Genomic DNA, 57,671 nt, shown 5'->3' with positions numbered 1-57,671 from the left:
GGCGGGAACGGCTTCATGACGGTCTCCGCGGCGCATGCGGCCCTCCTGCTCGCCCAGGGCTCGGGTCGGCTGATCCGGACCGACACCGACCGCGGCGTCGTCGCCGTCCTCGACCCTCGCCTGGCCACCGCCCGCTACGGGACGTTCCTGATCCGGACGATGCCGCCGTTCTGGCAGACCACCGATCCTGCGGTCGCCCGCGCCGCGCTGCAGCGGCTCGCCCACCAGGCCGATCCCGCCCCCGCGGACCGCTAGCGCGACCGAGCCGGTCGCGGCTTAGGGTTGGCTACATCGGGTGCGCGGACGAAGGGGATGGCAACGTGGTGGACACGGCGGCACGTTCGGGACGGCGCAACAGCGAGACCGATGGCATGGGCCTCGATGCGACCCCGGCGGGGCGGCGGACGACCAAGCTGGCGATCGTGGGAGCGGGCAGCGTCGGAGCCACCCTCGCCTACGCGGCCCTGATGCGAGGAGCGGCCCGCAGCGTCGCGCTCTACGACATCGACAAGGCCAAGGTCGAGGCGGAGGCGCTCGACATCGGCCATGGGATCCAGTTCATGCCGATGGCCGACGTCGTCGGATCGGACGACATGGCCGTCTGCGCCGGGGCCGATGTCGTGGTCGTGACGGCCGGCGCCAAGCAGCGCCCGGGCCAGAGCAGGCTCGAGCTGGCCGAGGCCACGATCGGCCTGGTGCGCAAGATCCTGCCCGGTCTGGTCGATGTGGCCCCGGATGCGGTCTACCTCATGGTCACCAACCCGGTCGACATCGTCACCTACGCGGCGCTCAAGATCTCCGGGCTCCCGCCGAACCAGCTGTTCGGCTCGGGGACGGTGCTGGACTCCTCGCGGCTGCGGTACCTGCTCGCGCAGCACACCGGCGTCGCGGTGCAGAACATCCACGCCTACATCGCCGGTGAGCACGGCGACTCCGAGATCCCGCTCTGGAGCTCGGCCGCGATCGGCTCGGTGCCGCTGATGGACTGGCCGGGCGTCCCGGGACCGGATGGCGTGATGGTGGGCCGCCTCGATGCGGCGGACCGTGAGCGGATCGCCGACGAGGTCGTGCAGTCCGCCTACCGGATCATCGCGGGCAAGGGGGCGACCAACTACGCGGTCGCCCTCGCCGGGTCCCGCATCATCGAGGCGATCCTCGGTGACGAACGGCGGATCCTGCCGGTCTCGTCCCTGCTCGAGGGCTACCGGGGCATCTCTGACGTGTGCCTCTCGGTCCCGTCGATCGTCGGCAGGCACGGCGTCGGAGCGCGACTCGAGGTCAGCATGTCCGACCAGGAGCTGGCCGGCCTGCACCGGTCGGCCGACGCCCTGCGTGCGGTGGCCAGGCAGTTCGGCCTCTAGCGTCGCCGCTTCGGGCTCGGGCGTCGCAGGGTCACCGCGGGCGGTGGTGGTACGCAGCCGTCACAGGCTCCGCAGCACACTGACGACCCGGCCCAGGACGATGGCGTCGTCACCCGGGATGGGTGCGTAGGCCGCGTTCTGCGGCATCAGCCAGACGTGTCCGTCGGCGCGCCGGAGCGTCTTGACCGTCGCCTCGCCGTCGATCATCGCGACGACGATCTCGCCGTTCTCCGCGACCGGCTGGCGCCGCACGACGACCCAGTCGTGGTCGCAGATCGCAGCCTCGATCATCGAGTCGCCGACGACCCGGAGGAGGAAGAGGTCACCGTCCCCGACGAGCTGACGGGGTAGCGGGAAGACGTCCTCGACGACCTGCTCGGCCAGGATCGGGCCACCGGCGGCGATCCGGCCCACCACCGGGACGTACGACGGGGTCGGGATCGAGTCGCCCTCGGCGAGGTGCTCCTGCCCGTAGCTGCGCCCGTGCACGTCCATCCGGCCGATGGGTCGGGAGTCGTCAGGGTGCACGACCTCGATCGCCCGGGGTCGGTTCGGGTCCCGCCGCAGGTAGCCCTTGCGCTCGAGTGCGGTCAGCTGGTGCTTGACCGAGGACGGGCTGGTCAGGCCGACAGCCACGCCGATCTCGCGCATGCTCGGTGGGTAGCCCCTGCGCTCGACGCTGGCCCGGATGGTCTCCAGGACGAGCCGCTGACGGGCTGTCAGGCCGTCGCCGCCGACAGGCGTGTCGGGCAGTGCGTGGACCGTGGCCAGCCCGTCGTCCGATCCCGACGGTGGGTTGGTGTTCGCTGCCACGGCGGCCTCCTGGTCTCGAAACCTCGACGGGCTGATGCTCTCGACGGACTGCTCCTGCGGCCGGCCGCGCACCCGACGCCAGGCGATGTCAGAGGTGCGTGGTGGTCTGTTCCTCGTGCCCCACCATAGGGGCCGCGATCCATCGGATCAAACACCTGTTCGAGCGTGTCTCGACAGATGTCGGCCGTTGGTGGTAGACATCGTACAGACGTTCGACGAACATGCGTTCGACGTACGGGTGTTCGACCGGTTCGCAGTTCCGCAGTTCCGCAGCACTGCGGCTCCGTCGCACAGGAGCCCGAGGTGAGGAGACGACGATGAGCACGATGGCCTGGGACGTCCAGCCCCGCTTCGGCGCTGAGGTCCGCACGATGCGTCCGGTCCGTCCGCTGACCGCGTCGCCCAGCGCCGTCGGCGACTCCGGCCGGGCCGCGTCCGGCCTGCGGCTCACGCGTCGTGGCCGGCTCACGGTCGTGCTCCTGGCCCTCGGTCTCGCCCTGGTGGCGGGGCTGTCTGCGGAGAGCGCCATGGCTGACGGCCCGGGCGAGGCGCTGCAGGTCGTGACGCACACCGTCGCGGCAGGGGAGACCTTGTGGGAGGTGGCCGGCTCGGTGGCGGGGCCCGGACAGGACCGTCGCGACGTCGTCGACGAGCTCATCGACCTCAACGGCCTGGCGGACAGCGGCCTGCAGGCGGGCCAGCAGATCCTGGTCCCGGTCGGCTGACGGCGACGCCCCCGCGGCTGCAGCCGGGCACGGACCGTTTCTTGCACCCGTCTGAGCACACCCGTACGGTGAACCGCAGACAGCCCGCGACCGTCGGTCGCAGCGGAGGTGGAGGTTCGGTGCACTGCCCGTTCTGCCGGCATGGTGACTCGCGCGTCGTGGACTCCCGGACCTCCGATGACGGCCTGTCGATCCGACGCCGCAGGCAGTGCCCCGAGTGCCACCGTCGCTTCACGACGATCGAGACGGCAGGCCTCTCGGTCGTCAAGCGGTCCGGCGTCACCGAGCCCTTCAGCCGCGAGAAGGTGGTCAACGGGGTTCGGAAGGCCTGCCAGGGGCGCCCGGTCAGCGAGGACGACCTGGCGCTGCTCGCACAGCGCGTCGAGGAGACCCTGCGGAGCACCGGCAGCGCGGAGCTCGACGCGCACGAGATCGGCTTGTCGATCCTCGGTCCGCTGCGCGAGCTCGACGAGGTCGCGTACCTACGGTTCGCGAGCGTGTACCAGGCGTTCGAGTCCCTCGAGGACTTCGAGGCAGCGATCACTGCCCTGCGGGCAGAGCACCACGCTGCAGCGGACGAGACGGTCGAGGACGGGTCCGTCGCAGGCGAGCGGTCTGAGCCCGAGTCGGTCCAGGGCGAGTCGGTCCAGCGCGAGTCGGTCCGGGACGGCTCGGTCCAGGACGAGGCGGTTCGAGCTCAGCGCTGATCGATGATCTGCTGCCGCACCACGCGGCGCAGGACCTTGCCGATCTGGGACCGCGGAAGCTCCGTCAGGACGACCAGGTCGCGGGGGTGCGCGTAGCGAGCGAGCTTGTTCTCGCTCCAGGCCCGCACCGCGGCGAGCTCGACCCGGGTGGCGCCTTCGGCGAGGACGATCGCGGCCACGACGCGCTCACCGAGGTCCCCACCGGGGATGCCGACGACTGCGACGTCGGCGATGCCAGGCATGCCACGCAGGTGGTCCTCGACCTGCGACGGGTAGACGTTGAAGCCACCGGTGATGATGACCTCTTTGATCCGGTCGACCAGACGGACGAAGTTGTCCTCCTCGACCACGACGACGTCACCCGTCCGGAGCCAGGTCCGCCCGCCGTGCTCGATCAGTGCCTCCGCGGTCTCCTCGGGACGTTGCCAGTACCCGTCGAAGACCTGCGGACCGCTGACCAGCAGCTCGCCCTGCTCGCCGTGCGGGACGTCGCGGCTCGGGTCGTCGGGGTCGACGACCCGCATGTAGGTCGACGGGAACGGCAGCCCGAGCATGCCGGGACGCCGGGCCGGGGACATCGGGTTGCCGAGCGCGACGGGGGACGTCTCGGTCATCCCGTAGCCCTCGACGAGAATCCCGCCGGTGACCTCCTCCCACGCCGCGGCCGTCTCCGGCGAGAGTGCCATCGCACCGGAGATCGAGCCCTTGATCGACGTCAGGTCCGCGCCCGTGCTGCGCGCTGCGGCTGCGAGCCGCTCGAACATCGGCGGGACGCCCGGGATGAAGGTCGCGGGCCGCCGACGCTGGGCCGCAAGGACGGAGTCCACGTCGAACTTCGGGAAGATCACGACGGTCGCGGCGATCCGCACCGCATAGGTCAGGCAGAGGGTCAGGCCGAACGAGTGGAAGAACGGCAGAGCGGCGTAGACGGTCTCGGTCCCGGTCGTCGGCTGGGTCCAGGCCTGCCCCTGGGCGGCGTTGACGGCCACCTGTCGGTGACGCAGCACGGCGCCCTTCGGTGTGCCCGTCGTCCCGCCGGTGTACTGCAGCAGGGCCATGTCGTCCAGCGCCGGCTGCGGGTGGTCGGCCGGCAGCGGCGGGGCCGACCGGACCAGCTGGTCCCAGCGCAGCACTCCGGAGTCACGGCGGATCCGCGAGCGCAGGGCGGCACGGGACGCGCGGGCGGCCGGCACCGGCAGGTACAGCGCGGCGCGCTTGACCCCCGGCAGGTCGGCAGCGAGGTTGACAGTGATGACCGTGCGCAGCTCGGTCCGCTCGCGGACCTCGAGCACGGCCTTGGTCGCCTTCTCCCAGACGATCGCAACCACCGCACCGCTGTCGGCGATCTGGTGCTCCAGCTCGCTCGCCGAGTACGTCGGGTTGTGCTCGACGACGACGGCGCCGAGTCGCAGGATCGCGTAGAAGGCCACGACGTGGGTCGCGCAGTTCGGCAGGATCAGCGCCACCCGGTCGCCGCGGCGGACCCCCACCTCGCGCAGCGCCTCAGCGGCGCGGTCGACCCTGCGCGCGAGCGAGTCGTACGTCGTGACGGCGCCCATGAAGTCGGTCGCGATCCGGCTCGGGAACTCCTGCGCGATCCGCGCGAGGGTCGCGGTGACGGGCTCGGTGACCTCGTCGACGTCCGCCGGGACGCCGGTGGAGTACGAGCTCAGCCAGGGCCTGGGGAGGTCGGTCGTCATGGATCCAGCCTAACCCTACGGTTCCGTAGGTTACGACCCGGCCGGCCGCCTCGGGCGCTTCTCACCCGCTCATGTCCGGGCGTCGCCGGCCGGCGCTCGAGCGGGTCGGAATCCGGTGGCGCCGGCGAGCGCGTACCGTCAGGCTGGTATCCGACGACACGGGGCGAGCACGCCCGCAGCGACCAGTGCACGACGACCAGGAGGTACGGCGATGGCCGACGAGGACCACGACGCACCCGCGGCGTCCGACGACGCCAAGGCGCGATTCCGCGAGGCGCTCACGCGCAAGCAGGAGACCGCTCACAAGACCGCGGAGGGCCGCCAGAACACCGGTGTCGTCCACGGCGCCGAGGTCAAGAGCGGCAGCAAGCGGACGTTCCGGCGCAAGACCGGCTGACCGGTCGCACCGCACCACGACGACGCGCGGCCCGCCCCGATCGGGGCGGGCCGCGCGTCGTGGTGAGGTGCGGTCCAGCCCGTCAGGACAGCACGCGCAGGCGGACCGTCTGCGGCATGGTCTCGAGCGCGCGGTAGACCTCGGGACCGGGGTCTGCGCCGGCGTCGGTGACCACGTAGCCGATCTCACCCCGGGTGGCGAGCAGCTGACCCTCGATGTTCACGCCGTGCTCGGCCAGGGCGTGGTTGATGCCCGCCAGGACTCCGGGGGTGTTCTGGTGCAGGTGGGCGATCCGGTGCGAACCCGTCCCGGCGTCGAGCGCGAGGTTGGGCAGGTTCACGCTCAGGGTCGTCGAGCCGTTGGTCAGGTAGTCCCGCAGCTTGTTCGAGACGAACTGCCCGATCGCCTCCTGGGCCTCCTCGGTCGAGCCGCCGATGTGCGGCGTGAGGATCACGTTGGGCAGCCCACGCAGGTCGGACTCGAACGGGTCGCCGCGTCGCTTGGGCTCGACCGGGAACACGTCGACGGCCGCGCCGCCCACATGGCCGGACAGGACGTGCTCGCGCAGCGCCGCGTAGTCGACCACGAAACCGCGCGAGAGGTTCAGGAAGACGGCCCCCGGACGCATCCGGGCGAACTGGTCCGGGCCGAACAGGCCGGCGTTCCCACTGCGCCCGTCGACGTGCAACGTCACGACGTCGGAGAGCTCGAGCAGCTCGTCGAGGCTGTCCAGTCGGCGGGCGTTGCCCAGGGCGGGGCGCTCGGCCGAGTCGTAGAAGACGACCGACATGCCGAGCGCCTCGGCGAGCACCGACAGCTGGGTGCCGATGTTGCCGTAGCCGACGATCCCGAGAGTGCGGCCGCGCACCTCGTGCGAGCCCTCGGCCGACTTGTCCCAGGTCCCGGCGTGCAGCGCGCGGTCGCGCTCGGTCAGCCGGCGGGTCAGTGCGATGATCTCGGCGAGCGTGAGCTCGACCACCGACCGGGTGTTGGAGAACGGTGCGTTGAAGGCTGCGATGCCACGCGTCGCTGCGGAGCGCAGGTCGATCTGGTTGGTGCCGATGCAGTACGCGCCGATCGCGAGAAGGTCCGGGGCGTTGGCGAGGACCCGGTCGCTCACGTGGGTCTTGGACCTGATGCCGAGCAGGTGGACACCCTGCAGGGCATCGATCAGCTCGTCCTCGTCCAGCGCGCTCGCGCGGGCGGTGACGTCGATACCACCGCGGTCGAGGATCGTGGTCGCCAAGGGATGAAGGTTCTCCAGCAAGAGGGCTCGCAGCACGCGCCCATGGTGGCCCTCCGGTGCGCTGCAGCCAAAACGCGACCGACAGGCGGGACGATCCCCAGCACTGCCACACTGCAGGGGTGAGTCACCCACGGCGGGAGCACCGACGCAGCCGACGGCTGCTGCGGCAGATGGACCGCGCCGCCGCGCGGGCGACGGCGCCGGGTCGGCGCGAGGTGCCGCGGGCCGTCGTCGGGCTCGGGGTCGTCGTCGCGCTCGCGGTCGGCGGCGGTGCGGCTCTGCGCTCGACCGGCTGGGAGCTCGCCGACCTCGCGCATCCTCGCGCCTACGTCGAGGTGGACGGCCGTGCTGTCGCCGTGCCGCGCCCCGACGCGTCCGACGGTCGCCTGCTGCCCGTCGTCGAGGCCGCCACGACCGGTTCGTACGTCTTCCTGCACACGCTGGACGACGGGTCACCGGTGGGCTACGACCCGTGCCGGCCGGTCCGGTACGTCGTGCGTCCGGACGGGATGCCGAGCGTCGGCCAGGCGCTCGTCGACGATGCCGTCGCGATCGTGTCCGCTGCCAGCGGGATCATGATCGTCGCTGCCGGGACGACCGACGAGGCGCCTGCCATGGATCGCGCGATCATCCAGCCCGATCGGTACGGCGACGGCTGGGCGCCGGTCCTGATCGCCTGGTCGGACGAGGGTGAGCTGCCCGAGCTCGCCGGCGCGGTGGCCGGCGTGGGCGGTTCGGCGGCCGTACCAGGTGCCGATCGGACCGGGACCTGGCTCGCGGCCGGCCGGCTCGCGCTGGACACGGCCGACCTGAACGCGATGCTGGTGCGCGCCGACGGCTACCAGCAGGCGCGGGCCATCGTGGTGCACGAGCTCGCGCACGTGCTGGGCCTCGACCACGTCGCGGACCCGGACGAGCTCATGCACCCGATCACCTCGACCAGGACCGATCTGGGCCCGGGCGACCTCCAGGGGCTCGCGCTGCTCGGCCAGGTGGCCTGCGAGGAGTGAGGCCGGGCCGCGCCGCGGTCGGTCAGCTCCCGGTCAGGATCTCGAGAATCCCGGTCAGGCCTGCCCGGACCCGTCGTCGTCCCCGTCGTCCGGCTCGAAGCCGGCCGGCAGCGGGGCGCTGGTCACGACGCGCAGCGACTGGGTGGGTCGCGTCATGGCGACGTACAGGTCGCCCGCGGACACCAGCCCGATCTCGGCGGGCTCCACGAGCACGACGGCGTCGAACTCCAGTCCCTTGCTCTCCCGCGCCGTCATCACGGCGAGACGCGCGTCGAGGATCGACGAGCCGTGCGGGCGCAGGTGCTCGCCCAGACCGTGGGCGGTGAGGGCCGCGTGGAGCTCGACCACGCGGGACGCACCGGCGATCACCGCGAGCCGACCGGCCTCGGCGGGGGGTTCGGTCTCGGCCGGGTGCGTCACGTCGTCGACGTCGTACGTCGCGCTGGTGGCCGACGCCCCGTCCGCGGGGGCACCGGTCCTGCCGAGCCTGCGGAGCGCCTCGACGACCTCCTGGACGACCTGGTCCACCACGGCGTGGGGATCGACGGTCCGGACCTGCAGCGAGCCGTCGACCTCACGCGCCGAGGTCAGGTCGCTGACCGGCAGGCCGGCCGCGGACGCGACCCGTTGCGCCGTCCGGGCGACCTCGGCGGGCGTCCGGTAGTTGACGGTGAGCTCGGCGAGGCGCCACGAGCTGCGCAGCACCGGGTCCAGCATGGTGTCCCAGCGCCGCGCCCCGCCGGGTGCAGCTGTCTGCGCGACGTCACCGACGATCGTCATCGAGCGGGTCGGGCAGCGTCGCAGCAGCATGCGCCACGCCATCGGGGAGAGCTCCTGGGCCTCGTCGACGACGATGTGCGCGTACGTCCAGGCACGGTCGGCCGCAGCCCGCTCGGCGGTGGTCAGACGCGGCCCGGAGTGGGCGAACCGCTCGGCGAGGAGCTCGGCGCTGACCAGCCCACGGCCGGTTCCGGCCGAGCTCAGGACCTGGCGGGCGAAGTCGAGCTCGTCTGCGCGGTTCCGGGCGTTCTCAGCGGCCTGCGCGAGCTCGGCCTGGTCGTCCTCGCCGAGCAGCTCGGCGGCCTCGTCGAGCAGAGGTACGTCCGCCGGGGTCCACGCACTGCCGCGGGGGCGCAGCAGCGCGCCACGCTCCGCCGCGGTGAGATCGGTCGCGGCCGCTGCGAGGCGTTCGGGCTTGGTCAGCAGGTCCCCGATGAGTCGTTCAGGGGTCAGCGGCATCCACGCCAGGTTCAGGGCGATCTTCACCTCGCGCGTGGTTCGCAGCTCCTCGACGACGTCCGCCCGGTCCTCCGGGGGAACCGGGTAGCCGAGCTGGTTGACGTACTGCGCGGCGAGCCGTCCGAGCATCTCGCGGACGAAGGCCACCCGGGCGAGGTTGTGCGGGCGTCCGGTCCGGCGCGCGCGTGCGATGGCCTCCGCGACGTCGTCCGGCCGGACCGTGACCAGGTAGCCGTCCAGGCGGATGTCGACCGGGGCGCCCGGGACACGTTGCCGCTGGCGCACCGCGCGCGCCACGACCTGGGCCATCGCCGGTCGGCCCTTGATCTCGGCGACGTGGTCGGGCTCGATGCCCTCGGCCGTCAGGCCGGGCAGCAGGTCGGCGATCGTCGCTGTGACCACGCCGGTCTCGCCGAGCGACGGCAGCACCTGGTCGATGTAGCGCAGGAACGTGTGGCTCGGTCCGAGCAGCAGGACGCCGGACCGCTCGAGGAGTCGCCGGTGCGCGTACAGGAGGTAGGCCGCGCGGTGCAGGGCGACAGCCGTCTTGCCCGTCCCGGGGCCACCCTGCACGACCAGTGCGCCGGCAAGACCGTCGCGGATGATCGCGTCCTGCTCCGCCTGGATCGTCGCGACGATGTCGCCCATCCGCCCGGTCCGCCCGGCGGCGAGCGCTGCGAGCAGCGCACCCTCACCGGACAGGCCGGTCAGCACGGGCGCGGTGGCCTCGCCGTCCTTCGCGAGGGCCGCGAGATCCAGGACCTCGTCCTCGAGCCCGGTCACGGTGCGGCCGCGGGTCACCAGATGGCGACGTCGGACGACGCCGTCGGGCTGTGCTGCCGTCGCGCGGTAGAAGGCCTGCGCGGCCGGTGCGCGCCAGTCGGTCAGCAGCGAGGTGTGCTCGGCGTCGGTCAGGCCGATCCGCCCGATGTAGCGGGTCGCCCCGTCGTCCAGGTCGAGGCGTCCGAAGCACAGACGCTGCTCGACCGCGTCGAGCTGGGCGAGCCGGTCCTCGTACAGGGTCGCGAACGCGTCCCGCTCCGACCGGTTCTGCGGGGAACCCGACGGGCCGACCCTGCGAACCCGGGCGAGCCGGGCGGCGATCTGGGCGCGGAGCACGTCCAGGCGGTCGTACCGGATGTCGACCGCTGACTGCTCGACGCGTAGCTGGGCCCGTCTGCCTGCCACTTGTCCCCCTCGGTCGGACGTCGTGCGCGATCGACCGTCCATTATCCGCGTTCCTGACCGTCCTCGTGACCATGCGCGGGCGAGCCGTGGGCCCGCGCCCTACTATCGGACCCGGTGCAGCGAAAGGTGGCCAGTGCCCTATCACGAGATCAACCCGCGCACGATCAGCGTTCTGCTGGTCGAGGACGACGACGGTGACGCACTGCTGGTGTCCGAGCTGTTCGCCGACTCGGACACCCCGGTCGACCTGCGCAGGGCGCGGACCGTCGACGAGGCGGTCGGCATGCTCGACGTGGACTGCGTGCTGCTCGACCTCGGCCTGCCCGATGCGAGCGGCACCGCGGCGCTCGGCCGGATCCTGCGAGCCGCCCCGGGCCCCGCTGTCGTCGTGTTCACCGGCATGGCGGACACCGGGCAGGGGCTGCGGGCGGTCGCGGCCGGTGCGCAGGACTACCTGGTCAAGGGCGAGGTCGGCGCCGAGCTGCTGGTCCGGTCGGTGCAGTACGCGATCGAGCGTCGGCGGTCGGAGGCCCAGGACCGGGAGCTGTACCGGGCCCAGGTGCGGGACTACGAGACCACCCGGCTCGAGCGCGCTCTGCTGCCGACGCCCCTCGTCGGTGACGGGTCGCTCGAGGTCCTCGTCGGCTACCGTGCCGGACGCGACGGTCTGCTCGGTGGCGACTTCTACGACGTCGTCGAACGCGACGACGGCTCGGTCGCCGCGGTCGTCGGTGACGTCGCAGGTCACGGGCCCGACGAGGCGGCCCTGGGCGCGACGCTGCGCACGGCCTGGCGGACGTCGGTGCTCGCCGGTCTGCCGGCTGCCCGGATCCTGGACGTCGTCGAGCAGATCCTGACCGCCGAACGAGGCCGGCCCGAGATCTTCGCGACCCTCGTGATGGTCATCGTCGCGCCGGACCGCCGGTCGATGGACCTGTACCTGTGCGGCCACCCCGCCCCGTTCCTGCTCGGCCGGCCGACGGTCGTCCTGCCCACCGCGCGACGCGGCCGGGCTCTCGGTATCCCGGTGCTGGGCGGCTGGCAACCCGAACGCGTCGAGCTCGGCGACAGCTGGCGGGTGATCATGGTCACCGACGGGGTGCTCGAGACGACTGTCGACGACGGCAGCTCCCGGCTCGGCGAAGAGGGTCTGCAGCGCGTCATGGAGGATCAGCTCGAGCTCGACGGCGCGCCCGGCTCGCCGCGTGGCGACGGCGAGCCGAACCTCGTCGACCGGATCCTGGGCGCCGTGACCGCACGGCACGGCGGCAACCTCGTCGACGACACAGCCCTGGTGGTGCTCGGCTGGTCGGGGGACATGCAGTGAGCCCGACGGCCGCCGCCCGGGCCGCCCATTCTGCGCGCACGTCGCTGCGCCGTCGCCTGCGGGTCGGGCTGATCGCCGCGGGCATCGCCCTGACTGTCGTGCTCGGCGGGGCGCTCTGGTCGCTCGCGGTCGTCCGTGACCGGCAGGAGGTCGTGGTCGAGGTCTACTTCGAGGCCATCACGGAGTCGGACCGGGCGTCCGCGGCACTCGCCGACGCCGAGGCGGCCGTGCGCGGGTACGCCCTGACCGGTGACCCGGCGAGCCTCGAGGGCTTCGACGACCTGGTCGCCCAGGGCGAGGAGAGCGGGCAGAGCGGGCAGGGCGGGCAGAGCGATCCGCAGGCGGGGGTCGATGTCACAGCGCTGCTCGAGGAGCAGTTCGGCTCGTCCGACGGCGTCCTGACGGCGCGCGCGCGGGCGGCTGAGGCGGCCCGGCGCTGGTACTCGGAGTTCGCGCTGCCGGTGATCGACCTGGTCGAGGCCGAGGGAGCCGGCTCGGTGCCCCCGGAGACGATCGCGGCCGGTCAGTCGCTGTTCGACGAGCTGCAGGTCGTCCTCGCGCAGTACGGCGCGGGTCTCTCGGCCGGTCGTGACGCCGCCCTGGAGGACCTGCGGCGTTCGGTGACGGTGCTCACCTTCGCGCTCGGCATCCTCGCGGTCTCGGCCGTGGCGGCCGGGTCCGGTCTGTGGGTCTTCCTGCGTCGCTGGGTCACCGGCCCCTTGGCGGTGCTCGCCGCCGATGCCCGCACCGTCGCCGGTGGCGACCTGGCGCACCAGGTCGTCGACGCCGGTCCCGGCGAGGTCGGTGACGTCGCGCGCGACGTCGAGCAGATGCGCGAGCGCCTCGCCCGCCTGGTCGCCGACGCGACAGCGGCCCGCGCCGAGCTCGAGGTCGCCAACGCACTCCTGGAGGAGCAGACGGAGGACCTTCGGCGGTCCAACCGGGATCTCGAGCAGTTCGCGTACGTGGCCTCGCACGACCTGCAGGAGCCGCTGCGCAAGGTCGCCAGCTTCACGCAGCTGCTCGCCAAGCGCTACGAGGGCCAGCTCGACGAGCGGGCGGACCAGTACATCGGCTTCGCGGTCGACGGCGCCAAGCGCATGCAGCGTCTGATCAACGACCTGCTGGGCTTCTCACGGGTCGGGCGGGTCGGCGGCGAGCTGTCCGACGTCGACCTCGGCGCGGTCGCCGCCCGGGTGACCGACGACCTGCGCGAGGCGATCGACGCGACCGGAGCCGTCATCACGGCCGTCGACCTGCCGGACGTGCGGGGCGAGGAGCCGCTGCTCCACCAGCTGCTGACCAACCTGATCGCCAACGCCCTGAAGTTCCGCGACCCCGCCCGCCCGCCGCAGGTGCGCATCGATGCCCGGCCGGTGGGGCAGCAGTGGGAGATCGCCTGCCACGACAACGGCATCGGGATCGACCCGCAGTACGCCGAACGGGTGTTTGTCATCTTCCAGCGGCTGCACGCCAAGGACGTCTACGAGGGCACCGGCATCGGACTGGCGCTGTGCAAGAAGATCGTCGAGTACCACGGCGGCGACATCTGGATCGACGGCACCGCCGAGGTGGGTACGACGATCCGCTGGACCCTGCCCGCAGCGGTGCCCGGCACGGACGGCGATGAGGAACACCAGGACGGCGACGAGGATCACCAGGATGAGACGCCCGCCCAGCGCGGTCGTCAGGACGGAGCGAGATGACCATGACGCAGAAGGCGATCGATGTGCTGCTCGTCGAGGACGACCCGGGCGACGTCCTGATGACCCGCGAGGCGTTCGCGGAGAACAAGGTCGCCAACCGCCTCGCCGTCGTCAGCGACGGGGTCAAGGCCATGGCGTACCTGCGCAAGGAGGGTCCGTACGGCGACGTACCGACGCCCGACCTGGTCCTGCTCGACCTCAACCTGCCCAGGATGGACGGACGTGAGGTCCTGGCGGCGATGAAGTCCGACCAGGAGCTCCGCCGGATCCCGGTCGTCGTGCTGACGACGTCGGAGGCCGAGGAGGACGTGCTGCGCAGCTACTCGCTGCACGCGAACGCGTATGTGACCAAGCCGGTCGACTTCCAGCGCTTCATCGACGTGGTGCGACAGATCGACGACTTCTTCGTCTCCGTGGTGCGCCTGCCCGCACACTGAGCCCGGCGCGGAATGCCGGGCCGACGACGGATGTTGTGGCGGACTGAGGACCGGGCACGGTGAGCGGGGAAGAGGCGGAGGCGTCATGCGGGACCCGAGCGAGATCTACACGGTCGACGAGGACGTCGCACGGGAGCTGTCCGAGCGCACGGCTGCCGGCGGCGGCCCGATGCTGCTGCACATGGTCCGGGGATTCGTCGACGCCGGCGCTGCCGGCCAGGTCGCTGCCGACCACCTCACCGAGCACTTCGACGCGACCCGGCTCGCCACGTTCGACGTCGACCAGCTGCTCGACTACCGCTCCCGTCGCCCGACGATGACGTTCGACGCCGCGACGTGGAGCGACTACGACGAGCCGAGCCTGGCCGTCGACGTCCTGCGCGACGGGGAGGGCGTGCCGTTCCTGCTGCTGCACGGGCTCGAGCCGGACGTCCAGTGGGAGCTCTACGTCGCGGCCGTCCGGCAGATCGTCGAGCGCTTCGACGTCCCGCTGACGGTCGGCGTGCACGGCATCCCGATGGGCGCACCGCACACCCGGCCGCTCGGTGTGACGGCGCACGGCACCCGACCCGACCTGATCGCCGACCACGTCTCGTGGTTCGGCACCGTTCAGGTCCCGGCCAGTGCGAGCGCCGTGCTCGAGTACCGGCTCGGTCACTGGGGACACGACGCGATGGGCTTCGCGGTGCACGTGCCGCACTACCTGGCGCAGACGAGCTACCCGCAGGCATCCCTGGTCGCGCTCGAGAACGTCCAGCGTGCGACAGGTCTCGACCTGGACCCGGCCGCGCTCGAGCCGGCCGCCGCGCAGGCCACTGCGGAGATCGAGCGGCAGGTCGAGGGCTCGGCCGAGATCGGTGCTGTCGTCGCGGCCCTCGAGGAGCAGTACGACACGTTCTCGCGGTCGATCGGCCGCACGAACCTGCTGGCCGACACCAGGAACCTGCCGACCGCCGACGAGCTCGGTGCCGAGTTCGAGCGGTTCCTCGCCCAGCAGCAGGGTGGCGACGGTCCCGGATGACCGCACCTCCGGCCGGCTGGTGAGTCGGGCGCCGCTCGTCGGCGCAGCGGCGAGCCGACGCGCGTACCTCGTCTGGGCGGCGGCTCTCGCGGCCTACGCAGTGGCTGTGCTGCACCGCAGCTCCTTCGGTGTCGTGGGCGTCGAGGCCGTCAGCCGTTTCGACGTCGGTGCCACCGCGCTCTCCGCCTTCGTCGTGGTCCAGGTCGCCGTGTACGCGGCGCTCCAGGTGCCGATGGGTGTGCTGCTCGACCGGTTCGGCTCCCGTGTGCTCATCACGACCGGGGCGCTGCTCATGGCGACCGGTCAGCTGCTGCTCGGCGTCGTCGACGACATCCCGCTGGCCTTCGTCGCGCGTGTCCTGATCGGTGCAGGGGACGCGGCCACCTTCATCTCGGTGATCCGGCTGGTCGTCGAGTGGTTCCCCCTGCGCCGGATCCCGCTCTACACCCAGGTGACCGGCCTGCTGGGTCAGATCGGCCAGCTCGCCGCGGCAGTGCCGCTCGTGCTGGTGCTGCACGAGGCCGGGTGGACGTCCGCGTTCGTCGGGCTGGCCGCGGTCGGGGTGCTGGCCGCCCTGCTCGCCTGGACGGGTGTGCGCGACCAGCCGCCCGGGCGTGAGCGCGCCGGCGTCTCGGCCGGCCTGGTCGCGCCGTTGCGTGCCGCCGTGCGCACCCCTGGCTCGTGGCTGGGCTTCTGGAGCCACAGCGTGAGCCAGTTCTCGGCCTCGGTCTTCGCCCTGCTCTGGGGCTTCCCGTTCCTGACTGTCGCGCAGGGGCTCACTCCCGCCCAGGCCGGCGGGCTGCTGTCGGTCAGCGTCCTGGCGTCCATGGTCAGCGGTCCGGTGATCGGGATCCTCACGGCGCGGCATCCGTTGCGCCGGTCCTGGATCGTGCTGGGCACGGCGATCGCGACCGCCGGTGCCTGGGCCGCCGTGCTGGTGCCCACCGGGCGCAGCCCGCTGTGGCTCCTGGCGGTGCTCGTCGTCGTGCTCGGCGTGGGCGGGAGCGTCGGGCTCGTCGGCATGGACTTCGCCCGGACCTTCAACCCGTCGGAGCGACTCGGTACCGCGACCGGACTGGTCAACGTCGGCGGGTTCAGTGCCGCGGTGCTCTCGATCCTGGCCGTGGGCGTCGTGCTGGACCTCGCCGTCGACGGCGGCGCTGCACCGCTCTCGCTGGCGGCCTTCCGGCCCGCGTTCGCCGTCCTGGCGGTGCCCTGGCTCGTGGGCGTAGTCGGCATCCTGGTCAGCCGGCGGAGCACCCGCCGCGCGATGCGCGCCGACGGCGTCGTGGTGCCACCGCTGCGGGACGCCCTGGCTCGCCGCCGCAACGGCCGGGCGTCGGACGGCTGACCGCCGACGCGTGCCGTCCTGCGGCGTCGCCACATCGGGCCGACGTGCAGGTCAGGGCCCTGCAGACGGCCTGCGGACCGAGTTGTTGACTATGGCGCGACGCGTCGTCCCCGTGCCAGACTCGGGCCCTGTTGCAGTGAAGGCTTGCGAGTGGCTGCGGGGCAGGTGGTGACACCGCCCCCGCCATGACCTGTTCGCCGGGTTCCGCCCTGGGCAGGCGTGGGTGACCCATTGCGGCACGGGGACCGGGCGCAGGGCCCGGTCTGCAACGTCCCCCCGGGTGGACAGAAGGACAGGAACAGCATGGCGCAGGGATCAGTGAAGTGGTTCAACGCCGAGAAGGGCTTCGGCTTCATCGCCCAGGACGACGGCGGCGCCGACGTCTTCGTGCACTACTCGGCCATCGAGACCCAGGGCTACCGCTCGCTCGACGAGGCCCAGCGGGTCGAGTTCGAGATCACCCAGGGCCCCAAGGGTCCGCAGGCCGAGAACGTGCGCCCGCTCTGAGCGGTTCACCGACCTCGGTACGAGGCCGCGTCCCCGGTCGGGGGCGCGGCCTCGTCGTCGGAGTCCTCCGGGGTCGCGCTGGGGTCGTGCAGCGGGCGCGCGCGACCGGCGAACTCGTCGAGCTCGGCGCCGTGCAGCAGCCGCACCGGGACGGGGAGCGAGCGCAGCATCCTGGCGAGGTTCGCGCCGTCCAGGTCGACCCCGGCCGCAGCGCCGGGTGTGCCGGCCAGGACCAGGTTCCCGTAGCGGCGCCCCTTGAGCTGGCCGGGCTCGGCCGACAGCGCGACGTCGCCGAGCACCGACCGTGCGGTGGCGACCTCCGCGCGAGCGCGGCTCAGCGGCGGGCGGTCGGCGCAGTTGGCCAGGTAGAGCCCACCGGGCCGGAGCACCCGCGCGACCTGGCTGACGAACTCCACGGTGCACAGGTGGCGGGGTGTCGAGTCCGCAGCGAAGACATCCCGGACGATGACGTCGGCGCTCGCGTCGGGCAGGGCAGTGAGCACCTCGCGGGCCTCGCCCGCGCGCAGTCGAAGACGCGGTGAACGCGGCAGGTCGAACCAGGTGCGCACGAGGGTGAGGAGCTCGCCGTCGAGGTCGACCGCGAGCTGGCGGGAGCCGGGCCGCTCGGCCTCGAGCCACCGCGGGAACGCGCAGGCGGCCGCGCCGAGGTGGACGGCGTCGAGCGGGCCGGGCGGCAGGTGCCGGATCATCACCGCCATCTGCTGCATGTACTCGAACTCGAGCCAGGTCGGGTCGTCGAGGTCGAGGTGCGAGCTCGGCACCCCGTTGACCAGCACGGTGACCGACTGGGGCTCGTGCCGGTCGCGGAGGATCTCGACCGTCCCGGTGGCGATCCGGACGGGGCCCTGCGGCAGCGGCAGACGAGCGGCGTTCCGGGTGCCTCGGACCCCGCCGGGCACGGCGGGGTGGCCTCGGCGTCCGGTCATGGGGGACAGGCTACGACGCCGGACGGCAGGTCGGCCTTGACGACAGTCGAACAGGTGTTCGATACTGGTCCCGGAGGTGGCCCATGACCAGGACGACAGCACTCCGACCGGCCCACGAGATCGCGGCGCCCGTTCCGGCGTCGGCGCTCGAGCTCCTCGCGCGCAGTGATGCCGAGCTCGTCGCGGCCCAGCTCGCGTCCTCGCCGGGGGAGCGGTTCGTGCACGCCCACCTGGCGGCGCTCCGCGCGGGGGCTGCCCTGCTGCAGGTGACCGGCCGGCCGACCCGTCGCCCTGCTCCGCGTACCGTCTGGGAGATGGTCTCCCTCGTCGCGCCCGAGCTGGCCGCGTGGACCGCCTACTTCGCCGACGGCGCCTCGGTGCGATCAGCGGTCGAGGCAGGTCGGCAGGACGTCGGCCCCGAGCGGGCCGACCGCACGGCGAGCGCAGCCGAGGACTTCCAGGACGCGATCCGGGCGAGGCTCGGCGAGGCCGGGCACCCGGGCCGGCGCGTCCTGGCGCTGCGCGCCTCATGAGCCGGCTCCGGTGAGCCGGAACATCACCCCGACCGGGCTGCGGCGGGACTGGGGCACCGACGAGGACGGGTGCTCCATCCTGCACGTCGACATGGATGCCTTCTTCGCCTCGGTCGAGCTGGCCCGACGGCCGCACCTGCAGGGCCGGCCGGTGATCGTCGGCGGTCAGGCGCGCTCGGTCGTGCTCGCCGCGACCTACGAGGCGCGTGCCTTCGGGGTGCACTCCGCGATGCCGATGGCCCGGGCCCAGCGGATGTGCCCGCACGCGATCGTGATCCCGCCGGACCACGGCGCCTACCGGGCGGCGTCGCAGGCCGTCATGGCTCTCCTGGGTGAGGTCACGGCCCTGATCGAGCCGGTCAGCATCGACGAGGCGTTCCTTGACGTCTCGGGCGCGCGACGGCGGCTCGGCCCGCCGTCCGTCATCGCGGCACTGATCCGGGAGCGTGTCCGTCGGGAGATCGGTCTGCCCTGCTCGGTCGGCATCGCCGGCTCGAAGTTCGTCGCCAAGCTCGCCTCGGGGTTCGCCAAGCCCGACGGTGTGTTGCTGATCCCGCGCGTCGCGACCGTCGAGTTCCTGCACGCGTTGCCGGTCGGCTCGTTGTGGGGAGTCGGTGAGCGGACCCGGGAGGCGCTGGCGCGCTGGGGGATGACGACCGTGGCGCAGCTCGCGGAGGCGGACGTGGCAGTGGTCCAGCGGGCGGTCGGCCGGGTGGCCGGCGCGCACCTGCACGACCTCGCGTGGGGTCGTGATCCCCGCCCGGTCACCCCGGAGCGGCAGGAGAAGAGCATCGGAGCCGAGACCACCTTCGACGTCGACACGGCCGATCTCACCGAGGTCGGCAGGCAGCTGCTCGCCCTCGCTGACCGCTGTGGAGGCCAGCTTCGGGGCAAGGGTCTCGTGGCGCGCACGGTGAGCGTCAAGATCCGGACAGCCGACTTCCAGACGCTGACCCGCTCGCGCACGCTCGGTGTGCCGACGGACACTGCCCGGGAGATCTACCTGGCTGCGCGTGAGCTGCTCGGCGCGACGGACCTCGGCGGTCGGGCGGTGCGTCTGATCGGCGTGCGCGCAGAAGGGCTGAGCGAGGCGGCGTCGCGCCAGCTCACCCTCGAGGAGGCCGTCGACGACGGTGCGGGGGCCAGACGTCGCGTCGAGCAGGCCATGGACGAGGTTCGGCACCGCTTCGGAGCATCGGCGGTGCGTCCCGGTACACCGATCGGACCAGCAGTCCAGACCTCAACTACCATGGACGCCAGCAGGGAACTATCCTGATCGTGTCCGGTCCCTTTGGCAGCGCGGAGGTAGTGATGCCTCTGTCCGAGTACGAGCAACGCGTACTGGAGCAGATGGAGCAGCAGCTCACGTCTGACGACCCCAAGCTGGTGAACACGTTCCAGGGTCGGGGCGACCGGACCGTGCGGCGGTGGCTGCTCACCGGGGCCGGCGCGCTCGCTGGACTGACCGTGCTCGTCATCGGCGCTGCGACGAGCCAGCCGGTCGTCGGCGTGCTCGGATTCGTCGCGATGTTCGTCTCCGTCGTGCTCGCCTTCTCCCCGCCGCGTCGTCGTGGACCGTCCGGTGCGGTCGGCCAGGACGGTGCAGTCCATCCCCGCTCCGGCAAGCGCCGCACGGCGGCGCCCTCTGAGGGCTTCATCGCGCGCTTCGAGAAGCGCTGGGACCGTCGTCGGGACGACCAGGGTCGCTGACCCTCAGGGCAGTGGGCTCACCGCGGGACCGGGTTCACTGCGCGACCAGTTCGCCGCGCGACGGGTTCACCGCTCGCCCGAGGTGACAGCCGCGTCGGCCTCCGCAGCGTCGCGCAACGGCCGTTCGACGGCGTCGACCCAGGCCTCGAGCTCGTCACCGGACCATGTCCCGCGCCGCGGCTCGTACCGCTCGTTCTCGACCGCAGCCATGAGGTGGTCGAGGGCATCGAGCGCCGCCGTCGCATCCGGTCCGATCCGCTCCCGGACGATCAGGACTGCCTGTCGCGGCGTGGTCGCGTCGCTCCAGGTCAGGCCGTGGACGGCGAGCCGGGTCCGCAGCTCTGCCCACCAGGCATCGGGTCGGCTCTCGATGGCGAGCGGGTGCTCGCGCCGTCGGGTCAGGGCCAGCCCCAGGCCCAGGAGCGCGACGAGGAGCACACCCGCGGTGATCAGGACCGGGAGGCTGAACCGGCCCCAGAGGGACTGGTCGGCCGCGCCGCCGCCGGCGCCGGCGTTCCCGGTCACCCCGGGGCTGCTGGACTGCTGAGCGTTCCCGGTGGGGATGTCGTCCTGGTTCACCGGGAGCCCGCCGAACGGGTCGGCGTACAGCGGGGGTGAGCCGGTCTGGACCGCGGGGGTCGGTTCGAACCTGACCCATCCGGCGTCGGCGAAGTACAGCTCGGGCCAGGCGTGCGCCTGGCGTCCCGAGACCACGTACTCCCCGCGGACCTGTGTGTTCAGCCGCCCGGGCAGGAAGCCGATCGCCAGCCGGGCCGGGATGCCGAGGGTCCGGGCCATCACGGTCATCGCGGTCGCGTACTGGACGCAGTAGCCGGTGCGCTGCGTCAGGAAGTCCCAGACCGCGTCGTCGGACTGGGCCGGCGGGACGTCGGTGTCGTACCGGAAGAGCTGCGCGTCGCGCAGGTACATCTGCAGGGCGAGCGCCTGGTCGTAGGTCGTCCCGGCATCGGCCGTGATCTGCTCGGCGAGCGCCCGGATGTCGGCCATGTGCTCGGTCTGGGGCACTGTCAGCTGCGCTGCGGTGTCGGTGAACCGGTCCCCGGGCCCGTCCTCGCGCAGGGTCTCGGCGGTGAGGTCCCTCGGGGCGATGGTCAGCAGGTAGGTCCGGTCCCGTGTCGTGGTGCTCGGCGCGACGACCTCGTCGCGCTCCGCGTCGTAGAGCCACGTGCCGTCGATCTCGATCAGCCGTGGTTCGAGCGGGATCGGCAGGTGGTCCTGGTCGAGGGCGCCGACCCGCACGCTGATCACGTCCGCGTCGGCCGGGACGACCCGGCCCTCGTCCGGCCACAGCACCCCGATGTTCTGCGCGAGATCCCTGCTCGGCTCGGACGGCAGCCAGCTCGTGCCGTCGAAGTCGACGAGCGTGTACATCCGCAGCGGACCGACGTTCTCCGCGCTCGTGTTGTACGTCAGCACGGGCCGGTCCGACCGTGGTTCGAGGCTCGACCGCATGTCGAGGTCGGTGGACAGCCGCAGCGGACCGTCGAGCGGACCGGGTCCCCAGGTCGCAGGCAGGCGCACGGCGCCGTAGAACGGCATCGCTGCGGCGACCGGTCCGACGAGCACGGCCAGCACGGTGACCGCGACGGCAACCGTGAGGACCGGTCGGGCATCACGGCGGAGGTCCCGGGCGCCGTGGCCGGTCTGCTGGCGGGTCACGGTGAGCAGCAGGAGGTAGCTGATGCCGCCGAGCAGCAGCACACCGAGGATCGGTCGGCGCTCGAAGACGGCAGCCGGCACCCAGAGCCCTGCCAGCGCGACGCCGCTCAGGCCCCCTCGGCCGAGGCCGAGCGCGACCAGGTCCGCGACGAGGAACACCGCCATCGTCCCGGCGACCACCAGGAGCTCGACACCCCGCGTCGGCTCGACGAGGATCCGTCCCTCGGCGATCGCCTCGACACCGCTGCGGGCCAGTCGCACGAGTCGGTCGAACGTCTCGGGGGTCGGCAGCGGGATCGACGGCGTCGTGCCGCGGCCGCCGTAGACCGAGGCGATGGTCACGACGGCGGCGACAAGACCCCACGCCGTCGGCATCGTCGCCGACCGGCTGTACCAGCGCAGCGTCGCTGTGACACCGGCGAGCAGGAGGACCACCAGCCCCGCGATCCACACCCATGGCCCCGGCGCGACGAGCTGCTTGATCGTCCACATGCCGGTGATGGTCGCGAGGGCGACGAGGCCCGCACCGGCCCAGACGGCGTCCCCGGTGACCGGGTGGCGTCCGCTCATCGCCGGACCCCGACCAGGTCTGCGGAGTCCAGCAGGCGTGCCCAGCACACCGCGATGTCCTCACCGGGGCGGACCGCGCAGACCGTCCAGCCGGCACGTCGCAGCGACTCGAGGGTGCGCGTCTCGTCCTGGTTCGGCGGATCGCCGACGCCGGCGTGGCCGGTGCGCACCATGGCCCATGCGCTGCTCCCGTCGCCCACCCGGGCCAGGGCGGTCAGGAGGTCGGGCTCGAGGTCGCCGACGACGGCGAACAGCAGCTCGGTCCCGCCGGCCTGGGCGCTGAGGGTGTCGATCGCGGCGAGCAGCCACGCCTCGCGCGTCACGAGGTTGGGCGGCAGGCTGAAGTCGACCGCATGGTCGAGCAGCGCGTCGACGGCCCTGCCGTCGGTGTCGGGTCGGTGGTGGTCGGTGCTCGCGTTGAGCACGTCGCCGCCGAGCATCCGGACGTGGTGGCCCGAGGCGACGAGCGCCAGCGCGATGGATGCCGCCAGCGAGATCGACCACTCCGCACTCACGTCGTCGCCGGGGATGTCGAGCAGCACGCTCGAGGGCCGGCGACCGGCACGTTCGTCCTGCCGCACCATGAGCTCGCCGCGGCGTGCGCTGCTGCGCCAGTGGACCCGGCGCAGGTCGTCGCCCGAGCGGTAGTCGCGCAGCGAGGAGTCGTCCGCGGCCGGCGTGCGGGCACCGATCGCGGCGCGGTCGACGTCCGTCGAGGATGCCCGGTTCGACATGCTCAGGACCGTCACGGCCGGGCGGACGGCGATCAGCATCGAGCCGCCGAGCGGACCGCGCCACTGGACCAGGCCGAACAGGTCGCGACGCTGCACCTCGAGCGGGCCGATCGGCCATCGGCCGCGTCGCTCGGGCGAGATGGTGTACCTCAGCGTGAGCCGGTCTGCCGATCGCTGCACCCGCGCGCGCAGCGTGCTCGGACCCGAGAGCTCGTGCGCGGCCCGCTCGGCGATCTGCAGGCGGTCGAGCCGCTGGGCGGCGCCGGTGGCCGAGAGATCGACCTGGACGACCGCCTGGCTGCCCACAGCGACCGGGTGCGGGTTGACCGAGCGGATCAGCCGGAGCGCGCCGCGCTCCTGCGCCTGCGCCTCCTGCAGCAGCCAGGCACCCCCGACGAGCAGCGCGAGCAGCAGGAGGCCACCGAGCTGCACGACCACGCGGACGCCGAGCAACGTGCCGGACAGCAGGCACGCGGCTCCGACCAGGCCGAGCGCCGTGCCGCGCTGGGTCGTCCGGACGTGTCGGGCTGGGCTCATCAGCCGATGGCGCGCCGGTCCGGTGCCGCGGCGCGGCCGGAGACCGGGAGGCGGGTGCGCGCGACCAGGGCGGCCAGGGTCTCGTCGACAGTGCGGCCGGAGAGCCGTGCGTCGGTGCTCGCCAGCAGGCGGTGCGTCAGGACAGGTGCGGCGAGCTCCTGGATGTCGTCCGGCAGGACGTGGTCACGGCCGGCCATCGCGGCGAGGGCCTTGGCCGCTCGGAGCAGCTGGATGCCGGCCCGGGGTGACGCGCCGAGCCGGAGCATCGGGTCGTTGCGCGTGGCGTCGGCGAGGTCCACGACGTACTGCTTGATGCCGGGAGCTGCGTAGAGGCGCCGTGCGACGTCGATCATCTGGGCGACCCGTGCGACAGTCGCCACCGGGGTCAGGTGGCCGAGGGGGTCGGAGACCTCCTGCCGCTCGAGCATCTCGACCTCGGCGCTCCGTGAGGGGTAGCCGACGCTGAGTCGCGCCATGAACCGGTCGCGCTGCGCCTCGGGGAGGGCGTAGGTGCCTTCCATCTCGATCGGGTTCTGGGTCGCCACGACGAGGAACGGTCTCGGCAGCTGATACGTGCTGCCGTCGATCGTCGCCTGCGCCTCCTGCATGCACTCGAGCAGCGCCGACTGGGTCTTCGGCGAGGCCCGGTTGATCTCGTCGCCGATCACGATGTTGGCGAAGACGGGTCCGGGCCGGAACTCGAACTCGTGCTGCTCCTGCCGGTAGATCGTCACGCCGGTCAGGTCGCTCGGCAGCAGGTCAGGGGTGAACTGGATCCGCCGGACGCTGCAGTCGATCGACCGCGCCAACGCCTTCGCGAGGGTCGTCTTGCCGACCCCGGGGACGTCCTCGAGCAGGAGGTGCCCCTCGGCGAGCAGCACGGCGACAGTCAGTCGCACCAGATCCGGTCGGCCCGAGATCACTGTCTCCATCGCTGCCCGGATGCGGGCGGCGGTCTCGGCGAGCTCGTCGAGCTCCGCGACCGCAGGTAGTGCGTGAACCATGTCGACCCCTTCGTCGGACTCGGACTGAGCGTAGGTGACCGCGGGCCCGTGCGGGAGCGTTGTCCCAGGTGAGCGTGTCCGGGGGTGCGCCGAGGGCGTCGGCGCGCACCGGCAGACCCCGGACACCCCGTGCGGGCTGTCCGCCACGTCGCGCCCGTGGTGGTCGGCACGTCGCTCCCGTGGCCGTCCTCCACTTCGCTCCACGGCCGCACCGGCTGTGCCTGCACCGTCGGCGGGCGAGCACGCCTGAGGCGGAGTCGTCGGGGAGGTGCGGCGGCAGCGGTGCCCCGGGAGGTGCCCCAGGGGCGCAGGGGTGCCGATTTCCCTCCACATCGATCCACGCTCCTGACCTGCGTCGATGGATCGACCCACCGCGACATGCAGGTGTGTGGGCCTTGCCGGTGGGGGATTGTGGAGTAATGTGGGGCCACCTGGGGAGCGGTGGGCGCCCGGGAGCACGGATCAGGTCTGAGGGGAGGCGGCGACGTGGCGAACGACTCGTCCGGCTACCCGTCGTACAACCCCTTCCTCGGCACCTACACGCCACGCCTCGACGACAAGGGCCGGCTGATCCTGCCCGCGAAGTTCCGCGGCCAGCTCGCATCGGGGCTCGTCGTGACCCGGGGCCAGGAGCACTGCCTGTACGTCTTCCCGGTCGACGAGTTCCGCCGGATGCACGACCAGATCCGCCAGGCCCCGGTCACCAGCAAGCAGGCGAGGGACTACCTGCGGGTGTTCCTCTCGGGTGCCCACGACGAGGTGCCCGACAAGCAGGGCCGGCTGTCCATCCCCGCCGCCCTGCGCACCTACGCGCGCCTCGACCGCGACGTCGCGGTGATCGGGGCCGGCAGCCGGGTAGAGATCTGGGACGCGCCGTCGTGGGAGACGTACCTCGAGGAACAGGTCGGCCTCTACGCCGATACCGCCGAGGAGGTGATTCCCGGTGCGTTCTGACTGATCGACCTCACGGCTGCCGAGCCTCACGGCCCGGCCCGCGCCGCACGGTGAGGTCTCTCCCCGCCCGCTCTGACGCACTTCCCCGGCGTCAGAGGGCTGCGGTGGGAGACCTGGTCGGGCGGCGGAGGGCCCCCGGCCAGCAACTCAGCACGACGCAGGACAGCACGAGAGCACGAGAGAGCACGAGAGAGCACGACCAGCAGCACCGCACGAGCGGCAGACCGAGACGAGCAGTCGGGAGGTGACATGGCCGACGACGACGACGACCGACCGACGGCGAGCCGGCACACCCCCGTCCTGCTGGAGCGGTGCGTCGACCTGCTCGCTCCCGCGCTCACCGAGCCCGGAGCCGTCCTCGTCGATGCGACGCTGGGGATGGGCGGTCACGCCGAGGCGCTGCTCGCCCGCTTCGACGACCTGCGGGTCATCGGGCTGGACCGTGACCTCGAGGCGATCGCCCTCGCGAGCGAGCGCCTGCACCCGTTCGGTGCACGGTTCACGCCGGTGCATGCGGTCTACGACGAGATCCTCGACGTGGTCCAGGAGCTCGTCGGCCGACCGGTGCAGGGCGTCCTCGCCGACCTCGGGGTGTCCTCGCTGCAGCTGGACGAGCCGGAGCGTGGCTTCTCCTACGCCCAGGACGCCCCGCTCGACATGCGGATGGACCCCTCGCAGGGCCTGACGGCCGCCGACGTGCTGAACACCTACCCCGAGGCCGAGATCGTGCGCATCCTTCGCCAGTTCGGCGAGGAGCGGTTCGCCCCGAGGATCGCCCGGATCATCGTCGCGCAACGGGCCACGGCACCGTTGAGCCGGACCGGCGAGCTCGTGCAGATCGTCCGGGCGGCGATCCCCGCCGTGGCCCGGACGACCGGTGGCAACCCTGCCAAGCGCACCTTCCAGGCCCTGCGGATCGAGGTCAACGGCGAGCTCGGGGTGCTCGAGCGGACGCTGCCGGCCGCGATCGAGACCCTTGCCGTCGGCGGGCGCATCGTCGTCATGTCGTACCAGTCGCTCGAGGACCGGCTCGTCAAGCGCGCGCTGGCCCGCGGGGCGACGTCGAGCGCACCCGTCGGTCTGCCGGTCGAGCCGGAGACCCACCGGCCGTTCCTGACGCTGCTCACCCGCGGTGCTGAGCAGGCGGACGAGGCGGAGCTCGCGGCCAACCCCCGGTCCGCCTCGGTCCGGCTGCGTGCCGCCCAGCGGCTGCGACCGACGCCGGACCACCTGCGCCAGCACACGCTCCGGCGGATCGCATGAGCGCCGCGCAGTCGACCGCCGTCCGGCTGCCCCGGTCGGCTGCCGCGCGGGCGACATCACCCGCGGTCGGGCGTCCGGACGTCGGCCGACCCGCCCCGGCGGCCCGGCCGCGGCTCCAGGTCGTGCGGGCGCCGGCCCACGCGCGCACCCGGGTGCCGTTCGTGCTGCTGTGCATGTCGGTCCTGGCAGCGTCGTTGCTCGGCGCGCTCCTGCTCAACACCTCGATGGCGCAGGGCGAGTACGAGCGCTTCGCGCTGCAGACCCGCCTGGCGCAGTCGGCCCAGTCCCAGCAGCGGATCAGTGCCCAGCTCGACCTCGCCGGCTCGCCCGCACAGCTCGCAGCGGCGGCGCGGGCGCTCGGGATGGAGCCGAGCGCGGGCGCCGGGTACCTGCGGCTCTCGGACGGCGCGGTGCTCGGCAACCCCGTCCCGGCGGGGGCCGCGGGATGACCGCTCGGCGGGACGACGGCGGACGAGGAGTTGAGCCCGGCTCCGGTCGACGGGCGTCGGCGCGCCCGGCACGAGGTAGCGCGGACGCCGGGTCGGACGCTGTGCCGAGGCGTACCGGTCGGGCGAGCGCGGCCACACCGGGCACGTCGGCCCCCGGATCGAGGACGCCGGCCCAGAGGACGCCGGCCCCGAAGACCCCGGCCCCGAAGGCGCGAGCACCGAGGACGCCGGCCGCGAAGACGCCGGCCCCGAACGCGCCGGCGGCGAAGACCCCGAGCGCCCGGATCTCGATGCCCAGGACGGTGGCGTCGAGGACCCCGGCCGTGCGTCGGACCCACGCCGACCCTGCCCGGACGACAGCTGCCCGCACGACAGCGGCCCGCTCGACCGCTGCCCGCACGATCGCTGCCCGGCGACCACGCACCTCCACCCTCGCGGCACGCAGCGTCGCGACCGTCGGCTCGGCGGTCCGCACGGGTGTACCGCGTCGGCGCCAGGCGGTCATGCTGGCGTTCGTGCTGGCGCTCCTCGCGGTGTACTCCGGGCGGCTGATCCAGGTCCAGGGCCTCGAGGGGCCGGCCCTGGCGACCGAGGCGCTCGACCTACGGCTCAACACGATCTCGATCCCGGGCGATCGCGGCGACATCCTCGACACCAACGGCGTCGTCCTGGCGACGTCGGTCGAGCGGTACAACATCGTGGCCAACCAGGAGCAGGTCGCGCAGTGGAAGGCAGGTCCCGACTCGGTCTCCGAGGCGGCGGCACTGCTGTCCCCGCTGATCGGGATCCCGGCCCCGGAGCTGGGCGCGAAGATGCTCGGCGTACGGCAGTTCGTCTACCTGGCCAAGGGCGTCGCGCCCGACGTCTACCGCGAGGTCATGGACCTGGGCATCAGCGGGATCAGCGGCGAGCGCACCACCGAGCGGGTCTACCCGGCCGGCAGCACGGCGGGCAACCTCATCGGCTTCGTCGGCGCCGAGGGGTACGGCCAGGCGGGCTTCGAGCAGACCTTCGACGAGGCGCTCGCCGGGGAGGCCGGTTCCGAGACGTACGAGCAGGGCGCCCGCGGCCAGCGCATCCCGAGCGGGGAGGACGACCTCGTGCCGGCCGTGCCGGGCCAGGACCTCACGCTGACGATCGATCGCGACCTCAACTACATGTCGCAGCAGGCCCTCGACGAGCAGATGGCTGCCACCGGGGCGGAGTGGGGCGTCGTGGAGATCATCGACGTCCGGACGGGCGAGATCCTCGCCCTGGCCGACTCGGGGTCGGTCGACCCCAACGACCCCGGGAGCCCGACCGCGAGCCGGGCAGCGGCATCGGTCTACGAGCCGGGCTCCACCGCCAAGGTGATCGCGATGGCCGCGATCCTCGAGACGGGCCTCGCCACGCCGACGTCCCAGTACCTGGTCCCGTACACCTTCGCGGTGCCGAACGGGCAGTCGTTCAAGGACTCGCACGAGCACCCCGAGCTCAAGCTGACCCTCAACGGGATCCTGGCCGAGTCGTCCAACACCGGCACGGTCATGGTCGGCTCGCAGCTGCCGACGCAGGTGCGGCACGACTACCTGACGAAGTTCGGCTTCGGCACGACCACCGGCGTCGGCCTCCCGGGGGAGTCGGCCGGCCTGCTGCACACCGCCGAGGACTGGGACGGGCGGACCGAGTACGCCGTCCTGTTCGGGCAGGGCGTCGGTGTCACGACCCTCCAGGCGACCCAGGTGTACGCGACGCTCGCGAACGGCGGCGTGCGGATCCAGCCGCACCTGGTCAGCGGCGTGACCGGCCCGGACGGCATCTTCCACGCGACCGAGCTCGCCGAGCCGCAGCAGGTCGTCAGCGAGCAGACCGCGGACACGCTCGTGCAGATGCTCGAGAGCGCTGTCGTTGAGGGGACGGGCGGGAACGCCGCGGTGCCCGGCTACCGGATCGCCGGCAAGACCGGTACCTCGCAGGCGTTCGAGGGTGGTGGCGTGATCAAGAACGTCGCCTCGTTCATCGGCATCGCCCCGGCCGACGACCCGCGCATCGTCGTCAACGTCACGCTCTACGACCCCAAGACCTCGATCTACGGTGGTGCCGTCGCGGCGCCGGTGTTCAGCGAGGTCGCCGGGTACGCGCTGCAGTACCTGGGCATCCCGCCGAGCGGGACCCAGCCGGACCTGATCCCCACGACCTACGAGTGAGCGCGCGGCACGGTGCTGGCCTGACGGTAGATTCGAGCCCGTGACGTCCCCGCAGGGCCGGATGCGCCCACAGCATCATGCCTCCCGTCACCTCGGCGACCTCGCACACACCTTCGGCCTGACCGTCCACCCGGGTGGCGCAGGTCCTTCTGCCGACGACGTGCTGCTGACCGGTGTCGCTGTCGGCTCGGCCGACGTCCAGCCCGGTGACCTCTTCGTCGCACTGCCGGGTCTGCGGGCCCACGGCGCCGACTTCGTCGAGCAGGCCCTGGCCGCAGGCGCTGTCGCGGTGCTGACCGACGGCGACGGCCTGCGGCGGATCACGTCGGGCGGCGTCGACGTCCCGGTGCTGGTCACCGGGGAGACCGGCCCGCGCACCCTGCTCGGCGAGGTCTCGGCATGGTTCTACCGGTATCCCGCCCGCGAGGTGACGGTCGTCGGGATCACCGGCACGAACGGCAAGACGACCACGTGCTACTTCGTCGATGCGGCGCTGCGCACCGCGCACCGGCTGACCTCGGTGATCGGCACCGTCGAGCTGCGGATCGGCGCCGAGGCGATCGAGAGCCCGCGTACGACCGTCGAGGCCCCCGTGCTGCACGGTCTGTTCGCCCTGATGAACGAGCGGGGTGCGACGGCGTGCGCGATGGAGGTCTCCTCGCACGCCCTCGCGCTCGAGCGGGTCGGTGGTCTCCAGTTCGACGTGGTCGGCTTCACGAACCTCCAGCGGGACCACCTGGACTTCCACGGCGACATGGAGGGCTACTTCCGCGACAAGGCGCGGCTGTTCGCGCCCGAGAGCGCCCGCCGGGGCGTCGTGTGCGTCGATGACGCCTGGGGCGTCCGGCTCGCCGCCGAGGCGAGGATCCCGGTGGACACCGTGGCCACGCGCGACGGCTCGGTCGGCGCGGCGACGGCCGACTGGCGGGTCTCCGACGCGACGATCGGGCTGGACGGCGTCGGCTCGACGTTCACCCTCTCCGGGCCGGACGGTGAGCAGGTCGCGGCGGCGAGCCCCCTGCCCGGGCTGGTCAACGTCTCCAACGCAGCGCTCGCCGTCGTGCTCGCATACCGCGCCGGCATCGCGCTGGACGCAGCCGCGACGGCGGTCGGGACGGCGCACGCGATCCCGGGCCGGATGGAGCGCGTCGTCGAACGCGGCCGTGGCCTGCCGTTGTGCCTGGTCGACTACGCGCACACCCCGGATGCCCTGGTGCTGGCGCTCGAGGCCGTGCGGCCGATCACCCCCGGGCGCCTGGTGATCGTGTTCGGGTCGGACGGGGACCGCGACCGGGGCAAGCGACCGATGATGGGCGAGATCGCGGCCCGGCTGGCCGACGTCCTGGTCGTCACCGACGAGAACCCTCGCTCCGAGCCACCGCAGGAGATCCGTGCCGCGATCCTCGACGGTGTCCGCGCCGAGCGGCCCGACCTGCACGACGTGCACGAGGCCCCCTCGCGCGCCGAGGCGATCAGGTTCGCCGTCGGCCTCGCCGGAGACCAGGACACGGTGATCGTCACGGGCAAGGGTCACGAGCCCACGCAGGAGATCGCCGGCGTCTTCCACCGGTACAACGACCGCGAGGTCTTCCTCGCCGTCGCCGACCAGCTCATCGACCCGGAGCACGGTGACGCAGGTTCCGCGTCGGGACCGCAGGTCTCCCGGGTCACCGAGCGCGCGGACGGCGTGACAGTGATCGACGAGTCGGGCGAGGCCGGCCCCGACACCGTGCGGATCGCGCTCCGTGACCTCGCGGTACGCAGCGGTGCACGCCGCAGCATCGCGGTGCTCGGTGCGATGGACGTGCGCGGGATGGCCGTGCCGGACGCGATCGCCGCGTTCGACGCCGTCGGGCGCCTCGCCGTCCGCCTGAACATCGCCCGTCTGGTCGTGGTCGGGGACACCGTCCGCGCGATCCACACCGGCGCCCTCCAGGAGGGCTCCTTCGGTGAGGAGACGCGGATCCTGCCGGACGTCGAGGCCGCGGCCGCGTGGCTGGCCGACGAGCTCAGGCCCGGTGACGTCGTCCTGGTCAAGGCCGCACCGGAGGCCGGCCTGTCCGGGCTTGCCGACGACCTCGCCGGCAGCGAGGTGACAGCCGGATGAGGGCTGTCCTGATCTCCGGCGGGCTGTCGATGCTCGTGGCGCTGCTCGCCACCCCGCTGTTCATCCGCTTCCTGGTGCGTAAGCAGTACGGCCAGTTCATCCGCCAGGACGGCCCGACCGCGCACTTCACCAAGCGTGGGACGCCGACGATGGGCGGCGTCGTGATCATCATCGCGACCCTGATCGGCTGGAGCGGCGCGGGGCTGGTGACCGGCAACCGGCCGAGCGCGTCGGCGATGCTCGTCATCTTCCTGATGACCGGGCTCGGCGTGGTCGGGTTCCTCGACGACTTCATCAAGATCTCGCGGCAGCGCAGTCTCGGCCTGTCGGCCCGATGGAAGATCGTCGGTCAGGGGCTGATCGGACTGGCCTTCGCGGTGCTCGCCCTGCAGTTCCCGAACCAGAACTTCCGCACCCCGGCCTCGACCCGGATCTCGTTCATCCGGGACACGAACATCGACCTCGCCTGGGCCGGCACGACGCTCGGCGTCATCCTCTTCGTCATCTGGGCGAACTTCCTGATCACTGCCTGGTCGAACGCGGTCAACCTCACCGACGGCCTCGACGGCCTGGCGACCGGCGTCTCGCTGATCGTCTTCGGCGCGTACGTCCTGGTCGGGGTCTGGCAGTCCAACCAGAGCTGCCAGAACCTCGTGACGGCGGGTGCGCGCTGCTACGACACGCGTGACCCGCTCGACCTCGCGATCGTCGCCGCGGCGATCACCGGAGCGTGCTTCGGCTTCCTGTGGTGGAACGCCTCACCGGCCAAGATCTTCATGGGGGACACCGGGGCCCTCGCCCTCGGTGGCGCCCTGGCCGGCCTGTCGATCCTGTCCCGCACCGAGATCCTCGCGGCGATCATCGGCGGCATGTTCGTGCTCGTCGTGCTCTCCGACGTGATCCAGATCGGCTTCTTCAAGCTGACCGGCAGACGGGTGTTCAAGATGGCCCCGCTGCACCACCACTTCGAGCTCTCGGGCTGGGGCGAGGTCACGATCGTCATCCGGTTCTGGATCATCGCCGGCCTGTTCGTCGCCGGCGGTGTCGGCATCTTCTACACGGAGTGGGTGGCCGGGTAGTGGCCGACCTCGACCTTCGCGGGCAGCGGGTGCTCGTCGCGGGGCTCGCGGTCACGGGACGGGCGGTCGTCGCCGCACTGGCCGCGTGCGCCGCACAGGGCCGTGGCCCGTCGGCCGTCGTGACCCTGGACGCACGGGCTCCGGACGCCGACCTGGCCGATGCCGCCCAGGTGGACCTCGGCGCGGTCGACCTGGTGGTCGCCTCCCCGGGCTGGCCGCCGTCCGCCCCCGTGCTGGCCGAGGCCGCCCGCCGCGGCATCCCGGTCTGGAGCGAGGTCGAGCTCGCCTGGCGCCTGCGGGTCGACCGGTCGGCGGGCGGCGGCCCGGCACCGTGGCTCGTCCTGACCGGGACGAACGGCAAGACGACGACCGTCGGCATGCTCGCGGCGATCCTTGCGGCTGCCGGTGAGCGTGGGCCGGCCGTGGGGAACGTGGGCGCGGCGGTCCTCGAGGCGGCGACCGACCCGACGAACGACGTGCTCGCCGTCGAGCTCTCGAGCTTCCAGCTGCACTTCACGCACACGATGGCGGCCCAGGCGGCGGCGGTCCTGAACATCGCCGTCGACCACGTCGACTGGCACGGCTCGTTCGAGGCGTACGTCGCGGACAAGGCCAGGATCTTCGCGGGGGTCGAGGTCGCTTGCGTGTACCCCGTGGGCGATGAGCGGGTCGAGGGCCTCGTGCGCGACGCCGACGTCGCCGAGGGCGCGCACGCCGTCGGGTTCACGCTCGGCGCGCCGGGACCGGGCCGGTTCGGGGTCGTCGACGGGATCCTGGTCGACCGGGCGTTCCACGCACCTGCGGGCGACCCGTCGCGGGCCGGCTTCGCGGCCGAGCTCGCCACGCTCGAGGATCTCGCACACCTCGCCGGGCCCGATGCTCGCGTGGCCGGGCACGTGGTCGCCGATGCGCTGGCCGCGGCTGCCTTGGCCCGCGCGCACGGCGTGGGTGAAGCGGCGGTGCGGGACGGTCTGCGCAGCTACCGGCCCGGCGCGCACCGGATCGAGCACGTCGCGACGGTCGGTGCCGTGCGGTACGTCGACGACTCCAAGGCGACCAACGGGCACGCTGCGGCGGCCTCGCTCGCCGCGTTCGCCGCGGGCTCCGTGGTGTGGATCGCCGGTGGCCTGGCCAAGGGCGCACGGTTCGACGACCTCGTGCTCGCCCGGGCCGACCGCCTGCGCGCCGTGGTGCTCATCGGGGTGGACCAGACGCCGTGGCGTGAGGCGCTCGGCCGACACGCGCCGTCAATCCCGGTGGTGTCGATCGATCCGACCGACACTGGGACGGTGATGAACCGCGCCGTGTCCCAGGCCCGTCGGCTCGCCCGCCCGGGTGACACGGTGCTGCTCGCGCCGGCGTCCGCGTCGATGGACCAGTTCAGCTCCTACACCCACCGTGGCGAGGCCTTCGTCGACGCGGTCGCCGACCTCGGCACGGGCGACCGGGCCGCCGCGGACGGCTGAGGCACGCACGGTGGCGGTCCAGACGGGTCTGCATGACATCGAGGCCGCCCCACGGGATCGTGGCGCGGTCCTCGGGCAGTGGAACAGCGCGGTCTCGAGCTACTACCTGATCGCCGGGGCATCGGCGATGCTCGTCGCGCTCGGGCTGGTCATGGTGCTCTCGAGCTCGAGCGTCGACTCCCTGACCGCGACCCATGGCGCCTCGCCCTACTCGATCTTCTTCAACCAGGCGCGGTACGCGATCATCGGGCTGCCTTTCGCGTGGGTCGCGAGCCGGTTGCCGCCCGCGGCGTACAAGCGGATCGCCTGGCCTGCGCTCGCCGTCGCCATGGTGCTCCAGCTCCTCGTCTTCGTCCCGGGCCTGGGCGTGGAGGCGAACGGCAACCGGAACTGGATCCTGGTCGGCGGGCAGTCCATCCAGCCTTCCGAGCTCGCCAAGCTGGCCCTGGCCGTCTGGCTCGGCGCCGTCCTGGCTCGCAAGCGCCCCTTGCTGCACCGGTGGCTTCACGTGCTTGTGCCGGGCGTTCTCGTGGCGCTGGCAGCGATCGGCCTCGTCCTGCTCGGCAGCGACCTGGGGACCGCGATCATCCTGATCCTCCTGGTGGCCGGAGCCCTGTTCGTGGCGGGCGTGCCGCTGCGCATGTTCGCCGTCGCCGGCGTCCTTGCCGCGTTCGCCGTCTCGCAGCTCGCGCAGCTGAACGAGAGCCGGGTCGGACGGATCCAGGCGTTCTTCGAGCCGGACTGCGACAAGTTCAACGAGTGCTACCAGACCACCCGGGGCATGTACGGCCTGGCATCCGGCGGCTGGACCGGCCTGGGCCTCGGTGAGAGCCGGGAGAAGTGGTCCTACCTGCCCGAGGCGCACAACGACTTCATCTTCGCGATCCTCGGCGAGGAGCTCGGGCTGCTCGGCACGCTGCTCGTGCTCGCCTTGTTCGGGGTGCTCGCGGTGGCGATGACGCGGGTGATCAGGCGGCACACCGACCCGTTCGTCCAGATCGTGACCGCCGGAATCGCAGCGTGGATCCTGGGTCAGGCGATGATCAACATCGCGGTCGTCATCGGCCTGCTCCCGGTGGTCGGCGTCCCGCTCCCGCTGGTCTCGGCCGGTGGCTCGGCCCTGATCACGACGATGGTGGCCCTCGGCGTCGTGCTGTCGTTCGCCCGGCACGAGCCGGGTGCGGCCGAGGCGCTCGCTGCCCGGCCGGGCGTCGTGCGGCGCTCGCTCGCGGTGATCGGCCGTTCGACCCGGGGCGCCCGTGCTTGAGTCCGTGCTGCTGGCCGGCGGGGGTTCCGCCGGTCACGTCAACCCGCTGCTCGCTGTGGCGGACGAGCTGCGCCGCCGCCGGCCCGACGTCCGGGTCGTCGTCCTGGGCACCGCAGCGGGTCTCGAGGCCGAGCTCGTGCCGGCCCACGGGTACCGGCTGGTGACTGTCCCGCGGGTCCCGCTGCCGCGCCGGCCGACGCTCGACTGGTTCCGGCTGCCGGGGCGACTGCGTGCCGCCGTCCGCGTGGCCGGGCAGGCGATCGACCGGTCGGGCGCGCAGGTCGTCGTCGGCTTCGGCGGCTACGTCGCGACGCCGGCCTACCTGGCGGCCCGGCGCCGCGGCATCCCCGTGGTGATCCACGAGCAGAATGCGCGACCGGGCCTGGCGAACCGCCTCGGAGCGCGCTGGGCCCGGGCCGTCGCGGTCACGTTCCCCGGCACGCCGTTGCCCGGGGCGCAGGTCACCGGACTGCCCCTGCGTCCCCAGGTCGCCGAGCTCGTGGCGGCCCGGCACCGCGACGCCGGCCGGGCGCGGACCGAGGCGGCCGCGCTGCTCGGTCTGGATCCCACGCTGCCGACCGTCCTGGTGACGGGCGGGTCGCTCGGCGCGCTGAGCCTCAACACCGCCGTCGCCGGCGTCGCCGCGGACCTGCTGGCCGCCGGTGCCCAGATCCTGCACCTGACCGGTGCGGGCAAGGCGGACGCCGTGCGGGCAGCGGTCGCGGCCGTCACCCGCGATGCGAGACCCGGTGTCGCGCTGCGCTACCAGGTGCGCGAGTACCTCGCGGAGATGCACCAGGCCCTGGCCGTCGCCGACCTGGTGCTCGCACGATCGGGAGCGGGGATCGTCAGCGAGCTGGCCGCCCTCGGGCTGCCGGCCGTCTACGTCCCGCTGCCGATCGGCAACGGCGAGCAGCGACTCAACGCCGGACCCGTCGTGCAGGCCGGCGGTGGGGTGCTCGTCGCCGACGCCGACCTGACGCCGCAGTGGCTGCGCAGCCACGTGATCCCGCTCCTCGCCGACCCCGACCGGCTCGCCGCGATGGGCGCCGCGGCCCGCACCGTCGGGGTGACCGACGGTGCCGCGCGGGTCGCCGACCTGGTGGAGGGGCTCGCATGAGCGAGCTCGAGCGGATGAGGCAGGCCGGCCGGGTGCACCTGATCGGGATCGGCGGCGCGGGCATGTCGGCCGTCGCGGCCCTGCTCGTGGCCCGTGGCCTGCAGGTCTCCGGCTCGGACTCCCGGGAGGGCGTGGCGCTGCAGGGCCTGCGCGACGCCGGGATCCGGGTGCACGTCGGGCACAGCGCGGAGAACGTCGAGGGCGCCGGGACGGTCGTGGTCTCGAGCGCGATCCGGCCCACGAACCCTGAGCTGGCCCGCGCACGCGAGCTCGACCTACCCGTGCTGCACCGGTCCGTGGCCCTCGCGGCGCTGATGTCGGGTCGCCGCAGCGTCGCGGTGGCCGGCGCACACGGGAAGACCACGACGTCGGCCATGATCGCGGTCACGCTGGCCCACGCCGGGCTCGACCCGTCCTACGCGATCGGTGGCACGGTCCTGACCGGGGCGGTCGCGGTGGTCGGTGGAGCGCACGACGGCCGCGGCGACGTCTTCGTGGCCGAGGCCGACGAGTCGGACGGCTCCTTCCTCGCCTACACGCCCTCGATCGCGGTCGTGACGAACATCGAGCCCGACCACCTGGACCACTACGGCAGCCGGGCGGCGTTCGAGGCCGCCTTCGTCGCCTTCGCAGGACGGATCGAACCGGGCGGGTGGCTCGTCGCCTGCGCGGACGACCCTGGCGCGGCGACCCTCGCCGCGACGGTCAGGTCGGCGGGCACCCACGTGCGGACGTACGGCACCGGACCGGACGCCGACGTCCGGGTGGGGCCGTGGCTCACCTCGTCCGGGGTGACCGGCGGCTCGACGACGGTGCAGGAGCCCGGCGGGCGACCGGTGGACCTCGACCTGACGGTCCCCGGTGCCCACAACGCGCTCGACGCCGCTGCCGCCTGGGTAGTCGCCCGACTGCTCGGTGTCGACGAGCTCACCGCGGCGCAGGGGCTCGGCACGTTCCACGGCACGGGTCGGCGCTTCGAGGAGCGTGGTTCGGCGGGCGGGGTACGGGTCGTCGACGACTACGCCCACCACCCGACCGAGGTCGCCGCCCTGCTGCGCGCCGCGCGCCAGGTGGCCGGCACCGGGCGCGTGCTCGTCCTGTTCCAGCCGCACCTGTACTCGCGGACCGTGACCTTCGCGCAGGAGTTCGCCGATGCGCTCGGCCTGGCCGACGTGGTGGTCGTCACCGGCGTCTACGGCGCCCGCGAGGACCCGGACCCCGCGGTGACCGGTGCGCTGATCGCCGACCGGGTGACCGGATCCGCGCAGGTGCAGTACGTCGCCGACCGCCATGCGGCAGCCGTGGCTGTCGGCCGCCTGGCCCGTCCCGGTGATCTCGTCCTGACCGTCGGTGCCGGGGACGTGACCGCGCTCGCTCCGATCGTCCTGCGCGCGGTCCCGCGATGAGGCAGCCGGCTCGCCCCCGACGCGTCGCGCCCGTCACCGTCGCCCACGCACCCACCCGCCCGGCCCCAGCACAGCCGGCCCCAGCACAGCCGGCACCGACCCGCGCTGCACCTGGTCGTCCGCCGACACCACGGCGGGCGCCCGACCGACCATCGCCTGGCCAGGACGTGGCCGGCGGCCAGGGCTCCGCACCCGGCCAGAGCGCCTCGACCGAGCTGATCACCGGGCCACGGGCCTGGCAGCCGGTGCGCCCACCGGTGGTCTCGAGCGGGTCGGCCGCGAGGTTCGCCGAGCGTGCCGCCATGCGCCGTCGCCTGACCCGGCAGCGTATCTGGCTCGCGGCCGGTGCGGTCGGGTTCGCGGCGCTCCTCGGCTGGCTGCTGCTCGTCTCGCCGGTGCTCGCCCTGGACCTGGCGCAGGTCCGCATCCAAGGACAGGGGACGGTCGTCGACGCCGCGGCGGTGGCGGCGGTCGTCGATCCGCACGCCGGGACCCCCCTGCCGCGTCTCGACACGGTGGCGCTGCGGCGTGCTGTGCTCGACGTCCCGGGCGTCCGGGCCGCCGAGGTCACCCGGGAGTGGCCGCACGGCCTGCTGGTCACGGTCGTCTCGCGCGAGCCGGTCGCCGCCGTGCCGCAGGACGACGGCGGCTTCGCGCTGCTCGACGTCGAGGGGATCCAGGTCGGGCGCTCCGATGTGCCGCCGGACGGGCTCCCGGTCATCTCGGTCCCCCTCGACGACCCCGACGCCCGCGCGATGACAGCGGTGCTCGCGGTGCTCCAGCAGCTCCCGGACGATCTCGCCGCCCAGGTGGCGACGGCGTCCGCCGACAGCCAGGACACGGTCAGCTTCGGTCTCCGCGACGGTGCGACGGTGGAGTGGGGGAGTGCGGACCAGACAGCCCTCAAGGTCACCGTGCTGGCGACTCTGCGCGCCGCACCGGCCAGCCAGACGGCCTCGGTCTTCGACGTGTCGGCGCCGACGTGGCCGATCACGCGCTCCTGAGCCGGACGTCACCCGCTGTCGGCCGGGCAATCGCGCGACACGCGCCTTCGGTCGTTGCCGGTTGCCGTTGCGCGACCTAGCGTCGCTCCTGACAGCATCTGACATAACTCTAACCTTCCGGTTGAACGTGAAGGTTGGGGGCCGTAGCAGGACGAGAGGCACCGACGTGGCAGCTCCGCAGAACTACCTGGCGGTCATCAAGGTGGTCGGGATCGGCGGCGGTGGCGTCAACGCCGTCAACCGGATGATCGAGGTCGGCCTCAAGGGTGTCGAGTTCATCGCGATCAACACCGACGCCCAGGCGCTGCTGATGTCCGACGCGGACGTGAAGCTGGACGTCGGCCGCGAGCTCACCCGCGGCCTGGGCGCGGGTGCGGACCCCGAGGTCGGCAAGAAGGCGGCTGAGGACCACGCCGAGGAGATCGAGGACGTGCTGCGCGGCGCGGACATGGTCTTCGTCACCGCAGGTGAGGGTGGCGGTACGGGCACCGGCGGGGCGCCTGTCGTCGCGCGCATCGCCCGCGGGCTCGGTGCCCTGACGATCGGTGTCGTCACGCGCCCGTTCACCTTCGAGGGCCGGCGTCGCTCGGTGCAGGCGGAGACCGGCATCGACGGCTTGCGCTCCGAGGTCGACACGCTCATCGTCATCCCCAACGACCGCCTGCTGTCGATCTCGGACCGATCGGTCTCGGTCCTCGACGCCTTCCACTCCGCCGACCAGGTGCTGCTCTCCGGTGTCCAGGGCATCACCGATCTGATCACGACCCCCGGCCTGATCAACCTCGACTTCGCGGACGTCAAGAGCATCATGCAGGGCGCAGGCAGCGCCCTGATGGGCATCGGGTCGGCTCGCGGCGACGACCGCGCCGTCCAGGCTGCCGAGCTCGCGATCTCCTCGCCGCTGCTCGAGGCGAGCATCGACGGTGCGCACGGCGTCCTGCTCTCGATCCAGGGCGGCTCGGACCTCGGCCTCTTCGAGATCAACGAGGCAGCACGGCTGGTCCAGGAGGCGGCCCACCCGGAGGCCAACATCATCTTCGGTGCGGTCATCGACGACGCGCTCGGCGACGAGGTCCGCGTCACTGTCATCGCGGCCGGCTTCGACAGCGGGTCCCCGACGATCCGTCGCGACAGCAGGGCGCTCGGCCAGGTCAGCGGTTCCCCCCGCACACCCGCTGCCGAGCAGCACCCGGTGCGCCCGACGTCGAGCGACCTGCCGCCGAGCATCCCCACCCCGCAGAGCGGGTCGGAGGGCTGGCGTACGACCCCGGCACACGCCGGTGCCGCGCGTCCGGTGCCGTCCGGCGACGGCGCGGCCCACGAGGAGATCTCGGTGCCGTCGTTCCTGACGGACGACCACACGCCCGGCACCGGCGCGGTCGAGGTCCCTCGGGTCTTCGAGGACCGCGCGTCGCGCCGCAGCAACGACGATCTCGACCTGCCCGACTTCCTCAAGAACCCGCAGTGACGTCTGCGGCACCCGCCCTGCTCGAGGTCGATCTCGGGCAGGGCGTCCGTGCCGCCTTCACGACTGCGACGCCCGATCCCGCTCAGCCCGATCCCGCTCAGCCCGACGGGGCGGCACAGAACCTCAGTCTCGTCCTCGGCGACGACGAGCACCGGGTCCTGGCGCGTCGGGCGAGGCTCGAGGCATGGGTCGGTGCACCGATCGCCTATCCGCATCAGGTCCATGGCGCGCAGGTGCACGTGTGTCGCAGCCCGCCGACGTCCCAGGAGCCCGTCGCCGTGGCCGACGCGCTGGTCACGACCCTCGACACGCTCGCGCTCGCGGTGCTGGTCGCGGACTGCGTGCCGGTCCTGCTGGCGGACGAGCGCGCCGGCGTGGTGGCGGCCGTGCACGCCGGACGGCGTGGGGTGGTCGCCGGTGCGGTCCCGGCAGCCGTGGCCGTCATGGTCGCCCACGGCGCCCGGGTCGGCCACATCCGGGCGGCCGTCGGGCCGGCGGTGTGCGGCCGGTGCTACGAGGTGCCGGCCGATCTCCGGCGCGAGGTCGACGCGGCCGTCCCGGGCAGCGCCTCGACGACGTCCTGGGGCACGCCTGCCCTCGACCTGCCGGTCGCCGTGACCCGTCAGCTGATGTCCTGCGGCATCGGGCAGATCGTTGCCGTCGGAGGCTGCACGCTGACCGACGAGCGCTGGTTCTCGCACCGCGGGTCGAGCGTCGACGGCTCACGCCGGCCGCACGGGCGCTTCGCCGGTGTCGTCAGGCTCCTGCCGCGATCCTGAGCAGCCGCGCCGCGTGTGGCGTGTCGCCGCAGCGGCGCAGGTGCGAGGGGTTAGCGTCAGTGACGACCGGATCGCAGCCCTGGGGCGGCGGTCCACAACGGACCGTTCTGGGATGGAGGCCGCGATGGCCGGAGCGCTGCGCAAGACGATGCTGTACCTGGGTCTGGCCGAGGACGACCGGCCGGCCGAGGGCGACGAGTACGTCGACGAGTACGACCAGGAGTACACCGTGCCGCACGAGTATGAGGCCGACGTGACGCCGATCAACCGAGCGTCCTCCCGCGGGCAGGTCGCCGCAGGTCAGGGACATGCCCAGGCGCCCGAGCTGCGCCGCATCACCACCATCCACCCGCGCTCGTACAACGACGCGCGCGTCATCGGCGAGGCCTTCCGGTCAGGCACGCCGGTCATCATGAACCTGTCCGAGATGACCGACGCGGACGCCAAGCGCCTCGTCGACTTCTCGGCCGGACTGATCTTCGGACTGCACGGTGCCATCGAGCGGGTCACCAGCAAGGTGTTCCTGCTGTCGCCCGAGCACGTCGAGGTCACGAGCGAGGAGCAGGTCGTCGCCGGCGAGCAGCGCGCCGGCTTCTACAACCAGAGCTGACATGTTCGGAGCCGTTGCCGACGTCCTGTACCTGGTCGTGTGGCTCTTCGTCCTGATCATGTTCGTGCGACTGGTCCTCGAGTGGGTCCAGGCCTTCGCCCGCGACTGGCGGCCGCGCGGTGTGTGGATCGTGGTCTTCGAGGTCGTCTACACCGTGACCGACCCGCCGCTCCGTCTGGTCCGGCGCTTCGTCCCGCCGCTGACGATCGGCGCGTTCCGGCTCGACCTGGCCTTCATGATCGTGCTGATCGCGTGCTACATCCTGATGGCGCTGCTGAGCGCCGTCTGACCGACACGCCGTGCCAAAGGCGCCGCACCAACCTGCGCAGCAGGCATTGTCCGCTACCGTGAGGCGTGGCGGTCGGCGGACTGCCCGGTCCGACCAGCGCGATCAACCGAGGTGACATCATGGCTCTGCTCACCGCAGACGACGTCCTGAACAAGAAGTTCCAGGCGACCAAGTTCCGGGAGGGCTACGACCAGGACGAAGTCGACGACTTCCTGGACGAGATCGTCAACACGCTCAGGGCGGTCACGGCAGAGAACGACGACCTCAAGGCGAAGCTTGCCGCCGCTGAGCGCCGGATCGCCGAGCTGAGCCGTTCGGGTGCAGCCAACGCGGCGCCGGTCCAGGCGTCGCCGTTCGCGCAGACGCAGTCCGAGCCGGTGGCGGAGCCCGAGCCGGCTCCCGCGCCTGCACCGGTCGTCGCCGCCGCGCCGGCACCGACGGCTGTCCAGGAGCGCGTCACGGCCGCTGCCGCACCGCAGCGGGTGAGCGAGCCGGAGTCCGCCACCGGGATGCTCCAGCTGGCCCAGAAGCTGCACGACGACTACGTGCGATCGGGCCAGGAGGAGGGCGACCGGATCATCACGGACGCCAAGTCCCAGGCAACGCGCATCGTGCGGGAGGCCGAGGAGACCTCGAACCGGACGCTCGCCCAGCTCGAGCAGGAGCGCAGCCTCCTCGAGCGCAAGATCGACGAGCTCCGGGTCTTCGAGCGGGACTACCGGACCCGCCTGAAGAGCTACCTGGAGAACCTGCTCGGCGACCTGGATGCGCGCGGCAGCTCGGTCGCCCCGCGGCCCGGCAGCACGGGCGACCAGGGCCTCGGCTTCAACGGCTGATCTCGAGCCTCGCACCACCTGCGCGACGCACCACACCGGGGTGACCGGTGTGGTGCGTTGTGTGTCCCCCGTGGGAGGTCTACTCTCGCGTGACCTTCTGCGACAGGAGAACCATGGCCGCCGACGACGCCCTGAGCGCGACGATCGACCCCGGGACCGTCCACGAGATGCCCGACCTGGCCAAGGTCGTGCGTACGTTCCCCGTCCGCGAGGGCGAGAAGCCGTGGACCGTCAAGGAGGTCCGCGCGATCGCCGAGGAGCTCGCGCTGGACATCGCGCGACTCCGGGTCGAGCTCACCGAGGCCGACGCCGAGCTGTCCGCCCTGCTGCGCTACTCGGGTGACGGTGCGGGTGATGATCAGGCCGACTCGGGTTCGAGCGCGCTGGAGCGCGAGCAGGAGCTGACGCTCGTCAACAACACGCGTGATCTGCTCGAGCAGAACGTGCACGCCCTGCGCCGCGTCGGGGCAGCGGGCTTCGGCACCTGTGAGACCTGTGGCGAGCCGATCGGCAAGGCTCGCCTCCAGGCGTTCCCCCGGGCGACCCTCTGCGTGAGCTGCAAGGCCCGCCAGGAGCGTCGCTGAACCGTGCGCAGCACCCGTCGCCCGCTCGTCCTGATCCTGCTCGCCCTGGCTGTCCTGGTCCTGGTGGCTGACCAGCTGACCAAGGTCTGGGCGGTCCAGTCCCTCGTCGAGGGTGAGCGGACGCCGCTGATCGGTGATCTCCTCGGTCTGAGCCTGCTGTACAACCCTGGCGCCGCACTGAGCATCGCCACCGGGATGACCTGGCTCCTGACGATCGTGGCAGCGGCGGTCTCGGTGGTGATCCTTCGGGTGGCCAAGCGGCTCGGGTCGCGTGGCTGGACCGTCGCGCTCGGGCTGCTGCTCGGCGGCGCGCTGGGCAACCTCGTCGATCGGCTGCTGCGGGAGCCGGGCTTCGCCCGCGGCCACGTGGTGGACTTCATCGCCTACGGCGACATCTTCGTCGGCAACGTCGCGGACATCGCCATCGTCCTGGCGGCCCTGCTCATCGTCGCGCTGAGCATGCGGGGCATCGGCGTCGACGGCAGCCGGCCGGTCCCGGTCCCTGCGGACGGCGTCGAGCCCGCCGGTGCGGACCTGTCGGATGCCGCGCCCGGCGACCCGTCGGATGCCGGGCTCGACGAGCGGCCGGAGTCCGTTGCCGACGGCCTGGCCGAAGCCACGGCCGACGCGCCGTCGGAGTCCCGCCCCGAGGTACGTACGGTCGATGCGCGGGCGGAGGAGCTGTGAGCTCCCTGCGGTCCCTCCCGGTCCCGGACGGCCTGGCCGGAGAGCGGGTCGACGCCGGCCTCTCGCGGCTGCTCGGAGTCTCGCGGACCCGGGCCGCCGACCTGGCCGCCGCCGGTCTCGTCGTGCTCGACGGGCAGCCGGTCGGCAAGTCCGACCGCCTCGTCGCCGGCGCGTGGCTCGAGGTGGACGTGGACGCGCTCGACGACGCAGCGACCGCCGCGTCCGTGCTCGGCAACTCCGAGCCCGTGCCCGGGATGCGCGTGGTCTACGAGGACGACGACCTGCTCGTCGTCGACAAGCCCGTCGGGGTCGCGGCGCACGCGTCCCCCGGCTGGACCGGGCCGACGGTCGTCGGCGCGCTCGCTGCTGCGGGGTACCGGTTGGCGAGCTCCGGGCCGGCCGAGCGCCAGGGTGTCGTCCACCGGCTCGACGTCGGGACGTCCGGCCTCATGGTCGTGGCCAAGAGCGAGCACGCGTACTCCGCCCTCAAGCGCGCCTTCAAGCAGCGCACGGTCGAGAAGATCTACCACGCCGTGGTCCAGGGCCACCCGGAGCCGACCACCGGCACGATCGACGCGCCGATCGGCCGGCACCCCAGCTCGGACTACAAGTTCGCCGTCACCGCAGCGGGCAAGCCGTCGGTCACGCACTACGAGGTCCTGGAGATGGTGCCGGCGGCCTCGTTGGTCGAGGTCCACCTCGAGACCGGTCGGACACACCAGATCCGGGTGCACATGGCGGCCCTGCGGCACCCGTGCGTCGGTGACGTGACCTATGGCGCCGACCCCGCGCTGGCGGCGCGGCTCGGTCTGACCCGGCAGTGGCTGCACGCCATGCGGCTCGCCTTCGAGCACCCGTCGACCGGACGCCGGCTCGAGGTCACCAGCGAGTACCCGGAGGACCTGGCCACGGCCCTCGCCATCCTGCGCGACACCTACACGTAGCCGCGCCGGACCTGACCTGGCCGGCGCCGGTGGTCAGGGATGTGGGTGGGGCCACCTAGAATCTGGGTCATGGCTGACGCGGGTGGATCGGACTTCGTCCACCTGCACGCGCACACCGAGTACTCGATGCTCGACGGTGCGGCACGGCTGGGCGACCTCTTCGTCGAGGTGAACCGGCAGGGCCAGAAGGCCATCGCCATGACCGACCACGGCTACCTCTTCGGTGCGTACGACTTCTGGTCGAAGGCGACCGCGGCCGGCATCAAGCCGATCATCGGCCTCGAGGCGTACCTGACTCCCGGGACGAGCCGGCACGACCGGACGAGGGTCAAGTGGGGTGAGCAGCACCAGAAGTCGGACGACGTGTCGGCGAACGGCTCCTACACGCACATCACGCTGCTCGCGAAGACCACGCAGGGCATGCACAACCTGTTCCGCCTCGGTTCGCTCGCCTCGCTCGAGGGCCAGATGGGCAAGGCACCCCGGATGGACCGGGAGCTCCTGTCCACCTACGGCACGGGTCTGATCGGGACCACCGGCTGCCCGTCGGGTGAGGTCCAGACCAGGCTGCGGCTCGGGCAGTACGACCAGGCCCTGCGGGCAGCGGGCGACTTCCAGGACATCTTCGGTCGTGACAGCTACTACGTGGAGCTGATGGACCACGGCCTGGACATCGAGCGTCGGGTGCAGAAGGACCTGCTGCGCATCGCCCAGGAGATCGGCGCGCCCCTGATCGCGACGAACGACCTGCACTACGTCACGCGCGAGGACGCGGCCTCCCAGGAGGCGCTGCTGTGCATCAACTCGGGCTCGACGCTGTCCGACCCGGACCGGTTCAAGTTCGACGGCGACGGCTACTACGTCAGGTCCGCCCAGGAGATGCGCCGCCTGTGGGCCGAGCTGCCCGAGGCGTGCGACAACACCCTGCTGGTCGCCGAGCAGTGCAGCGTCGAGTTCGCCACGGACGCCAACTACATGCCGAACTACCCCTGCCCGGCGGGGGAGACGGAGACCTCCTGGTTCGTCAAGGAGGTCGAGAAGGGGCTGCACTACCGCTACCCGGGTGGCATCCCGGACGAGGTCCGGGCGCGGGCGGTCTACGAGACCGAGGTCATCACCCAGATGGGCTTCCCGGGGTACTTCCTCGTCGTCGCCGACTTCATCAACTGGGCGAAGGACAACGGGATCCGGGTCGGGCCCGGCCGTGGCTCGGGTGCCGGGTCGATGGCTGCCTACGCGATGCGGATCACGGACCTCGACCCGCTGCAGCACGGGCTGATCTTCGAGCGCTTCCTCAACCCGGACCGCGTCTCGATGCCCGACTTCGACGTGGACTTCGACGAGCGCCGCCGCGGCGAGGTCATCCGGTACGTGACCGAGAAGTACGGCGAGGACCGCGTCGCCCAGATCGTCACCTACGGCACGATCAAGGCGAAGCAGGCGCTCAAGGACTCGAGCCGGCTGCTCGGCTTCCCCTTCGCGATGGGGGAGAAGCTCACCAAGGCGATGCCCCCGGCGATCATGGGCAAGGACATCAGCCTCTCCGGGATCTTCAACCCCGAGGACAAGCGGTACGCCGAGGCCGAGGAGTTCCGCCAGATCCATGCCACCGACCCCGACGCGCAGCGCGTGGTCGAGCTCGCCAAGGGCATCGAGGGCCTGAAGCGCCAGTGGGGCGTGCACGCGGCCGGCGTGATCATGTCGAGCGAGCCGCTGATCGACATCATCCCGGTCATGCGCCGCCCGCAGGACGGCGCGATGATCACGCAGTTCGACTACCCGACCTGTGAAGGCCTCGGCCTGATCAAGATGGACTTCCTCGGGCTGCGCAACCTGACGATCCTGGATGACGCGCTGGCCAACATCGCGATGAACGGCAAGACGCCGATCGACGTCGAGTCGCTCACGCTGGATGATCCGGCCACGTACGAGCTTCTCGGTCGGGGCGACACGCTCGGTGTCTTCCAGCTCGACGGCGGTGGGATGCGGACCCTGCTCCGGCTCATGCGGCCCGACACCTTCGAAGACATCTCAGCGGTCGGCGCGCTCTACCGGCCGGGTCCGATGGGTGCCAACTCGCACACCAACTACGCGCTGCGCAAGAACGGCATGCAGCCGGTCGTGCCGATCCACCCGGAGCTCGCCGAGCCGCTCGAGGAGATCCTCGGCGCCACCCATGGCCTGATCGTCTATCAGGAGCAGGTCATGGCCGTCGCCCAGAAGGTCGCGGGCTACACGCTCGGCCAGGCGGACATCCTGCGCCGCGCGATGGGCAAGAAGAAGAAGTCCGAGCTCGACCAGCAGTTCGAGAAGTTCTCCGGCGGGATGCGCGAGCGCGGCTACTCGATGGCCGCCGTCACGATGCTGTGGGACATCCTGCTGCCGTTCTCGGACTACGCCTTCAACAAGGCGCACTCCGCCGCGTACGGCGTCGTCTCGTACTGGACGGCCTACCTCAAGGCCAACTACCCGACCGAGTACATGGCCGCGCTGCTCACCAGCGTGCGCGACGACAAGGACAAGTCGGCGCTGTACCTGGGGGAGTGCCGGCACATGGGCATCACGGTGCTCCCGCCGGACGTCAACTCCTCGTCCGCCAACTTCACCGCCGTCGGGGTGGACATCCGGTTCGGCCTGACGGCTGTGCGCAACGTCGGTGCCAATGTCGTCGACGCGATCGTGGCGGCGCGGGAGAGCAAGGGTGAGTTCGCCTCGTTCACCGACTTCCTCGACAAGGTGCCGGCGGTGGTCTGCAACAAGCGCACCATCGAGTCGCTGATCAAGGCCGGCGCGTTCGACTCCCTCGCACCGAGCCGGCGGGCCCTGCTCCTGGTGCACGAGCAGGCCGTCGACGCCGTCATTGGCGTCAAGCGCAAGGAGGCCGAGGGGCAGTTCGACCTCTTCGCCGGCTTCGGCGGGGCGCCCGACGACGCCGGGGCGCTGTCCTTCACGGTCGACGTGCCGGCGGTCCCGGACTGGGACAAGAAGCAGCGGCTCGCCTTCGAGCGGGAGATGCTCGGCCTGTACGTCTCGGACCACCCCCTCTCGGGTCTCGAGCACGTGCTTGCCGCCGCGGCCGACTGCTCGATCGCCACGTTGATGGCCGACGACACGCGTGCCGACGGCTCGATGGTCACCGTGTGCGGACTGATCACGTCGCTCCAGCGCAAGATGTCCAAGAACGGGAACCCCTGGGCTGCGGTGACGCTCGAGGACATCGACGGCTCGGTCGAGATCATGTTCTTCGGTGAGACGTACCTGGCGTACTCGACGGCGCTCGCCGAGGATGCCGTCGTCACGATCCGTGGCCGGGTCAGGCGGCGCGACGAGACGATGCAGCTGCAGGCCGTCGAGGTCTGGCTGCCCGATGTCTCGTCGGTCGAGACCAAGCCGGTGACGATCACCCTGCCGGTCTCGCGCTGCACCCCGCCCGTCGTCGAGCGCCTGCGCGAGATCCTCGGCACCCATCCCGGTGTGACCGAGGTGCACCTGCGTCTGACCCAGCCCGGCCGGTCCACGGTCATGCGGCTCGAGGAGGGGTTGCGGATCGACCGGTCCCCGGCGCTCTTCGGCGACCTCAAGGCGCTGCTCGGTCCGGGCTGCCTCGCCACCTGAGCTGCCGCCGCGCCTGCAGCGCCGCTCGGCGTGCCCGAACGGGCAACCTAGACTCACCGGGTGGTCCATCTGACGCCGGAGCAGCATGTCTTCGTCACCGAGCGGCACCTGGCGACCCTCACGACCCTGCGCGCCGACGGCACCCCGCACGTCGTGCCGGTCGGCTTCACCTGGGACCCGGACGAGGGAGTCCTGCGGATCACCACCCGGAGCACGTCGGCCAAGGTCCGCAACGTCGAGGCCGCCGCATCGGCCGGGCAGCCGGCCCGGGCCGCGGTCTGCCAGGTCGACGGCGGGCGCTGGCTGACCTTCGAGGGCACGATCGTGGTCGTCCGCGACCGGGCGGAGATCGACGACGCGATGCGTCGGTACGCCGTGCGGTACCGGCACCTCGAGGAGGACCCGCGGCGCGTCGTCCTGCGGCTCGCGGTCGACCGGGTGCTCGGCTCGGACTACATGACCCGCTGAGGTCCCGGCCGGGACCTCAGCTCACGCGCAGGTGGTGGTCGCCACCCGGCAGGGCCACGACGACCTCGTCCCCGGTCGAGAGCTGACGACCGCGGCGCTGCTCGATCTCACCGTTGACCCGGACCTCGCCATCGGCCAGCAGGGCGCGTGCGTGCCCGCCCGACTCGGCGATCCCGGCCAGCTTGAGGAGCTGACCGAGGCGGATCATGCTGCCGGCCACCTCGACCGTCTCGGTGCCCTCGTGCATCGGAGCGGACGGTGTGTCGTCGGGGTCCATGGGCACAGTCTGGCACCGGGCACAGACCGGCAGCGGGCACAGCCTTGCAGCGGGCACAGCCTTGCAGCGGGCACCGTCCGGCACGGGCTCCCGGCGCTGCGAGTGGTTCGCGTCTCAACGCCCGCCGACCCCGCCCGCCGCAGCGGCGGCCGACCTAGACTTCGGTCCGTGATCTCGCGCATCGACCTCCGCGGCCGGCCCCTGACCCCCCGTCAGCTCGCCCAGGTGCTGCCCCGTCCCGACCTGGACGTCGCGGGTGCGGCCGAGCTGGTCGCCCCGATCATGCAGGACGTCCGCGACCGCGGTGCGGCCGCGCTGCGCGACCTCGCCGAGCGCTTCGACGGTGTGCGGCCCGTGCACCTGCGCGTCCCGGCCCAGGCCCTGGCCGACGCGTTGTCCGCGCTCGACCCCGGGGTGCGTGCTGCGCTCGAGGAGGCCATCACCCGGGTGCGCACCGTCCACGCTGCGCAGGTGCCGGACGACCTGAAGATCGACCTCGCTCCTGGCGCCCAGGTGCGCCAGCGCTGGCTGCCGGTCGGACGCGTGGGTCTGTACGTGCCGGGCGGGCTGGCTGTGTACCCGTCATCGGTGGTCATGAACGTCATCCCCGCGCAGGAGGCGGGCGTGCGCTCGCTCGCCGTGACCAGCCCGCCCCGCGTCGAGAACGGCGGCCTGCCGCACCCGACGATCCTCGCCGCGTGCGCCTTGCTGGGTGTCGACGAGGTCTACGCCGCAGGTGGTGCACAGGCGATCGCGATGCTCGCCTACGGCGCCGCGGGCCAGACGCCGGAGGACGGCGAGATCCTGTGCGAGCCGGTGGACGTCGTGACCGGCCCGGGGAACCAGTACGTGACCGCAGCGAAGCGCCTCGTGCTCGGGACGGTCGGCATCGACTCCGAGGCGGGTCCGACCGAGATCGCGATCCTCGCCGATGCCGGCGCCGATGCCGGTCACGTCGCCGCCGACCTGGTCTCCCAGGCCGAGCACGGCCCGACGTCGGCCTCGGTCCTGGTGACGGACTCGGTCGAGCTGGCCGACGCGGTAGACGCCCTCCTGCCGGCCGTCGTGGCTGGGACGCGGCACTCGCAGCGGGTCGCCACAGCACTGGCGGGTCCGCAGTCCGCCGTCGTCCTGGTCGAGGACCTCGAGCAGGGCCTTGCTGTGGTCAACGCCTACGGCGCGGAGCACCTCGAGGTGCAGACCGCTGACGCCGCAGCGGTCGCCGACCGGGTCACGAGCGCCGGAGCGATCTTCGTCGGGTCCTACTCGCCGGTGTCCCTCGGCGACTACATGGCCGGCTCGAACCACGTGCTGCCCACCGGCGGCTGCGCGCACTACGCGAGCGGGCTGGGCGTGCACAGCTTCCTCAGGGCGGTCCAGGTCATCGAGTACGACGCCGACGCGTTGGCGACGCTGGCTGACCGGATCGTCGCCATCGCCGACGACGAGGACCTGCCGGCGCACGGTGAGGCGGTTCGGGCCCGGTTCGGTCGATGACGACTGCCTCGTCGGTCCGTGACCCGCTCCTGCCCGCGGACCGCAGGCCGATGCGCGTGCTCGGCGGTCTCGTGCTGCTGGCCGTGCTGCTCGTTCTGGTCGGGGTGTACGGCGTCCCGGCCCTGGCCGCGTCGCGGCACGCTGCGACGCTGGACGCGCACGCCCGGCTCGCCGAGCGGTTCGTCCTGGCGGGCGGTGGCGTGGAGGTCCCCTGTGCCACAGCGGTCCGGTGCTGGACCACGTCGGCCGAGCCCGAGCAGGCGCTGGTCGGGGTCGCCGACCTCCTCGCTGCGGACGACGTGCGGGACGTGCGGCTCTCCTGCGGCGTCGCACCCCGGCCCGACGTGCCGGCCGCCTGCACGATCACGGGTCTCCTTCGCGGGGAGGTCGTCACGGTGTCGGCCCAGCCGGACCTCGCACCCGAGCCGCCGGTCCGGTGGATCGGCACCCGCGTCGAGCTGACGGTCCTCGTCGCAGACTGAGCAGCACGCAGCGCAGAATGAGCACACCACGCGGCGCAGACCGAGCAGAGCAGCCGTCAGCCGACGGCCAGCACCCACGGGTGCACGGCCCGCGCGCCGGCCCGCCGGAGCAGCCGCGCCGCGACCGTCATCGTCCAGCCGGTGTCGTACCGGTCGTCGACGAGCAGCACCGAGCGTCCGGCCAGGCCCGCCGCGGCAGCCGGCGTCAGGTCCAGGCGGAGCCGTCGCACCACGCCGGAGAGCCGTTGTGCGGAGTTCACGTCGTGCCGACCTGGCGGGAGCGCAGGGTCCGGGACGACCGCCCCCACGAGCGGGACGCCGAGATGACGCGCGACGCCGGCCGCGAGGTGGTCGGTCAGCACCGGCCGGGTCGCTGATCGGATGACCACGACGCCGTCGATCGCGCCGTCGAGGTCGTCCCGCCAGGCGTCGAGCACCTCGGTGACCACCGCCCGGAGACCGACCGGCAGGGGCCCGTCCACGGTCCCGCCGCCCGGCCCGACCGCGAACATCTCGCGCAGCGCCCCGCCCCAGCCGAGACCGTCCAGGCGGGCCACGCCACGACCGGCCTCGGCGCCGTCGCCGGCGACGATCCTGCCGGACAGCTCGATCCCCAGCGCCGACATCCCGCTCGGCCACTGCCGCCGCGGTGTGAGCTCGACCCCTGGCACCGCCAGCGCAGCACGGGCGGCTGCCACCGCTGCGGCCTCCGGCGCCGCGTCCTGCGTCCAGCCGCCGCACCGGTCGCACCGCCCGCATCGCCAGGCGGACGCGCCGTCCTCGTCGCGATCGAGGTCCGGGTCGTCGAGGGCGGCACGCAGGAAGGCCATCCGGCACCCCCGGGTCGCGACGTAGTCGAGCATCGCGTCCTGCTCGGCGCGCCGCGTCGTGGCGACCCGCGCGTAACGCTCTGCGTCGTAGGACCACGACTGGCCGGTCGACTCCCAGCCGCCGCGCACCCGATGCACCGCGCCGTCGACGTCGAGCACCTTGAGCATGAGCTCGAGGCGGTTGCGGCGCAGGTCGACCATCGGCTCGAGCGCTGCTGTCGACATCGGTCCGTGCGCGCCGTCGAGGGCCGCGAGGGTGGCCCGGACCGCCTGCTCCGGCGGGAACGCCATCGAGGCGAACCAGTCCCAGATGGCCCGGTCGTCGCGACCGGGCAGCAGCACGACCTCGGCGCGCTCGGTGGCACGGCCGGCCCGGCCCACCTGCTGGTAGTAGGCGATCGGGGAGCTGGGCGCGCCGAGGTGCACGACGAAGCCGAGGTCGGGCTTGTCGAAGCCCATGCCGAGGGCGGAGGTGGCGACGAGCGCCTTGACCCGGTTGTCGAGCAGGTCCTGCTCGCACAGGAGGCGCTCGGCCGGGTCGGTCTGGCCGGTGTAGGACCGGACCGCCAGACCCGCGCCGCGCAGGTGGGCGGCGACCTGCTCCGCAGCCGCGACGGTCAGGCAGTACACGATGCCAGAACCCGTGATGGCCGGCAGATTGGTGGTCAGCCACGCGAGCTGGGCGGCGTGGTCGGGCAGCTCGCGCACCGCCAGGTGCAGGCTCTCGCGATCGAGCGACCCGCGCAGGACCAGGACCGCGTCGGCGTCACGAGCCGCTGCCTGCCCGAGGCCGTCGCTCGCCTCGGCGGCGTCCGGGTCCTGGGCGCCGTGGTGGGCGAGCTGCTCGGCGACGTCGGCGGTGACCCGGGCGTTGGCGGTGGCGGTCGTGGCGAGCACCGGCGTCCCGGGCGGGAGCTCGGCGAGCAGGGTGCGGATCCGTCGGTAGTCCGGCCGGAAGTCGTGCCCCCAGTCGGAGATGCAGTGCGCCTCGTCCACCACGAGCAGCCCTGCGTCGTGTGCCAGCCGCGGAAGCACCTCGTCGCGGAAGCCGGGGTTGTTCAGCCGCTCCGGCGAGACCAGCAGGACGTCGGTGGTCCCGGCCGCGACCCGGTCATGGACCTGCTCCCACTCGTCGGTGTTCGCCGAGTGGATCGTCTCGGCTGCGATCCCGGCCCGACGCGCGGCGTCGACCTGGTTGCGCATCAGGGCGAGCAGCGGGGAGACGATGACCGTCGGACCGGAACCCTGCTCGCGCAGCAGCGCCGTCGCCACGAAGTAGACCGCCGACTTTCCCCAGCCGGTCCGCTGCACCACCAGCGTCCGTCGCCGATCGGCGACCAGGGCCTCGATCGCGGACCACTGGTCCTCGCGCAGGACGGCGTCCTGGCGGCCGACGAGCCTGCGCAGGACCTCCTCCGCGCGGGCACGCAGGGCTGCGCTCGACGGCAGCCGGGCAGGCAGGTCGTGGGGTCGTGCGTCGGGAGGCATCAGCGCAGTCTCTCAGCCGGTGCCGACACCTGCGGACGACCGGGCCTGCTCCGGACCGCTCCGGACCGATCATCCCCGCGCCGCACCGCGCGGTGCGAGACTTGCCGGGTGAGACGCAGCACCGCCTACCTGGCCCTGGTGATGGTGCTCCTGGCAGGCTGCGCACCGGCCGACCCTGAGCCGACGCCGGAACCGCCCGGCTCGTCGGCGGCGGGGCCCACCGAGTACCGCGACGGCCTGTCCGCCACGATCGACCTGCCCACCGGGACCGAGCCGACTGCCGTCGTGGTGCTGGTGCCCGGCGGTGGCTGGTCGAGCGCCGATCCTGGCGGCCTGGCCCCCCTGGCAGCGGCCCTCGCCGAGGACGGCCTGGCGGTCGTGACGATCACGTACGGCACCTCCGGCACCGATGCCTTCTACCCGACGCCGGTCGACGACGTCCGCTGTGCTGTCGCGTTCGCCGCCGCGCAGGTACCGGGCGTCCCGGTGGTGCTCGTCGGGCACTCCGCCGGCGCCCAGCTCGTCGCACTCGTCGGTCTCGTCCCGGAGCCCGACCCCGCCGGGGCCCGGGACTGCGCGTACCCGGACCACGCGGCGGACGCTGTCGTCGGCCTGGCCGGTCCCTATGACGTCACCCGCACGGGCGGGCTCGCGCGGAACCTGTTCGGCGTCGGGCAGGACGAGGACGCCGAGCTCTGGGCGGCCGGGAACCCGCTCACGTGGGTGGACGAGCGCCCGGACGTGCCCTACCTGCTCGTGCACGGAGAGTCGGACAGCGACGTCCCGACCGCGTTCACCAGCGACTTCGCCGCACTGCTGGACGACGCCGGGCACGACGTGACCGTCGAGCTCGTGCCCGGAGCCGACCACGGTGACATCTACCAGCCCGGCACCGTCGGTGAGCTGCTGATCGACTGGATCGACGGGACGGTGCTCGCCGGGCCGTAGGATCGCCGACGAGGGACGCACAACGGCGTCCGGACCTCTGATCGGTGGAGTGTGCCCGTGCCAGTGCTCGAGATCATCGGCTGGCTCGGCTCAGCCGTCCTGATCACCTCCCTGCTGCAGACCCGCGTGATGCGGTTCCGCGTGCTCAACACCGTGTCCTGTGCGGTGCTGATCGGCTACAACGCGCTGGTCGGCGTCTGGCCGATGGTGGCGATGAACGTCGTGCTGGTCGGCATCAACCTCTGGGTGATCGCCCGCCTGCTCCGTGAGCGGCACGACGAGCGTGCCTACGACGTCGTCCCGATCGGCGTGCGGGAGCCGTACCTGCGCCACCTGCTCGACCGGCACCGCGCCGACATCGTCGCGTTCAACCCCGACCTGCCGTCCGACGTGCCGGCCGTGGCCGAGCACGCGTTCCTGGTGAGCACCGGTGACCAGCTCGTCGGGGTCGTGCTCTCGAGGGCGGGCGACACGCCGGACGAGCAGCAGGTCGTGCTCGACTACGTGCTGCCGCCGTTCCGCGACTTCACGCCGGGGGAGTTCGTGTTCCGGGCCGACGGGCCGTTCGCGGCGCTCGGCACCCATCGTGTCCTGGCCTCGCCCGGGATGGCGGCGTCCGAGAAGTACCTGCGTGCGGTCGGGTTCGTCCGTCAGGGCGATCGGCAGGCCCTCGAGCTCGTCGACGCCTGAGTCACTCTCCGCCGGGCGGCGGCTCGGACGGCGCCGCAAGGCGGCGGTCGATGACGTCCAGCCCACCGAGGTCGGGCAGTCGGACGTGCCCTGCGTCGTCGAGGGTGACCGGCAGCGCCGCGACCACGGCGGACGTCGGCAGCGGCGCGTAGATGTGCGGGAAGGTCTCGTCGCCGCCGTCGAGGTTCTCCCAGCGCACCGGCACCCCGGCCAGCGCGAGGGCTTCCAGGTCCACCACCAGCAGCACCAGATCCTCCGGCGGGACGCCGGCGTGCACGACGTCCGCGACCCTGGGCATCTGGTCCGCCGTCGAGGCGTGCACGAACCCGGTCTGCGCCACCGAGGCGCCGCGCGTCGAGCGGTCGTAGGAGCCGCTGCGCACCGCAGCGGTCCAGTCGGTCCGCTCGGCCAGGTGCAGGACTGTGCTCATCGGGCGAACCTATCGCCGTCCCGGCGGCGGTGCCTGTGGCGGCGGTGCCTGTGGCGGCAGTGCCTGTGACGGCGGTGTCGGTGACGACGACAGGTCGGCGGTGCGCGTGCGTCCGCGCGCGGCCCGGCCTGCGGGCCGAGGCGGTCGACCTGACTACGATCGAGCACGTGACCGCCGACCTCGCCCGCGCCGGGTCCGACCCGCGACCGGGTTTCCCGCTGCGCCCCGAGCTGCGCGGGATCGAGCCCTACGGTGCACCTCAGCTCGACGTCCCGGTGCTGCTCAACGTCAACGAGAACCCCTACCCGCCGTCCGACCGGGTGGTCGCGGACATCGCCGGCGCCGTCGCGGAGGCGGCCCGCGGACTGAACCGCTACCCGGATCGTGACTTCGACGCGCTGCGGGCCGACCTGGCGACCTACCTGCTGCGGGAGTCGGGTGTCACGCTGCGACCCGAGCAGATCTGGGCGGCGAACGGTTCGAACGAGGTCATGCTGCACCTGCTGCAGGCCTTCGGCGGTCCCGGGCGCACCGCACTGTCCTTCGCGCCGACGTACTCGATGTACCCCGAGTACGCGCGGGACACCGCCACGGCCTGGATCGCCGGCCGCCGGGCAGCGGACTTCACGCTCGACCCCGACGAGGTCGTCGCCGAGATCGAGCGGCACGTGCCGTCGGTGATCCTGCTGGCCAGCCCCAACAACCCGACCGGCACGGCACTGCGGCCAGCGAGCATCGCCGGCGTCCTCGCCGCGGCCGACGGCGTCCCGGGTGGGTGCGTGGTCGTGGTGGACGAGGCGTACGGCGAGTTCCGGCGGGCCGGCACGCCGTCCGCGCTCGAGCTGCTCGCCGACCACCCGAACCTCGCCGTGAGCCGCACGATGTCCAAGGCCTTCGGTCTGGCCGGGGCACGGGTGGGGTACCTCGCCGCGGCTCCGGCGCTGATCGACGCGCTCCGGGTGGTGCGTCTGCCGTACCACCTGTCGGCCGTGACCCAGGCCGTCGCGCGCGCGGCGCTCGCCCACTCGACCGAGCTGATGGCGCAGGTCGGCTCGCTGCGGGCCGAGCGGGACGTCACGGTGACCTGGCTGCGGGACCGTGGACTGACCGTCCCGGACACCGACGCGAACTTCGTGCTGTTCGGCATGTTCGACGACCGGCACGCGATCTGGCAGGGTCTGCTCGACCGCGGGGTGCTGATCCGGGAGACCGGACCGGAAGGTTGGCTGCGGGTGTCGATCGGCACACCGGCGGAGATGGCGGCGTTCAAGGACGCCCTGGTGGAGGTGGCAGGACTGTGAGCACAGCTGTTGGCGGGAGCCCCGTGGGACGCGTCGCCCGGACCGCGCGCATCGAGCGGGCGACGTCGGAGTCGACAGTCCTGGTGGAGGTGAACCTCGACGGGACCGGGCGGACCGAGATCTCCACGACCGTGCCGTTCTACGACCACATGCTCACCGCGCTGGGCAAGCACTCCCTGATCGACCTGGTGGTACGCGCGACCGGGGACACCCACATCGACGTGCACCACACGGTGGAGGACGTCGCGATCGCGCTCGGCGAGGCGCTGCGACAGGCGCTGGGGGACAAGGCCGGGATCGCCCGCTTCGGCGATGCGCTCGTCCCGCTCGACGAGGCGCTCGCGCAGGCCGTCGTCGACGTCTCCGGTCGGCCGTACCTCGTGCACTCGGGCGAGCCGGAGGGTCAGGCGCTGCACCTGATCGGCGGCCACTTCACGGGCTCGCTGACCAGGCACGTCCTGGAGTCGATCGCGCACCATGCCGGGATCTGCATCCACATGCGCGTGCTCGCCGGCCGCGACCCGCACCACATCGTCGAGGCGCAGTTCAAGGCCCTGGCCAGGGCCCTGCGCGCCGCGGTGGCGCCGGATCCTCGCGTGGAGGGCGTCCCGTCGACCAAGGGCGCCCTGTGACCGACCTGGACCTGCCCGCGACCGCGGTCATCCTGACCAAGGTCGCGGTGCCCGAAGGGCTGGCC

General features: G+C 72.5%; 53 protein-coding genes and 1 pseudogene (2 of these 54 only partly in view). 43 read left to right on the top strand and 11 right to left on the bottom strand.

Features of this window, described 5'->3' with window-relative positions; all coding sequences use genetic code 11:
- On the top strand, positions 1–255 hold the final stretch of the coding sequence (locus K415_RS0119690) for an ATP-dependent DNA helicase (RefSeq protein ID WP_024288741.1). Its footprint begins 1,926 nt before the window's first position; the window shows 255 of its 2,181 coding nt (coding positions 1,927–2,181); its start codon lies beyond the left edge, outside the window; its stop codon occupies positions 253–255.
- 116 nt (positions 256–371) lie between these two features.
- Entirely contained in the window at positions 372–1,361 is a 990-nt protein-coding gene (locus K415_RS0119685) for an L-lactate dehydrogenase (RefSeq protein ID WP_029664212.1), read from the top strand.
- A 60-nt stretch (positions 1,362–1,421) separates the two neighbouring features.
- On the opposite strand, the gene lexA is transcribed toward K415_RS0119685, so the two are convergent.
- Entirely contained in the window at positions 1,422–2,132 is a 711-nt protein-coding gene (gene lexA, locus K415_RS0119680; protein WP_369795283.1) for a transcriptional repressor LexA, read from the bottom strand.
- Between the two features lie 359 nt (positions 2,133–2,491).
- Between lexA and K415_RS0119675 the strand changes: the two genes are divergently transcribed.
- Both K415_RS0119675 and nrdR read left to right on the top strand, forming a co-directional pair.
- Complete coding sequence (locus tag K415_RS0119675; RefSeq protein ID WP_024288738.1) at positions 2,492–2,899, top strand: LysM peptidoglycan-binding domain-containing protein; 408 nt, start codon at positions 2,492–2,494, stop codon at positions 2,897–2,899.
- A 119-nt stretch (positions 2,900–3,018) separates the two neighbouring features.
- Positions 3,019–3,498 (top strand): annotated as a pseudogene (nrdR, locus tag K415_RS0119670) (transcriptional regulator NrdR); the annotation flags it as partial.
- A 98-nt stretch (positions 3,499–3,596) separates the two neighbouring features.
- On the opposite strand, the gene K415_RS0119665 reads toward nrdR, so the two are convergent.
- Positions 3,597–5,306: an AMP-binding protein gene (locus K415_RS0119665; protein WP_024288736.1), complete on the bottom strand. Its 1,710-nt coding sequence runs from the start codon at positions 5,304–5,306 to the stop codon at positions 3,597–3,599.
- 211 nt (positions 5,307–5,517) lie between these two features.
- Between K415_RS0119665 and K415_RS0119660 the strand changes: the two genes are divergently transcribed.
- Complete coding sequence (locus K415_RS0119660) at positions 5,518–5,703, top strand: DUF5302 domain-containing protein (RefSeq protein WP_024288735.1); 186 nt, start codon at positions 5,518–5,520, stop codon at positions 5,701–5,703.
- A gap of 82 nt (positions 5,704–5,785) precedes the next feature.
- Here K415_RS0119660 and serA read toward each other — a convergent pair whose 3' ends face one another.
- Entirely contained in the window at positions 5,786–6,985 is a 1,200-nt protein-coding gene (gene serA, locus K415_RS0119655; RefSeq protein ID WP_024288734.1) for a phosphoglycerate dehydrogenase, read from the bottom strand.
- Between the two features lie 83 nt (positions 6,986–7,068).
- Here serA and K415_RS0119650 point away from each other — a divergent pair, with 83 nt between their 5' ends.
- Positions 7,069–7,959 (top strand): matrixin family metalloprotease, encoded by an 891-nt coding sequence (locus K415_RS0119650; RefSeq protein ID WP_155859535.1) that lies wholly within the window; start codon positions 7,069–7,071, stop codon positions 7,957–7,959.
- A 54-nt stretch (positions 7,960–8,013) separates the two neighbouring features.
- Here the strand turns inward: K415_RS0119650 and K415_RS0119645 are convergent, their stop codons facing one another.
- Positions 8,014–10,386: an AAA family ATPase gene (locus tag K415_RS0119645; protein ID WP_024288732.1), complete on the bottom strand. Its 2,373-nt coding sequence runs from the start codon at positions 10,384–10,386 to the stop codon at positions 8,014–8,016.
- 133 nt (positions 10,387–10,519) lie between these two features.
- On the opposite strand from K415_RS0119645, the gene K415_RS0119640 reads away from it, so the two are divergent.
- From K415_RS0119640 to K415_RS0119615, 6 genes are all read left to right on the top strand, one after another.
- The gene (locus tag K415_RS0119640) at positions 10,520–11,713 is read left to right on the top strand and encodes a PP2C family protein-serine/threonine phosphatase (RefSeq protein WP_024288731.1); all 1,194 of its coding nucleotides are present in this window, start codon (positions 10,520–10,522) and stop codon (positions 11,711–11,713) included.
- A complete protein-coding gene (locus K415_RS0119635; protein WP_024288730.1) occupies positions 11,710–13,419 on the top strand; it encodes a HAMP domain-containing histidine kinase in 1,710 nt (569 codons plus the stop codon). The genes K415_RS0119640 and K415_RS0119635 overlap by 4 nt, the downstream gene beginning before the upstream one ends.
- Positions 13,416–13,856: a response regulator gene (locus K415_RS0119630; protein ID WP_024288729.1), complete on the top strand. Its 441-nt coding sequence runs from the start codon at positions 13,416–13,418 to the stop codon at positions 13,854–13,856. The genes K415_RS0119635 and K415_RS0119630 overlap by 4 nt, the downstream gene beginning before the upstream one ends.
- 85 nt (positions 13,857–13,941) lie before the next feature.
- Positions 13,942–14,877, top strand: a complete 936-nt coding sequence (locus tag K415_RS0119625) for a proteasome assembly chaperone family protein (protein WP_024288728.1) — start codon at positions 13,942–13,944, stop codon at positions 14,875–14,877.
- 19 nt (positions 14,878–14,896) lie between these two features.
- Entirely contained in the window at positions 14,897–16,228 is a 1,332-nt protein-coding gene (locus tag K415_RS0119620; protein WP_029664205.1) for a nitrate/nitrite transporter, read from the top strand.
- A 303-nt stretch (positions 16,229–16,531) separates the two neighbouring features.
- A complete protein-coding gene (locus K415_RS0119615; RefSeq protein ID WP_024288726.1) occupies positions 16,532–16,735 on the top strand; it encodes a cold-shock protein in 204 nt (67 codons plus the stop codon).
- A 5-nt stretch (positions 16,736–16,740) separates the two neighbouring features.
- Here the strand turns inward: K415_RS0119615 and K415_RS0119610 are convergent, their stop codons facing one another.
- Positions 16,741–17,682, bottom strand: a complete 942-nt coding sequence (locus K415_RS0119610) for a spermidine synthase (RefSeq protein WP_197024762.1) — start codon at positions 17,680–17,682, stop codon at positions 16,741–16,743.
- An 83-nt stretch (positions 17,683–17,765) separates the two neighbouring features.
- Between K415_RS0119610 and K415_RS0119600 the strand changes: the two genes are divergently transcribed.
- Genes K415_RS0119600 through K415_RS0119590 form a run of 3 tightly spaced genes read left to right on the top strand, consistent with a single transcriptional unit; the run spans position 17,766 to position 19,925 of the window.
- Positions 17,766–18,215: an SAV_6107 family HEPN domain-containing protein gene (locus K415_RS0119600; RefSeq protein ID WP_024288724.1), complete on the top strand. Its 450-nt coding sequence runs from the start codon at positions 17,766–17,768 to the stop codon at positions 18,213–18,215.
- Positions 18,216–18,225: 10 nt separating this feature from the next.
- Positions 18,226–19,491 (top strand): DNA polymerase IV, encoded by a 1,266-nt coding sequence (gene dinB / locus K415_RS0119595; protein WP_024288723.1) that lies wholly within the window; start codon positions 18,226–18,228, stop codon positions 19,489–19,491.
- A gap of 35 nt (positions 19,492–19,526) precedes the next feature.
- Positions 19,527–19,925, top strand: coding sequence for a DUF3040 domain-containing protein (locus K415_RS0119590; protein ID WP_024288722.1), 399 nt, complete (start codon positions 19,527–19,529; stop codon positions 19,923–19,925).
- Between the two features lie 66 nt (positions 19,926–19,991).
- Here K415_RS0119590 and K415_RS0119585 read toward each other — a convergent pair whose 3' ends face one another.
- Genes K415_RS0119585 through K415_RS0119575 form a run of 3 tightly spaced genes read right to left on the bottom strand, consistent with a single transcriptional unit; the run spans position 19,992 to position 24,450 of the window.
- Positions 19,992–22,175, bottom strand: coding sequence for a DUF3488 and transglutaminase-like domain-containing protein (locus K415_RS0119585; RefSeq protein WP_024288721.1), 2,184 nt, complete (start codon positions 22,173–22,175; stop codon positions 19,992–19,994).
- Positions 22,172–23,446, bottom strand: coding sequence for a DUF58 domain-containing protein (locus K415_RS22245; protein WP_024288720.1), 1,275 nt, complete (start codon positions 23,444–23,446; stop codon positions 22,172–22,174). Before K415_RS22245 ends, K415_RS0119585 begins: the two co-directional genes overlap by 4 nt.
- Positions 23,446–24,450 (bottom strand): MoxR family ATPase, encoded by a 1,005-nt coding sequence (locus K415_RS0119575; protein ID WP_024288719.1) that lies wholly within the window; start codon positions 24,448–24,450, stop codon positions 23,446–23,448. Before K415_RS0119575 ends, K415_RS22245 begins: the two co-directional genes overlap by 1 nt.
- Positions 24,451–24,936: 486 nt before the next feature.
- Between K415_RS0119575 and mraZ the strand changes: the two genes are divergently transcribed.
- The 21 genes from mraZ to K415_RS0119470 all read left to right on the top strand — a co-directional run bounded on the left by mraZ (position 24,937) and on the right by K415_RS0119470 (position 49,031).
- Positions 24,937–25,404, top strand: a complete 468-nt coding sequence (gene mraZ / locus K415_RS0119570) for a division/cell wall cluster transcriptional repressor MraZ (protein ID WP_024288718.1) — start codon at positions 24,937–24,939, stop codon at positions 25,402–25,404.
- 249 nt (positions 25,405–25,653) lie between these two features.
- On the top strand, positions 25,654–26,667 hold the full coding sequence (gene rsmH / locus K415_RS0119565; protein WP_024288717.1) for a 16S rRNA (cytosine(1402)-N(4))-methyltransferase RsmH: 1,014 nt from the start codon (positions 25,654–25,656) through the stop codon (positions 26,665–26,667).
- Positions 26,664–27,116 (top strand): hypothetical protein, encoded by a 453-nt coding sequence (locus tag K415_RS0119560; protein ID WP_024288716.1) that lies wholly within the window; start codon positions 26,664–26,666, stop codon positions 27,114–27,116. Before rsmH ends, K415_RS0119560 begins: the two co-directional genes overlap by 4 nt.
- Before the next feature lie 323 nt (positions 27,117–27,439).
- The gene (locus tag K415_RS0119555; protein ID WP_024288715.1) at positions 27,440–29,302 is read left to right on the top strand and encodes a penicillin-binding protein 2; all 1,863 of its coding nucleotides are present in this window, start codon (positions 27,440–27,442) and stop codon (positions 29,300–29,302) included.
- 40 nt (positions 29,303–29,342) lie between these two features.
- Positions 29,343–31,409 (top strand): UDP-N-acetylmuramoyl-L-alanyl-D-glutamate--2,6-diaminopimelate ligase, encoded by a 2,067-nt coding sequence (locus K415_RS0119550; RefSeq protein WP_024288714.1) that lies wholly within the window; start codon positions 29,343–29,345, stop codon positions 31,407–31,409.
- Entirely contained in the window at positions 31,406–32,488 is a 1,083-nt protein-coding gene (mraY, locus tag K415_RS0119545) for a phospho-N-acetylmuramoyl-pentapeptide-transferase (RefSeq protein ID WP_024288713.1), read from the top strand. The genes K415_RS0119550 and mraY overlap by 4 nt, the downstream gene beginning before the upstream one ends.
- Complete coding sequence (gene murD, locus K415_RS0119540) at positions 32,488–33,954, top strand: UDP-N-acetylmuramoyl-L-alanine--D-glutamate ligase (protein ID WP_024288712.1); 1,467 nt, start codon at positions 32,488–32,490, stop codon at positions 33,952–33,954. Before mraY ends, murD begins: the two co-directional genes overlap by 1 nt.
- 10 nt (positions 33,955–33,964) lie before the next feature.
- On the top strand, positions 33,965–35,221 hold the full coding sequence (ftsW, locus tag K415_RS0119535) for a putative lipid II flippase FtsW (RefSeq protein ID WP_231494941.1): 1,257 nt from the start codon (positions 33,965–33,967) through the stop codon (positions 35,219–35,221).
- Positions 35,214–36,341, top strand: a complete 1,128-nt coding sequence (murG, locus tag K415_RS0119530) for an undecaprenyldiphospho-muramoylpentapeptide beta-N-acetylglucosaminyltransferase (RefSeq protein ID WP_024288710.1) — start codon at positions 35,214–35,216, stop codon at positions 36,339–36,341. Before ftsW ends, murG begins: the two co-directional genes overlap by 8 nt.
- Positions 36,338–37,747 (top strand): UDP-N-acetylmuramate--L-alanine ligase, encoded by a 1,410-nt coding sequence (murC, locus tag K415_RS0119525; RefSeq protein WP_024288709.1) that lies wholly within the window; start codon positions 36,338–36,340, stop codon positions 37,745–37,747. Before murG ends, murC begins: the two co-directional genes overlap by 4 nt.
- Positions 37,748–37,914: 167 nt before the next feature.
- The gene (locus K415_RS0119520; protein WP_024288708.1) at positions 37,915–38,751 is read left to right on the top strand and encodes a cell division protein FtsQ/DivIB; all 837 of its coding nucleotides are present in this window, start codon (positions 37,915–37,917) and stop codon (positions 38,749–38,751) included.
- 166 nt (positions 38,752–38,917) lie between these two features.
- Positions 38,918–40,219: a cell division protein FtsZ gene (gene ftsZ, locus K415_RS0119515; RefSeq protein WP_024288707.1), complete on the top strand. Its 1,302-nt coding sequence runs from the start codon at positions 38,918–38,920 to the stop codon at positions 40,217–40,219.
- Complete coding sequence (locus K415_RS0119510) at positions 40,216–40,998, top strand: polyphenol oxidase family protein (RefSeq protein WP_024288706.1); 783 nt, start codon at positions 40,216–40,218, stop codon at positions 40,996–40,998. Before ftsZ ends, K415_RS0119510 begins: the two co-directional genes overlap by 4 nt.
- Before the next feature lie 124 nt (positions 40,999–41,122).
- Complete coding sequence (locus tag K415_RS0119505; RefSeq protein ID WP_024288705.1) at positions 41,123–41,608, top strand: cell division protein SepF; 486 nt, start codon at positions 41,123–41,125, stop codon at positions 41,606–41,608.
- Between the two features lies 1 nt (position 41,609).
- Positions 41,610–41,897 (top strand): YggT family protein, encoded by a 288-nt coding sequence (locus tag K415_RS0119500; RefSeq protein ID WP_024288704.1) that lies wholly within the window; start codon positions 41,610–41,612, stop codon positions 41,895–41,897.
- Between the two features lie 119 nt (positions 41,898–42,016).
- Complete coding sequence (locus tag K415_RS0119495; protein WP_024288703.1) at positions 42,017–42,733, top strand: DivIVA domain-containing protein; 717 nt, start codon at positions 42,017–42,019, stop codon at positions 42,731–42,733.
- Positions 42,734–42,846: 113 nt separating this feature from the next.
- Positions 42,847–43,317: a TraR/DksA family transcriptional regulator gene (locus tag K415_RS22240; protein WP_024288702.1), complete on the top strand. Its 471-nt coding sequence runs from the start codon at positions 42,847–42,849 to the stop codon at positions 43,315–43,317.
- A gap of 3 nt (positions 43,318–43,320) precedes the next feature.
- The gene (gene lspA, locus K415_RS22235) at positions 43,321–44,004 is read left to right on the top strand and encodes a signal peptidase II (protein WP_024288701.1); all 684 of its coding nucleotides are present in this window, start codon (positions 43,321–43,323) and stop codon (positions 44,002–44,004) included.
- The gene (locus K415_RS0119480) at positions 44,001–44,948 is read left to right on the top strand and encodes an RluA family pseudouridine synthase (RefSeq protein WP_024288700.1); all 948 of its coding nucleotides are present in this window, start codon (positions 44,001–44,003) and stop codon (positions 44,946–44,948) included. The genes lspA and K415_RS0119480 overlap by 4 nt, the downstream gene beginning before the upstream one ends.
- 69 nt (positions 44,949–45,017) lie before the next feature.
- Entirely contained in the window at positions 45,018–48,563 is a 3,546-nt protein-coding gene (gene dnaE, locus K415_RS0119475; RefSeq protein WP_024288699.1) for a DNA polymerase III subunit alpha, read from the top strand.
- 60 nt (positions 48,564–48,623) lie between these two features.
- Positions 48,624–49,031: a pyridoxamine 5'-phosphate oxidase family protein gene (locus K415_RS0119470; RefSeq protein ID WP_024288698.1), complete on the top strand. Its 408-nt coding sequence runs from the start codon at positions 48,624–48,626 to the stop codon at positions 49,029–49,031.
- 16 nt (positions 49,032–49,047) lie between these two features.
- On the opposite strand, the gene K415_RS0119465 is transcribed toward K415_RS0119470, so the two are convergent.
- Positions 49,048–49,308: an RNA-binding S4 domain-containing protein gene (locus tag K415_RS0119465; RefSeq protein WP_369795260.1), complete on the bottom strand. Its 261-nt coding sequence runs from the start codon at positions 49,306–49,308 to the stop codon at positions 49,048–49,050.
- A 168-nt stretch (positions 49,309–49,476) separates the two neighbouring features.
- Between K415_RS0119465 and hisD the strand changes: the two genes are divergently transcribed.
- Positions 49,477–50,805 (top strand): histidinol dehydrogenase, encoded by a 1,329-nt coding sequence (hisD, locus tag K415_RS0119460; RefSeq protein ID WP_024288696.1) that lies wholly within the window; start codon positions 49,477–49,479, stop codon positions 50,803–50,805.
- A complete protein-coding gene (locus tag K415_RS0119455) occupies positions 50,802–51,287 on the top strand; it encodes a hypothetical protein (protein ID WP_024288695.1) in 486 nt (161 codons plus the stop codon). The genes hisD and K415_RS0119455 overlap by 4 nt, the downstream gene beginning before the upstream one ends.
- Positions 51,288–51,343: 56 nt before the next feature.
- On the opposite strand, the gene K415_RS0119450 is transcribed toward K415_RS0119455, so the two are convergent.
- A complete protein-coding gene (locus tag K415_RS0119450) occupies positions 51,344–53,605 on the bottom strand; it encodes a RecQ family ATP-dependent DNA helicase (RefSeq protein WP_024288694.1) in 2,262 nt (753 codons plus the stop codon).
- A gap of 108 nt (positions 53,606–53,713) precedes the next feature.
- Between K415_RS0119450 and K415_RS0119445 the strand changes: the two genes are divergently transcribed.
- Both K415_RS0119445 and K415_RS0119440 read left to right on the top strand, forming a co-directional pair.
- On the top strand, positions 53,714–54,553 hold the full coding sequence (locus K415_RS0119445) for an alpha/beta fold hydrolase (RefSeq protein ID WP_024288693.1): 840 nt from the start codon (positions 53,714–53,716) through the stop codon (positions 54,551–54,553).
- 57 nt (positions 54,554–54,610) lie between these two features.
- Complete coding sequence (locus K415_RS0119440; RefSeq protein WP_029664194.1) at positions 54,611–55,243, top strand: YgjV family protein; 633 nt, start codon at positions 54,611–54,613, stop codon at positions 55,241–55,243.
- 1 nt (position 55,244) lies between these two features.
- On the opposite strand, the gene K415_RS0119435 is transcribed toward K415_RS0119440, so the two are convergent.
- Positions 55,245–55,673, bottom strand: coding sequence for a DUF952 domain-containing protein (locus tag K415_RS0119435; protein ID WP_024288691.1), 429 nt, complete (start codon positions 55,671–55,673; stop codon positions 55,245–55,247).
- 167 nt (positions 55,674–55,840) lie between these two features.
- On the opposite strand from K415_RS0119435, the gene K415_RS0119430 reads away from it, so the two are divergent.
- The 3 genes in view from K415_RS0119430 to K415_RS0119420 are tightly spaced (each overlapping or abutting the next) and all read left to right on the top strand, a layout consistent with a single transcriptional unit that may run on beyond the window.
- Entirely contained in the window at positions 55,841–56,974 is a 1,134-nt protein-coding gene (locus tag K415_RS0119430; RefSeq protein WP_024288690.1) for a histidinol-phosphate transaminase, read from the top strand.
- Positions 56,971–57,606: an imidazoleglycerol-phosphate dehydratase HisB gene (gene hisB / locus K415_RS0119425; protein ID WP_231494940.1), complete on the top strand. Its 636-nt coding sequence runs from the start codon at positions 56,971–56,973 to the stop codon at positions 57,604–57,606. The genes K415_RS0119430 and hisB overlap by 4 nt, the downstream gene beginning before the upstream one ends.
- Positions 57,603–57,671: the beginning of a hypothetical protein gene (locus K415_RS0119420; protein ID WP_024288688.1), read on the top strand. 378 nt of this gene lie beyond the right edge of the window; the window shows 69 of its 447 coding nt (coding positions 1–69); the start codon lies at positions 57,603–57,605; its stop codon lies beyond the right edge, outside the window. The genes hisB and K415_RS0119420 overlap by 4 nt, the downstream gene beginning before the upstream one ends.

This window comes from Cellulomonas sp. KRMCY2 (assembly GCF_000526515.1).
GTDB lineage: Bacteria > Actinomycetota > Actinomycetes > Actinomycetales > Cellulomonadaceae > Actinotalea.
The sequence above is the reverse complement of the archived record's forward strand: the minus strand, read 5'-3'. Positions and strand labels throughout refer to the sequence as shown.

What these genes read in the sequence shown, in the direction of transcription:
- K415_RS0119435 (WP_024288691.1), bottom strand. Translation starts at nt 55,673, where the DNA reads ATGAGCACAGTCCTGCACCTGGCCGAGCGGACCGACTGGACCGCTGCG.
- K415_RS0119625 (WP_024288728.1), top strand. Translation starts at nt 13,942, where the DNA reads ATGCGGGACCCGAGCGAGATCTACACGGTCGACGAGGACGTCGCACGG.
- K415_RS22245 (WP_024288720.1), bottom strand. Translation starts at nt 23,446, where the DNA reads ATGAGCCCAGCCCGACACGTCCGGACGACCCAGCGCGGCACGGCGCTC.
- K415_RS0119455 (WP_024288695.1), top strand. Translation starts at nt 50,802, where the DNA reads ATGACGACTGCCTCGTCGGTCCGTGACCCGCTCCTGCCCGCGGACCGC.
- K415_RS0119610 (WP_197024762.1), bottom strand. Translation starts at nt 17,682, where the DNA reads ATGACCGGACGCCGAGGCCACCCCGCCGTGCCCGGCGGGGTCCGAGGC.
- K415_RS0119585 (WP_024288721.1), bottom strand. Translation starts at nt 22,175, where the DNA reads ATGAGCGGACGCCACCCGGTCACCGGGGACGCCGTCTGGGCCGGTGCG.
- K415_RS0119600 (WP_024288724.1), top strand. Translation starts at nt 17,766, where the DNA reads ATGACCAGGACGACAGCACTCCGACCGGCCCACGAGATCGCGGCGCCC.
- rsmH (WP_024288717.1), top strand. Translation starts at nt 25,654, where the DNA reads ATGGCCGACGACGACGACGACCGACCGACGGCGAGCCGGCACACCCCC.
- K415_RS0119495 (WP_024288703.1), top strand. Translation starts at nt 42,017, where the DNA reads ATGGCTCTGCTCACCGCAGACGACGTCCTGAACAAGAAGTTCCAGGCG.
- K415_RS22240 (WP_024288702.1), top strand. Translation starts at nt 42,847, where the DNA reads ATGGCCGCCGACGACGCCCTGAGCGCGACGATCGACCCCGGGACCGTC.
- K415_RS0119450 (WP_024288694.1), bottom strand. Translation starts at nt 53,605, where the DNA reads ATGCCTCCCGACGCACGACCCCACGACCTGCCTGCCCGGCTGCCGTCG.
- K415_RS0119465 (WP_369795260.1), bottom strand. Translation starts at nt 49,308, where the DNA reads ATGGACCCCGACGACACACCGTCCGCTCCGATGCACGAGGGCACCGAG.
- K415_RS0119500 (WP_024288704.1), top strand. Translation starts at nt 41,610, where the DNA reads ATGTTCGGAGCCGTTGCCGACGTCCTGTACCTGGTCGTGTGGCTCTTC.
- K415_RS0119675 (WP_024288738.1), top strand. Translation starts at nt 2,492, where the DNA reads ATGAGCACGATGGCCTGGGACGTCCAGCCCCGCTTCGGCGCTGAGGTC.
- dnaE (WP_024288699.1), top strand. Translation starts at nt 45,018, where the DNA reads ATGGCTGACGCGGGTGGATCGGACTTCGTCCACCTGCACGCGCACACC.
- K415_RS0119575 (WP_024288719.1), bottom strand. Translation starts at nt 24,450, where the DNA reads ATGGTTCACGCACTACCTGCGGTCGCGGAGCTCGACGAGCTCGCCGAG.
- K415_RS0119630 (WP_024288729.1), top strand. Translation starts at nt 13,416, where the DNA reads ATGACCATGACGCAGAAGGCGATCGATGTGCTGCTCGTCGAGGACGAC.
- murC (WP_024288709.1), top strand. Translation starts at nt 36,338, where the DNA reads ATGAGCGAGCTCGAGCGGATGAGGCAGGCCGGCCGGGTGCACCTGATC.
- K415_RS0119560 (WP_024288716.1), top strand. Translation starts at nt 26,664, where the DNA reads ATGAGCGCCGCGCAGTCGACCGCCGTCCGGCTGCCCCGGTCGGCTGCC.
- K415_RS0119590 (WP_024288722.1), top strand. Translation starts at nt 19,527, where the DNA reads ATGCCTCTGTCCGAGTACGAGCAACGCGTACTGGAGCAGATGGAGCAG.
- K415_RS0119615 (WP_024288726.1), top strand. Translation starts at nt 16,532, where the DNA reads ATGGCGCAGGGATCAGTGAAGTGGTTCAACGCCGAGAAGGGCTTCGGC.
- K415_RS0119685 (WP_029664212.1), top strand. Translation starts at nt 372, where the DNA reads ATGGGCCTCGATGCGACCCCGGCGGGGCGGCGGACGACCAAGCTGGCG.
- K415_RS0119665 (WP_024288736.1), bottom strand. Translation starts at nt 5,306, where the DNA reads ATGACGACCGACCTCCCCAGGCCCTGGCTGAGCTCGTACTCCACCGGC.
- K415_RS0119505 (WP_024288705.1), top strand. Translation starts at nt 41,123, where the DNA reads ATGGCCGGAGCGCTGCGCAAGACGATGCTGTACCTGGGTCTGGCCGAG.
- K415_RS0119660 (WP_024288735.1), top strand. Translation starts at nt 5,518, where the DNA reads ATGGCCGACGAGGACCACGACGCACCCGCGGCGTCCGACGACGCCAAG.
- mraY (WP_024288713.1), top strand. Translation starts at nt 31,406, where the DNA reads ATGAGGGCTGTCCTGATCTCCGGCGGGCTGTCGATGCTCGTGGCGCTG.